The 56,070-nt window shown below is 66.7% G+C and carries 58 protein-coding genes; 36 read left to right on the top strand and 22 right to left on the bottom strand.

Features of this window, described 5'->3' with window-relative positions; all coding sequences use genetic code 11:
- Positions 1-146: 146 nt before the first annotated feature.
- Complete coding sequence (gene glmS, locus A9974_RS08905; RefSeq protein WP_183003741.1) at positions 147-1,979, bottom strand: glutamine--fructose-6-phosphate transaminase (isomerizing); 1,833 nt, start codon at positions 1,977-1,979, stop codon at positions 147-149.
- Between the two features lie 164 nt (positions 1,980-2,143).
- Between glmS and A9974_RS08900 the strand changes: the two genes are divergently transcribed.
- On the top strand, positions 2,144-2,632 hold the full coding sequence (locus A9974_RS08900) for an Lrp/AsnC family transcriptional regulator (protein WP_183003740.1): 489 nt from the start codon (positions 2,144-2,146) through the stop codon (positions 2,630-2,632).
- A gap of 55 nt (positions 2,633-2,687) precedes the next feature.
- Complete coding sequence (locus A9974_RS08895) at positions 2,688-2,864, top strand: hypothetical protein (RefSeq protein WP_183003814.1); 177 nt, start codon at positions 2,688-2,690, stop codon at positions 2,862-2,864.
- A 178-nt stretch (positions 2,865-3,042) separates the two neighbouring features.
- On the opposite strand, the gene A9974_RS08890 is transcribed toward A9974_RS08895, so the two are convergent.
- From A9974_RS08890 to A9974_RS08865, 6 genes are all read right to left on the bottom strand, one after another.
- A complete protein-coding gene (locus A9974_RS08890) occupies positions 3,043-4,116 on the bottom strand; it encodes a glycosyltransferase family 4 protein (RefSeq protein WP_183003739.1) in 1,074 nt (357 codons plus the stop codon).
- A complete protein-coding gene (locus A9974_RS08885; protein WP_183003738.1) occupies positions 4,113-5,435 on the bottom strand; it encodes a UDP-glucose/GDP-mannose dehydrogenase family protein in 1,323 nt (440 codons plus the stop codon). Before A9974_RS08885 ends, A9974_RS08890 begins: the two co-directional genes overlap by 4 nt.
- Positions 5,436-5,534: 99 nt before the next feature.
- On the bottom strand, positions 5,535-6,926 hold the full coding sequence (locus A9974_RS08880) for an MFS transporter (RefSeq protein WP_183003737.1): 1,392 nt from the start codon (positions 6,924-6,926) through the stop codon (positions 5,535-5,537).
- Entirely contained in the window at positions 6,923-8,296 is a 1,374-nt protein-coding gene (gene glmU / locus A9974_RS08875; protein WP_183003736.1) for a bifunctional UDP-N-acetylglucosamine diphosphorylase/glucosamine-1-phosphate N-acetyltransferase GlmU, read from the bottom strand. The genes A9974_RS08880 and glmU overlap by 4 nt, the downstream gene beginning before the upstream one ends.
- Before the next feature lie 65 nt (positions 8,297-8,361).
- Positions 8,362-9,135: a PhaM family polyhydroxyalkanoate granule multifunctional regulatory protein gene (locus A9974_RS08870; protein WP_183003735.1), complete on the bottom strand. Its 774-nt coding sequence runs from the start codon at positions 9,133-9,135 to the stop codon at positions 8,362-8,364.
- A gap of 45 nt (positions 9,136-9,180) precedes the next feature.
- Positions 9,181-9,819, bottom strand: coding sequence for a glycine zipper 2TM domain-containing protein (locus tag A9974_RS08865; RefSeq protein ID WP_183003734.1), 639 nt, complete (start codon positions 9,817-9,819; stop codon positions 9,181-9,183).
- A 131-nt stretch (positions 9,820-9,950) separates the two neighbouring features.
- Here A9974_RS08865 and A9974_RS08860 point away from each other — a divergent pair, with 131 nt between their 5' ends.
- Positions 9,951-10,175 carry a DUF3717 domain-containing protein gene (locus tag A9974_RS08860; protein WP_183003733.1) on the top strand — a complete coding sequence of 75 codons (225 nt, stop codon included), beginning with the start codon at positions 9,951-9,953 and terminating at the stop codon, positions 10,173-10,175.
- 73 nt (positions 10,176-10,248) lie between these two features.
- Here A9974_RS08860 and A9974_RS08855 read toward each other — a convergent pair whose 3' ends face one another.
- The 5 genes from A9974_RS08855 to A9974_RS08835 form a co-directional block, all read right to left on the bottom strand.
- Positions 10,249-10,854: an SCO family protein gene (locus A9974_RS08855; protein WP_175193294.1), complete on the bottom strand. Its 606-nt coding sequence runs from the start codon at positions 10,852-10,854 to the stop codon at positions 10,249-10,251.
- 17 nt (positions 10,855-10,871) lie between these two features.
- The gene (gene cyoE, locus A9974_RS08850; RefSeq protein WP_183003808.1) at positions 10,872-11,765 is read right to left on the bottom strand and encodes a heme o synthase; all 894 of its coding nucleotides are present in this window, start codon (positions 11,763-11,765) and stop codon (positions 10,872-10,874) included.
- 13 nt (positions 11,766-11,778) lie between these two features.
- On the bottom strand, positions 11,779-12,813 hold the full coding sequence (locus A9974_RS08845; protein ID WP_183003732.1) for a heme A synthase: 1,035 nt from the start codon (positions 12,811-12,813) through the stop codon (positions 11,779-11,781).
- Between the two features lie 20 nt (positions 12,814-12,833).
- Positions 12,834-13,409: a hypothetical protein gene (locus tag A9974_RS08840; protein WP_183003807.1), complete on the bottom strand. Its 576-nt coding sequence runs from the start codon at positions 13,407-13,409 to the stop codon at positions 12,834-12,836.
- A gap of 87 nt (positions 13,410-13,496) precedes the next feature.
- Complete coding sequence (locus A9974_RS08835) at positions 13,497-14,294, bottom strand: SURF1 family protein (protein ID WP_183003731.1); 798 nt, start codon at positions 14,292-14,294, stop codon at positions 13,497-13,499.
- Between the two features lie 36 nt (positions 14,295-14,330).
- Between A9974_RS08835 and A9974_RS08830 the strand changes: the two genes are divergently transcribed.
- Positions 14,331-14,531 carry a twin transmembrane helix small protein gene (locus A9974_RS08830; RefSeq protein WP_025139905.1) on the top strand — a complete coding sequence of 67 codons (201 nt, stop codon included), beginning with the start codon at positions 14,331-14,333 and terminating at the stop codon, positions 14,529-14,531.
- A 181-nt stretch (positions 14,532-14,712) separates the two neighbouring features.
- Here A9974_RS08830 and A9974_RS08825 read toward each other — a convergent pair whose 3' ends face one another.
- From A9974_RS08825 to coxB, 5 genes are all read right to left on the bottom strand, one after another.
- Positions 14,713-15,588 carry a cytochrome c oxidase subunit 3 gene (locus A9974_RS08825; protein WP_183003730.1) on the bottom strand — a complete coding sequence of 292 codons (876 nt, stop codon included), beginning with the start codon at positions 15,586-15,588 and terminating at the stop codon, positions 14,713-14,715.
- 38 nt (positions 15,589-15,626) lie between these two features.
- A complete protein-coding gene (locus tag A9974_RS08820; protein WP_006392371.1) occupies positions 15,627-15,851 on the bottom strand; it encodes a DUF2970 domain-containing protein in 225 nt (74 codons plus the stop codon).
- Positions 15,852-15,853: 2 nt separating this feature from the next.
- Positions 15,854-15,982, bottom strand: coding sequence for a cytochrome oxidase small assembly protein (locus A9974_RS29310; RefSeq protein ID WP_025139907.1), 129 nt, complete (start codon positions 15,980-15,982; stop codon positions 15,854-15,856).
- A 35-nt stretch (positions 15,983-16,017) separates the two neighbouring features.
- Entirely contained in the window at positions 16,018-17,625 is a 1,608-nt protein-coding gene (gene ctaD, locus A9974_RS08815; RefSeq protein WP_175193296.1) for a cytochrome c oxidase subunit I, read from the bottom strand.
- A gap of 103 nt (positions 17,626-17,728) precedes the next feature.
- Complete coding sequence (coxB, locus tag A9974_RS08810; RefSeq protein ID WP_183003729.1) at positions 17,729-18,886, bottom strand: cytochrome c oxidase subunit II; 1,158 nt, start codon at positions 18,884-18,886, stop codon at positions 17,729-17,731.
- A 291-nt stretch (positions 18,887-19,177) separates the two neighbouring features.
- On the opposite strand from coxB, the gene A9974_RS08805 reads away from it, so the two are divergent.
- A complete protein-coding gene (locus A9974_RS08805) occupies positions 19,178-19,984 on the top strand; it encodes an NUDIX hydrolase family protein (protein ID WP_183003728.1) in 807 nt (268 codons plus the stop codon).
- A gap of 22 nt (positions 19,985-20,006) precedes the next feature.
- Here A9974_RS08805 and A9974_RS08800 read toward each other — a convergent pair whose 3' ends face one another.
- A complete protein-coding gene (locus A9974_RS08800) occupies positions 20,007-22,823 on the bottom strand; it encodes a cation:proton antiporter (RefSeq protein WP_255468102.1) in 2,817 nt (938 codons plus the stop codon).
- 187 nt (positions 22,824-23,010) lie between these two features.
- Between A9974_RS08800 and cpdA the strand changes: the two genes are divergently transcribed.
- Complete coding sequence (gene cpdA / locus A9974_RS08795; RefSeq protein WP_183003727.1) at positions 23,011-23,850, top strand: 3',5'-cyclic-AMP phosphodiesterase; 840 nt, start codon at positions 23,011-23,013, stop codon at positions 23,848-23,850.
- Positions 23,851-24,145: 295 nt separating this feature from the next.
- Here cpdA and rpoH read toward each other — a convergent pair whose 3' ends face one another.
- The 3 genes from rpoH to fghA all read right to left on the bottom strand — a co-directional run bounded on the left by rpoH (position 24,146) and on the right by fghA (position 26,919).
- On the bottom strand, positions 24,146-25,030 hold the full coding sequence (rpoH, locus tag A9974_RS08790; RefSeq protein ID WP_183003726.1) for an RNA polymerase sigma factor RpoH: 885 nt from the start codon (positions 25,028-25,030) through the stop codon (positions 24,146-24,148).
- Positions 25,031-25,267: 237 nt separating this feature from the next.
- Entirely contained in the window at positions 25,268-25,957 is a 690-nt protein-coding gene (locus tag A9974_RS08785) for a hypothetical protein (protein WP_183003725.1), read from the bottom strand.
- 98 nt (positions 25,958-26,055) lie between these two features.
- Complete coding sequence (fghA, locus tag A9974_RS08780; protein WP_183003724.1) at positions 26,056-26,919, bottom strand: S-formylglutathione hydrolase; 864 nt, start codon at positions 26,917-26,919, stop codon at positions 26,056-26,058.
- A 232-nt stretch (positions 26,920-27,151) separates the two neighbouring features.
- Between fghA and A9974_RS08775 the strand changes: the two genes are divergently transcribed.
- The 6 genes from A9974_RS08775 to A9974_RS08750 all read left to right on the top strand — a co-directional run bounded on the left by A9974_RS08775 (position 27,152) and on the right by A9974_RS08750 (position 36,524).
- Entirely contained in the window at positions 27,152-27,922 is a 771-nt protein-coding gene (locus A9974_RS08775) for a hypothetical protein (RefSeq protein ID WP_183003723.1), read from the top strand.
- A gap of 367 nt (positions 27,923-28,289) precedes the next feature.
- Positions 28,290-33,029 carry a glutamate synthase-related protein gene (locus A9974_RS08770; RefSeq protein ID WP_183003722.1) on the top strand — a complete coding sequence of 1,580 codons (4,740 nt, stop codon included), beginning with the start codon at positions 28,290-28,292 and terminating at the stop codon, positions 33,027-33,029.
- 8 nt (positions 33,030-33,037) lie between these two features.
- The gene (locus A9974_RS08765) at positions 33,038-34,504 is read left to right on the top strand and encodes a glutamate synthase subunit beta (protein ID WP_183003721.1); all 1,467 of its coding nucleotides are present in this window, start codon (positions 33,038-33,040) and stop codon (positions 34,502-34,504) included.
- Positions 34,505-34,599: 95 nt separating this feature from the next.
- Positions 34,600-35,208, top strand: coding sequence for a chromate transporter (locus A9974_RS08760; RefSeq protein ID WP_255468101.1), 609 nt, complete (start codon positions 34,600-34,602; stop codon positions 35,206-35,208).
- Entirely contained in the window at positions 35,205-35,732 is a 528-nt protein-coding gene (locus A9974_RS08755; protein ID WP_183003720.1) for a chromate transporter, read from the top strand. The genes A9974_RS08760 and A9974_RS08755 overlap by 4 nt, the downstream gene beginning before the upstream one ends.
- A gap of 153 nt (positions 35,733-35,885) precedes the next feature.
- A complete protein-coding gene (locus A9974_RS08750; protein ID WP_183003719.1) occupies positions 35,886-36,524 on the top strand; it encodes an OmpW family protein in 639 nt (212 codons plus the stop codon).
- Positions 36,525-36,540: 16 nt separating this feature from the next.
- On the opposite strand, the gene A9974_RS08745 is transcribed toward A9974_RS08750, so the two are convergent.
- Positions 36,541-37,413: a LysR family transcriptional regulator gene (locus A9974_RS08745; RefSeq protein WP_183003718.1), complete on the bottom strand. Its 873-nt coding sequence runs from the start codon at positions 37,411-37,413 to the stop codon at positions 36,541-36,543.
- A 65-nt stretch (positions 37,414-37,478) separates the two neighbouring features.
- Here A9974_RS08745 and A9974_RS08740 point away from each other — a divergent pair, with 65 nt between their 5' ends.
- From A9974_RS08740 to tatB, 24 genes are all read left to right on the top strand, one after another.
- Positions 37,479-38,699: a YbfB/YjiJ family MFS transporter gene (locus tag A9974_RS08740; protein ID WP_183003717.1), complete on the top strand. Its 1,221-nt coding sequence runs from the start codon at positions 37,479-37,481 to the stop codon at positions 38,697-38,699.
- A gap of 18 nt (positions 38,700-38,717) precedes the next feature.
- A complete protein-coding gene (locus A9974_RS08735) occupies positions 38,718-39,695 on the top strand; it encodes a tripartite tricarboxylate transporter substrate binding protein (protein WP_183003716.1) in 978 nt (325 codons plus the stop codon).
- 20 nt (positions 39,696-39,715) lie between these two features.
- A complete protein-coding gene (locus A9974_RS08730; protein ID WP_183003715.1) occupies positions 39,716-40,777 on the top strand; it encodes a nitronate monooxygenase family protein in 1,062 nt (353 codons plus the stop codon).
- A gap of 273 nt (positions 40,778-41,050) precedes the next feature.
- The gene (locus tag A9974_RS08725; RefSeq protein ID WP_183003714.1) at positions 41,051-41,887 is read left to right on the top strand and encodes an ABC transporter ATP-binding protein; all 837 of its coding nucleotides are present in this window, start codon (positions 41,051-41,053) and stop codon (positions 41,885-41,887) included.
- A complete protein-coding gene (mlaE, locus tag A9974_RS08720) occupies positions 41,884-42,672 on the top strand; it encodes a lipid asymmetry maintenance ABC transporter permease subunit MlaE (RefSeq protein ID WP_183003713.1) in 789 nt (262 codons plus the stop codon). The genes A9974_RS08725 and mlaE overlap by 4 nt, the downstream gene beginning before the upstream one ends.
- Positions 42,673-42,684: 12 nt before the next feature.
- Entirely contained in the window at positions 42,685-43,185 is a 501-nt protein-coding gene (gene mlaD, locus A9974_RS08715; protein ID WP_183003712.1) for an outer membrane lipid asymmetry maintenance protein MlaD, read from the top strand.
- An 84-nt stretch (positions 43,186-43,269) separates the two neighbouring features.
- Entirely contained in the window at positions 43,270-44,082 is an 813-nt protein-coding gene (locus A9974_RS08710) for a VacJ family lipoprotein (protein WP_183003711.1), read from the top strand.
- Between the two features lie 38 nt (positions 44,083-44,120).
- A complete protein-coding gene (locus tag A9974_RS08705; RefSeq protein WP_183003710.1) occupies positions 44,121-44,750 on the top strand; it encodes a phospholipid-binding protein MlaC in 630 nt (209 codons plus the stop codon).
- Between the two features lie 173 nt (positions 44,751-44,923).
- A complete protein-coding gene (locus A9974_RS08700; RefSeq protein ID WP_183003709.1) occupies positions 44,924-45,727 on the top strand; it encodes an ABC transporter ATP-binding protein in 804 nt (267 codons plus the stop codon).
- Positions 45,724-46,536: an ABC transporter permease gene (locus A9974_RS08695; protein WP_006392336.1), complete on the top strand. Its 813-nt coding sequence runs from the start codon at positions 45,724-45,726 to the stop codon at positions 46,534-46,536. Before A9974_RS08700 ends, A9974_RS08695 begins: the two co-directional genes overlap by 4 nt.
- A 5-nt stretch (positions 46,537-46,541) precedes the next feature.
- Positions 46,542-46,787 (top strand): BolA family protein, encoded by a 246-nt coding sequence (locus A9974_RS08690; RefSeq protein WP_054503732.1) that lies wholly within the window; start codon positions 46,542-46,544, stop codon positions 46,785-46,787.
- Positions 46,788-46,789: 2 nt separating this feature from the next.
- A complete protein-coding gene (gene murA, locus A9974_RS08685) occupies positions 46,790-48,058 on the top strand; it encodes a UDP-N-acetylglucosamine 1-carboxyvinyltransferase (protein ID WP_183003708.1) in 1,269 nt (422 codons plus the stop codon).
- The gene (hisG, locus tag A9974_RS08680) at positions 48,055-48,729 is read left to right on the top strand and encodes an ATP phosphoribosyltransferase (protein ID WP_183003707.1); all 675 of its coding nucleotides are present in this window, start codon (positions 48,055-48,057) and stop codon (positions 48,727-48,729) included. The genes murA and hisG overlap by 4 nt, the downstream gene beginning before the upstream one ends.
- Positions 48,730-48,783: 54 nt before the next feature.
- The gene (gene hisD / locus A9974_RS08675; RefSeq protein ID WP_183003706.1) at positions 48,784-50,088 is read left to right on the top strand and encodes a histidinol dehydrogenase; all 1,305 of its coding nucleotides are present in this window, start codon (positions 48,784-48,786) and stop codon (positions 50,086-50,088) included.
- Positions 50,085-51,176, top strand: a complete 1,092-nt coding sequence (hisC, locus tag A9974_RS08670; protein ID WP_183003705.1) for a histidinol-phosphate transaminase — start codon at positions 50,085-50,087, stop codon at positions 51,174-51,176. Before hisD ends, hisC begins: the two co-directional genes overlap by 4 nt.
- A gap of 12 nt (positions 51,177-51,188) precedes the next feature.
- Positions 51,189-51,776, top strand: a complete 588-nt coding sequence (hisB, locus tag A9974_RS08665) for an imidazoleglycerol-phosphate dehydratase HisB (RefSeq protein ID WP_183003704.1) — start codon at positions 51,189-51,191, stop codon at positions 51,774-51,776.
- 37 nt (positions 51,777-51,813) lie between these two features.
- Positions 51,814-52,512, top strand: a complete 699-nt coding sequence (gene hisH, locus A9974_RS08660) for an imidazole glycerol phosphate synthase subunit HisH (protein WP_183003703.1) — start codon at positions 51,814-51,816, stop codon at positions 52,510-52,512.
- A gap of 56 nt (positions 52,513-52,568) precedes the next feature.
- Entirely contained in the window at positions 52,569-53,309 is a 741-nt protein-coding gene (gene hisA, locus A9974_RS08655; protein WP_183003702.1) for a 1-(5-phosphoribosyl)-5-[(5-phosphoribosylamino)methylideneamino]imidazole-4-carboxamide isomerase, read from the top strand.
- Positions 53,306-54,121: an imidazole glycerol phosphate synthase subunit HisF gene (hisF, locus tag A9974_RS08650; protein WP_183003701.1), complete on the top strand. Its 816-nt coding sequence runs from the start codon at positions 53,306-53,308 to the stop codon at positions 54,119-54,121. The genes hisA and hisF overlap by 4 nt, the downstream gene beginning before the upstream one ends.
- 2 nt (positions 54,122-54,123) lie before the next feature.
- Positions 54,124-54,528 (top strand): phosphoribosyl-AMP cyclohydrolase, encoded by a 405-nt coding sequence (gene hisI / locus A9974_RS08645; protein ID WP_025139940.1) that lies wholly within the window; start codon positions 54,124-54,126, stop codon positions 54,526-54,528.
- Positions 54,525-54,875, top strand: a complete 351-nt coding sequence (locus tag A9974_RS08640) for a phosphoribosyl-ATP diphosphatase (protein ID WP_175218739.1) — start codon at positions 54,525-54,527, stop codon at positions 54,873-54,875. Before hisI ends, A9974_RS08640 begins: the two co-directional genes overlap by 4 nt.
- A gap of 16 nt (positions 54,876-54,891) precedes the next feature.
- The gene (locus A9974_RS08635; RefSeq protein WP_025139942.1) at positions 54,892-55,260 is read left to right on the top strand and encodes a histidine triad nucleotide-binding protein; all 369 of its coding nucleotides are present in this window, start codon (positions 54,892-54,894) and stop codon (positions 55,258-55,260) included.
- Between the two features lie 14 nt (positions 55,261-55,274).
- On the top strand, positions 55,275-55,502 hold the full coding sequence (gene tatA, locus A9974_RS08630) for a Sec-independent protein translocase subunit TatA (RefSeq protein WP_049070561.1): 228 nt from the start codon (positions 55,275-55,277) through the stop codon (positions 55,500-55,502).
- A gap of 72 nt (positions 55,503-55,574) precedes the next feature.
- A partial coding sequence (tatB, locus tag A9974_RS29440) for a Sec-independent protein translocase protein TatB (RefSeq protein WP_255468100.1) occupies positions 55,575-56,070 on the top strand: 496 nt, incomplete at its 3' end.

The raw sequence follows: 56,070 nt of genomic DNA, 5'->3' as shown, positions 1-56,070 counted from the left end.
CAAATGCGAACGAGGGCCGCTTGCGCGGCCCTCGAAATCGGGTAGGAGCTGATAGGGAGTGAGCAGAAAGAAGTTGGCGCTACGACCGACTGTGTGCCGAGCGACCGGCTCCCGTCGTTTTCAGCCGAAAGGTCACGCCAAGGCCCTTACTCCACCGTCACGCTCTTGGCCAGGTTACGCGGCTTGTCCACATCGGTGCCCCGCGCGCAGGCCGTGTGATACGACAGCAGTTGCAGCGGGATCGTGTGCAGAATGGGCGACAGCTTGCCGTAGTTCTCCGGCATGCGGATCACGTGCATACCGTCGGCGCTCTGGATCTTGCTGTCGGCATCGGCAAACACATACAACTCGCCGCCGCGCGCGCGCACTTCCTGCATGTTGGACTTCAGCTTTTCCAGCAACTCGTCCTTGGGCGCGATGGTGACAACGGGCATGTGCTCGGTCACCAGGGCCAGCGGGCCGTGCTTGAGTTCGCCGGCCGGATAGGCCTCGGCGTGGATGTAGCTGATTTCCTTGAGCTTGAGCGCGCCTTCCAGCGCGATCGGGTAGTGCATGCCGCGGCCCAGGAACAGCGCGTTTTCCTTCGAGGCGAAGCGGTCGGCCCAGGCCATGATCTGCGGTTCCAGCGCCAGCACCGAGCCAATCGCCACGGGCAGGTGACGCAGCGCCTTCAGGTGCGCGGCTTCCTGCTCGTCGCTCAGGCGGCCGCGCACTTGCGCCAGCGCCAGGGTCAGCAGGAACAGCGCGGTCAGCTGCGTGGTGAAGGCCTTGGTCGACGCCACGCCGATTTCAACGCCGGCCCGCGTGATGTACGACAGCTTGCATTCGCGCACCATCGCGCTGGTGGACACGTTGCAGATGGTCAGCGTGTTTTCCATGCCCAGCGAGCGGGCGTGCTTCAGCGCGGCCAGGGTGTCGGCGGTTTCGCCCGATTGCGAAATCGTCACCACCAGCGAACGCGGGTTGGGCACGCTGTCGCGGTAGCGGTATTCGCTGGCGATTTCCACGGCTACCGGAATCTTGGCGATGGACTCGATCCAGTACTTGGCGGTCAGGCCGGCGTAGTAGCTGGTGCCGCAAGCCAGGATCAGCAGGGAATCGATGTCCTTGAAGATCTTGTAGGCGTCGTCGCCGAACAGCTCGGGCGTGATGGCCTCGATGTCCTGCAGCGTGTCGCCCACGGCGCGCGGCTGCTCGAAGATTTCCTTCTGCATGTAGTGGCGGTAGGGGCCCAATTCGGCCGCGCCGGTGTGCACGTGCACGGTGTGCACCGCGCGGTCGACGTTCTTGCCGTTGGCGTCCACGATCCAGACGCGCGACAGCTGCAGGTCAACCACGTCGCCATCTTCCAGATAAATGATCTGGTCGGTGGTGCCGGCCAGCGCCAGCGCGTCGGACGCCAGGAAGTTCTCGTTCTGGCCCACGCCCACCACCAGCGGCGAACCTTGGCGCGCGCCGACCACGCGGTGCGGCTCATCGCGGCAGAACACGGCGATGGCGTAGGCGCCATGCAGGCGGCGCACGGCATTCTGCACGGCCTCGAACAGGTCGCCGGTGTACAGGTGGTTGACCAGATGCGCGATCACTTCGGTGTCGGTCTGGCTTTCAAAGACGTAACCCACGGCCTGCAGCTCGGCGCGCAGTTCGTCGTGGTTCTCGATGATGCCGTTGTGGACGAGCGCAATGCGCGGCTCGTCGTTGCCCAGGTGCGAAAAATGCGGGTGAGCGTTGTGCGTGGCCGGCACGCCGTGGGTGGCCCAGCGGGTGTGCGCGATGCCGGTAAAGCCCTGCACGTGGTCCTGAGCGACCTGCTCGGCCAGCTCGGCGACACGTTGCGTGCTGCGCGTGCGGCGCAGATGGCCGTCCGCGTACACGGCGACGCCGCAGGAGTCATAGCCGCGGTATTCCAGCCGCTTCAGGCCTTCGACGAGAATCGGGGTGATGTCGCGCTGGGCGACGGCGCCAACAATGCCGCACATGGGGGGAGACTCCAGAAAGTTCGGGTACGGAACGCATTGTGCGCGCACCCCAAAGAAATTTGATTTCTTTATCTGGTGATATTTGACAGTTTATTTACTTACTTAATTGTGATTAAATAATATTTCATCAATGTGTTTTTAATGAATTAATTATTCAAAACACCATGCAAACCCCGCCGCTTTCCCTGCCCGAGCTGGACGACCTGGACCTGCGCATCCTCGAACAGCTGCAGGAAGACAACGCGCTGACCAATCAAGACCTGGCCTTGCGGGTACACGCGTCGCCCCCGACCTGCCTGCGGCGGGTGCGGCGGCTGGTGGAAGAAGGCGTGATCGAGCGCCAGGTGGCCATCCTGGCCGCCGACAAGCTGGGCAGCACGCTCACCGCCATCGTCGAGATTACGCTGGATGTGCAGGCGGCGGAAAGCCTGGATGCCTTCGAACAGGCCTTGCTGGCCGAGCCCGCGGTGCTGCAGTGCTATCGCGTCTCGCCCGGCCCGGATTTCGTGGTGATTGCCCAGGTCAAGGACATGCCCGCCTACCACGCGCTGGCGCACCGGGCCTTCACCGCGCACGCCAATGTGCGCAACGTGCGGACTTTCTTCTCGGTGCACCGCGCCAAGTTCGAAACGCGGATCGCCCTGCGGGGTTGAGCTCACCCCAGGCGGGGAACAATCGTCCTGATATCGCACGAAAGGTGATGCCTTCGTGAAGGAACTGCTTGCCAGCATGTTCATCGAATTGGAACCCGAGTTCATTGGCAGAGCCTGCTACGAAGCCGGTGTCCGGCTAGAGGAAGCGCAAGCACTGTATCAACAGGCTCGCAAGGAATTCGGGCTACCCAGGGCCGCTCGGTGGGAGGACGCGTTGGAAGGAGTGCTGTGATGCAGATTTCACAGCAAGATATCCAGCAACACCGCACTTCAGGCCCATGGAAGCGACTGGAGGCTCGCGCACAGCGCCTGGTTGAAGATGCCCGCCGGCACGGCGGCGATTCGTTCCAACCGATATTGGGCGGCGGCTTGCGCGCAACAGCGACCAGTCTCAGGCCCCATAAACCTCGCTATTTCCCAGCCGGCCGCCCCGCGAGCAGGCGCTCGAACTGCGCCAGGTACCGGTTGCCCATCTTCTGCACGTCGTGCTCGTTGCGCACGTAGTCGTAGGCGCGGTCGGTGATTTCCTGGCGGAAAGCCGCGTCGTCCAGGCAGCGCGCCATGCCTTGCGCCATCGCCTGGAAGTCGGCCACCGCGCATAGCACGCCGCGGCCGTCAGCCAGGCTTTCCTTCAGGCCGCCGGCATCAGTGGACACCACCGGCACACGTTGCAGGAAGGCGTCCAGCACGCTGCTGCCCAGGGCTTCTTCCTCGGAGCTCATGACGAACACGTCCAGGATGCTGTAGAAGTCCTCGACTCCCTTGCGAAAGCCAGCGAAGCGGTAGACGTCTTCGATGCCCAACAAGCGCGCTTCTTCGCGGGCCTGCTGTTCGCGGTCGCCGCCGGCGCCGAAATGCAGGAAGACGAAATCGCGGCGGGTCTTGGCCAGCTCGCCCACGGCGCGCACCAGCGTCACCGGATCCTTGTCGCGGATCAGCGCGGCCGACGTGGCCATGACTTTCTTGCCTTCCAGGTCGAACTCGCGCACGAGCGCGGCCACGTTTTCCTGGTTGATCTGGTGCGGCTCGACCGCGCTGCGGATGATGACCGGGTCCAGCCCCAGGCGCCGCGGCTCGCTGGCCGCCATGTCGCTGATGGCCACGAACAGATCCGTGTGGCGCCACTTGAAGCCGGTCTTCCATTCCTCGTTGGGCTTGACCACGAACGAGGTGCGGCGCGAAAACACCACCGGACGGCGGTGCAGCCATTTGGTCAACACCGCCCAGGTGATGGTGTTGGCGGTCTGGGCATGGATGATGTCGTAGTCGCCGCCCTTTGCCGCCAGAAAGCGCAGCTGCGCCGGCACGTTGCGGCAGGTATGGGCCACGAAGCCTTCCTGGCGCACGCGCTCGGCCAGCGGGCCGCCTTCGCGGCACAGCACTTCGACCTGGTGACCCGCGTTGCGAAACGCACGCATGCAATACAGCGTCTGGCGTTCGCCGCCGCGCCAACCCTTCTCGAAGTTGAGCTGCAGGATCTTCATGCGCGGCCGATGCCCGAATACTCGAAGCCTTGCGCGCGCACGTCGGCCGGCGTGTAGAGGTTGCGGCCGTCCAGGATCAGAGGCGTCTTGAGCAGGGCCTTGACGCGGTCGAAGTCGGGTGCGCGGAAGACCTTCCATTCGGTGGCGATCAACAACGCATCGGCGCCGTCCAGCGCGTCGTACATGTCGGTGGCGAAGCTCACGCCGGGCTGGCCCGCCAGCACGCGGGCGGCCTCGTGCATGGCGACCGGGTCGTAGGCGCGCACGGTGGCGCCGCGGCGGGTCAGCTCGGAGATAACGGTCAGGCTGGGCGCCTCGCGCATGTCATCGGTATTGGGCTTGAACGACAGGCCCCACAACGCGAACTTGCGGCCACGCAGGTCTTCGCCGTAGTGCTGCACCAGCTTTTCCGACAGGCGGAACTTCTGCGCGTGGTTGGCGGCCTCGGCCGCTTCGATCACGCGCATCGGCAGGGAGTTCTCGGCGGCGGTGTTGACCAGCGCCTGGACGTCCTTGGGGAAGCACGAACCGCCGTAGCCCGCGCCGGGATACAGGAAGTGGTAGCCGATGCGCGGATCGGCGCCGATGCCGCGGCGCACCTGTTCGATGTCGGCGCCCAGCGCCTCGGCCAGGTTGGCCATCTCGTTCATGAACGAGATGCGGGTGGCCAGCATCGCGTTGGCGGCGTACTTGGTCAGCTCGGCCGAGCGCACGTCCATCACCATCAGGCGGTCGTGGGTGCGCTGGAACGGCTCATAGATGCGGCGCATGATGCCGATGGTGTAGTCGTCGTCGGCGCCGACGATGACCCGGTCCGGGCTCATGAAATCGTTGATCGCCGCGCCTTCCTTCAGGAACTCGGGGTTGGACGCCACGCTGAACGGCACCTGCACGCCGCGCGCGGCCAGTTCCTGCTCGATGGCCGCGCGTACCTTGTCGGCGGTGCCGACCGGCACGGTGGACTTGTCCACGACCAGCTTGCGGGTGGTCATGTGACGCGCGATGTTGCGGGCGGCGGCCAGCACGTATTTCAGGTCGGCCGAACCGTCCTCGCCCGGCGGGGTGCCGACCGCGATGAACTGCACGTCGCCAAAGGCCACGCTCTGGGCCACGTCGTCGGTGAAATGCAGGCGGCCGGCCTGCACGTTGCGCCGGACCAGGTCTTCCAGGCCAGGCTCATAAATGGGGATGCCGCCCTGGCGCAGCAGGGCGATCTTTGCCGTGTCCACGTCCAGGCACATGACATCGTTGCCCATGTCGGCCAGGCACGCTCCCGACACCAACCCCACGTAACCGGTACCTACGACCGTGATCTTCATGCCTGAACGCCTTAAAAATAGGTAATCGTTGCGCCGGGAACGACAAATCCGGCGCCGGCCGCCATTATAGGAGCGGCCGGGCGACCGAGTCTTGGGCCCCTAGGCGGCCTTCAGTTTGCTGAAACGGACCGTATTCACCACCACCGCCAACGCGGCGCAGATCGTACCCAGCACCAGGGCCAGCCCCGGGCCGTGCGCGGCGCTGACGCTGAAGGCAATTGCCACCAGCGCGGTGCCGAAGCTTTGCCCGAACACGCGGGTGGTGGCCTGCAGGCCGCCCGCCGCGCCGCTGCGCGCGCGGGGCGCGGCCGACAGCATCGCGCGGTTGTTCGGCGTCTGGAAGAATCCGAAGCCCACGCCCGCGACGAACATGCCGGCGATGATCGGCACATTGCCCACGGATGCCGGCAGCGCCGCCAGCCACAACATGCCGATGACCATGCCGGTCGCCCCCACGCCGCTCAGGGTAGCGGCGGAATAGCGGTCCGACAGCCGCCCGGCCAGCGGCGCGATGAGCGCCGTGCCAACCGGCCAGGCCCCCATCAGCATGCCCACCTCGAGATACGGCCGGCCCAGCACCTGCTGGAAATAGAACGGCAGCGACACATAGGACGCCATCTGCGCGGCAAACGTGCAGGCCGACGCCCCCACCGCGAACGCCAGCGGCCGGATGCGCAGCAGGTCCACCGGCACCAGGGGCGCGGGCTGGCCGCTGGCGCGGCGCATCAGCACCAGCCCCGCGACCACCGCGATCGCCACCAGACCGATGCCGCGCAGCAGGTCCTCGCCCATCATGTCGATGCCGGAAATGAACACGCCCAGGGTCGCCATGCAGAGCAGGGCGCTGATCCAGTCCAGCCGCACGTCGTTGCGGGGCACCTCGGGTAGATGGCGCAGGCCGAACATGGCCAGCACGCAGATCGGCAGGTTGACCGCGAAGATCCAGGGCCACGGCGCCACCGACAGGATGGCCGAGCCGATGGTGGGCCCCAGCACCGACATCACCGCCACCGTGGTGGCGTTGATGCTGATGCCCCGGCCCAGCATTTTCAGGGGATAGATATTGCGCACCAGGCCGCCGAACAGGCACATCAGCGTTGCCGCGCCCACGCCCTGGAACACCCGCGCCAGCGTCAGCTGCAACAGCGAGCCGGCCAGGGCGCAACCCAACGAGGCCAGCGTGAACAGCACCAGCCCGAAGGTGAACATGCGGCGAAAACCAATGCGCTCGGCCAACGCCGACAGCGGCAGCAGCATCATCACCACTGCCAGGTTGTAGGCGTTGACCACCCAGACCGCCTGCGCCGGCGAGGCGTTCAGGTCGGCCGCGATGGTGGGCAACGCCACATTGGCGATGGTGGTGTCCAGTACCGACAGACTGATGCCGGTCATGACGGTGGCCGCCGCCCAATAGCGGCGGGGCGCCGGCAGGCCGTCCGGCGCGGCGGGCTTGGCGCCGCCCCCCGGCGCCTCGGACGCCTGCGGCGTCACGACTTCTTGACCGGCCGTTGCCAACCGTCGACGGTGACCTGCTTGCCGCGCGATACCGTCAGTTTGTCGGCCGGCGCATCGCGGGTCAGGGTCGTGCCCGCGCCCACGGTGGCGCCACGGCCCACGCGTACGGGCGCGACCAGCTGGGTGTCGGAACCGATGAAGGCGTCGTCTTCGATGACGGTGCGGTGCTTGTTCACGCCGTCATAGTTGCAGGTGATGGTGCCCGCGCCCACGTTGACGCGTGAACCGATGTCGGCGTCGCCGATGTAGGCCAGGTGGTTGGCCTTGCTGTCCGCGCCCAGCACGCTTTTCTTGATCTCGACAAAGTTGCCGACGTGGCTGCGGTCGCCCAGTTCGGCGCCGGGACGCAGGCGGGCATAGGGGCCCACGCGTGCGTCGCTGCCGACCTGCGCCTGTTGCAGATGGCTGAAGGCCTCGATCTGGGTGCCCGCGCCCACGCTCACGTCGCGCAGCACGCAATGCGGCCCCACGCGCACGCCGTCGGCCAGCGTGACCTTGCCTTCGAACACGCAGCCCACGTCGATGAACACGTCGCGTCCGCAGGTCAGCGAGCCACGCACGTCGAAACGTGCGGGATCGGCCAGCGTCACGCCGGCTTCCAGCTGGCGGCGCGCCTGCTCGCCTTGCCAGCGGCGTTCCAGTTCGGCCTGCTGCACGCGGCTGTTCACGCCCAGCGTCTCCCAGGACGCGCCCGGCTGGGCCGCGCCCACCGGCACGCCGTCGGCCACGGCCAGGCCCACCACGTCGGTCAGGTAGTACTCGCCCTGGGCGTTGTTGTTGTCGATGCGCGAGAGCCAGTCCTTGAGCTTGGCGGTCGGCGCGGCCAGGATGCCCGTGTTGACTTCCTTGATCGCGCGCTCGGCCTCGGACGCGTCCTTGTGCTCGACGATGCGGCAGACATTGCCGCCGGCATCGCGCACGATGCGGCCATAACCGGTGGAATCGGCCAGCACTTCGGTCAGCACGGCGGCGCCCGTGCCGCGCGCGGCCAGCAGGCTGCGCAGGGTCTCGGGCTGCACCAGCGGCACATCGCCGTACAGCACCAGGGTCACGTCATCCTTGCCATCGCCTTCCAGCAGCAACGGCACGGCCTGCTGGACCGCGTGGCCGGTGCCCTGCTGCGGCTGCTGCAGCGCGAACTGCAGGTCGTCCTGCCCGCCGAAGGCCTGCTTGACCCGGTCGGCGCCATGGCCCACCACCACGATGACACGCGCCGGCTCAAGGTGGCGCGCGCTGTCCAGCACGTGGGCCAGCATCGGTTTGCCGGCCAGGGTGTGCAGCACTTTGGGAAGATCGGACTGCATGCGCTTGCCGAGTCCGGCGGCGAGAATCACTACATTAAGCATAAGTTCTGGTGTGTTGAGAGCGAACGGGATGGCCTTGCGGCCGCCCCGCGCCGGGATTGAAAAATTCAGGGCTTGCCGTCGGCAGGCCCCGTGTTCTTGGCGGCCGCCTTGGCCGCGGCCGGTTTGCGTGCGGTCTTCTTGGCGGCGGGCTTGGCAGCCGCCTTGGGCGCCGGCGCGGCCGCGGCTTGCGCGCTGCCCGGCTTGCCCTTGGCCGTGGCGCCAGCGTCCGGCGCGGCCGGGTTGGACGGCATGGATGCCGCCGTGGCGGCGGCGATCTGGTTGAACTGTTGCTGCAGCAGGTCCCACCAGGCCTTGGACGCGGACTGCGCCGCCGCGCCCATCTGCTCGCTCATGCCGGGCTGGGGATCATCCGCCTTGGACGCGGCGCCCCTGGCATCCGCCGCTTTGCCCGCGGTGTCCTTGGCGGCCGATGCCGCTTTTGCCGGCGCGGGCTTCAGGCCCAGCACCACTTCCAGCGGCGATGCGGCGCCGCTGTCGCGCACCATGCCCATGTCCAGATTGGCCGCCGAGTCGACGAACGCGCGCAGGGTGCTGATGGTGGAACGCTGCACTTCCATGCCCTGGATCGTGCTGGACAGCATGGACAGGTTCATGCGCAGCCAGTTTTCCACCGACCGCAGTTCGGCGATGCGGCGGTCCAGGTCTTCGAGGTTCATGGGAGGCGCCATCGGCAGGCTGCTTGCCAGCCCGCCTGGTCCGGTCAGGCCCGCCCAGGCCTGGCGCATCATTTCCATGCTGGCCAACAAGGGGTTGCCCGCCAGGTCGGATTGCTGGCCCATGCCGGGCAGGACGAACGGGTTGCTGTGTTGGTCGCTCATTCCTGGTCTCCCCATCGATCGCAAAAAGGCTGCGGGCCGGCGTGATTACCCCGGTAGCAGCTGATTATTTTCCACTCGCACGTGATCGCCGGACGCGAAGGCGAACGGCTGGGCGCTGCGGAACTGGCGCGCGCTGCCGTCGTTCATGCGTACCGTGAGCTCGTAGTGCGTCACCGTTTGTTGCTGTCTGATATTACGCTCAACTTCACGGCCTGCCAAAGCGCCGCCCACGGCGCCCAGCACGGTCAGCGCCGTCTTGCCGTTGCCGCCGCCGAACTGGTTGCCGACCACGCCGCCGACCGCGCCGCCGGCGATCGTGCCGACCAGATGGTCGCTATTGTCCTTGACCGGCACCTGCACCTGGCGAATGGTTTCCACCACGCCGCAGGTGCGGCAGGCCTGCGCCGGGGGTTGCGCCGCCGGAGCGGGCGCGGGCCGGGCCTGCGGCGCGGGCTGCCGGGCCGCGGGCGCCGGCGCGCCGGGCTGGGCCGGCGCCAGATTGGCGCCTTCGGGGCCAGCCTGGGCCACGGCCGGGTCCTCGGCGTGCGGCGTGGCCGACGGCGTGGGCAGCCAGCCCATCACGGCGGCGACGCCCACCGAGCACATGACGATGACGGCGATGGCGGCGGCCGCGACCAGCGGGTGCAGGGCGCGGCGGGTAGATTCGGTCTGGTTCGGATTCATGACGATGCTCCATCGTTGCTAACCGGCAGTGGTATAGCACCCGGACACGGTATCGGCATGTTGCGATGGTGACGCTTCTTTGCCGCACCCGTGCCATTGGACAGCCCCGGCCATTCGTGGACAATAGGCGCATGGATTCCATCACCTTGCCCCAGATCGAAGCGGCCATCAACTACTGGCGCAACGTCTCGCCGTCCGTCGGCGACGAATCGCGCCTGTGCCCCGAGGCCGCCGCGCTGGCCGCCCCCTATGCGCTGATGATCATCTCGCACCGCCGGGAAATCCCCGCCGCGGAGCTTGGCGACAAGGCGCGCGCGGCGCTGGCCGGCTGGGTGGCCGCAGGCGGCAGCGACTAGCCCGCAGGCCTCGCGCGCCCTGAGCGGGGCGGCATCGCCGCCCACCGCAGGCCCGAACCCCAGCCCAGCCCGATCAGCCCTTGAGCAGGGCCTGGATATCGTGCACCAGGGCGTCGACCCCGATGTTGTTGTTGGCCAGCACCCGCGATTCGCCCTTGCCGTCCAGCAGATAGAACGCCGCGGTGTGGTCCATCGTGTAGTTGCCGTCCTTGGTGGGCGCCTTGGCGTAATACGCCTTGAACGCCGCTGCGGCCTTCTTCACCTGGTCCGGCGTGCCGGTCAAACCCAGAAATCGCGGGTCGAATGCCGTTACGTATTGCTTGAGCACTTCCGGCGTGTCGCGCTCGGGATCCACGGTGATCAGCAACACCTGGACGCGGTCGGCGTCCGGCCCCAGTTTCTTCATCACTTCGGTCAGCTCGGCCAGCGAGGTCGGGCACACGTCCGGGCACTGCGTGAAGCCGAAGAACACCACCACGACCTTGCCGGCAAAGTCCTGCAACTGACGCGTCTTGCCGTTGTAGTCCGACAATTCCAGACCGCGGCCCAATTGGGTGCCGCTGATGTCGCTGCCCTTGAACGTGGGCGCATTGTCGCCGCAGGCGGCCAGGGCGGCAGTGAAAGCGGCGGCCGTAGCCAGGCGCAAGGCCAGGCGCCGGCTGGCGGAAAAGACGGACATCGACAACCTCCAGGGGGTCAGCGCAGCAGCGCGACCCAGTGGTCCACCAGCAGGGCGCCGAACAGCAGCGCCAGGTAGAGAATGGAAAAACGGAACATGCTGCGCGCCAGCTCGTCGCTGTAGGCGCGGTACAGCCGCCAGGCGTACGACACGAACATGCCGCCCAGCACCAGCGCCGCAACCAGGTACAAGACCCCGCTCATGCGGATGGCATAGGGCAGCAGCGTGGTCGCGACCAGCGCGATGCTGTAGAGCAGAATATGCAGGCGGGTGAACTGCTGGCCGTGCGTCACGGGCAGCATCGGCAGGCCGGCCTTGACGTAGTCGTGGTTGCGGTACAGCGCCAGGGCCCAGAAGTGTGGCGGCGTCCAGATGAAGATGATCAACACCAGCACCCAGGCTTCGGCGGGCACCGAATCGGCCACCGCCGCCCAGCCCAGGGCCGGCGGCATGGCGCCGGACAGGCCGCCGATGACGATGTTCTGCGGGGTACGGGGCTTGAGGATGATGGTGTAGATCACCGCGTAGCCCACGAAGGTGGCGAACGTCAGCCACATGGTCAGCGGATTGACCAGGGTGTACAGCACGAACATGCCCGCGCCGCCGAGCAGGCCCGACAGGCCCAGCACCTGGAACGCCGAAATGGTGCCGCGCGCGGTGGCGCGCCGCGCCGTGCGCAGCATGCGGGCGTCGACTTCCTGTTCGATCAGGCAGTTGATGGCGAAGGCGGCCGCGGCCAGCAGCCAGATGCCGATGGTGCCGAACAGCACCCGGCGCATGTCCGGCACGCCCGGCACGGCGAGAAACATGCCAATGACCGCGCAAAACACCGCCAGCTGCGTCACGCGCGGCTTGGTGAGCACGAAGTATTGGCGAAACAATCCGGGTTGGGGAGCGGCAAGACTGGTCATCATGGACCCTATTTTAAACGCGCACCGAATTGGGGCCGTAGCCCCCGGCCGGCGCCTGTCCGGCGGTGGCCAAGCGGACCATCAGGACCACCGCGGCCAGAGTCAAGCCCGCCGCGCCGCCATTGTGCAGCACGGCGATCAGGAGCGGCCACTGAAAGAAAATGGTGGTCAGGCCGGTCAGGAGCTGCGCAGCCAACAGCGCCAGCATCAGCGTGGCCGGGCCGCGCAGCCCGGCGTCCGACCGCAGCCGCCACGCCAGCACGCCCAGGTAGGCGAACACCACGAAGGCGAAATTGCGGTGCACCCAGTGGATCGCCGTCAGCGCGGGCTGGGAAATCATTTCGCCGGACGGCAGCTCGCCCAGGCCGCGGATGATGGAATAGCCGCCGTGGAAGTCCATGTCCGGCACCCATTTACCGTGGCACATGGGGAAATCCATGCAGGCCAGCGCGGCGTAGTTGGTGCTGACCCAGCCGCCCAGCGTCACCTGGATCAATAACAGCACGAAGCCGCCCACCACCCAAGGCTTGAAACGCGCGGCCGCGGCCGCCACGGCCAGGTGCGGCCGCTCGCGCGCCGACAGCCAGGTCATCAGCGCCAGCACCGACAGGCCGAACACCAGGTGCGCCGTCACGACGGCGGGCATGAGCTTGTGCGTCACGGTCCAGGCGCCGAACGCGCCCTGCACGCACACGGCCACCAGCGTCGTGACTGCCAGGGCCGGCGACCGGCCCAGTTCGCGCCGGTAGCGCCAGGCCATGTAGACGATGGCGATGATCAGCATGCCCAGGATGGTGCCGACGTAGCGGTGGATCATTTCGATCCAGGCCTTGGACAGCGTCACCGGGCCGAACGGCATGGCCTGCGAGGCCTGGTGGATGTCGCCCATGGCGCCCAGCGGCGTGACCTTGCCGTAGCAACCGGGCCAGTCAGGGCAGCCCAGGCCGGAATCCGTCAGGCGCACGAAAGCGCCGAACATGATCAGGTCCAGGGTCAGGAACCAGGTGAAGAAAACGAGCTTGCGATACCGCGCTTTGATGCGTTCCATGGAATTCAATAAATACCGATTCAACCGATGCGCGAGTTATAGACCAATTTACTGATGTCCTTGCGCACCTTCACGCCGTCGGCGTCGGCGGGATATTGCATCATCAGATTACCCAGGGGGTCGATCACCCAGATCGGATCCGCCAGGCCGGGCTGGCCGGCGGCGGCGTCGCGCGCCAGCAGATAGCGCGCCAGCTGGTCAGGATCGGCGCGCAGCATGACCGTGCCCTTGTAGGCTTCCATCACCTTGTCCGGCACCTGGGCATCGTCGGTGATGAACCAGACCCGCGTCAGCCGGTCGACGTTCTTGCCCTGGCTGGCGTGGGTATTGCGGGTGATGTAGAGCTTGCGGGCGCAGCTTTCCGGGCAGGCCGCGCCGTCGGCCGCCACCAGCAGCCACTTGCCCTTCAGGCTTTGCAGGTCGAACGGCTTGCCGTCCAGCGTGGTCAGCTTGAGCGCCTCGGGCGCCGGCATGGCGCGCTGCGGCGTCACCAGTTCGCCGTAGTTGCTGGCGTCTTCGGGCCACCACTGCGGGTTCATGTACACCACGAATGCCGCCACGATGGGCGCCAGCGTGCACAGGAACACCAGCACCATCGGCACCAGCGAACGCTTGGCGGGTTTGGAAGAAGTCAGGTCGCGAGCCACTTTTTTTGGGATCCTGTTGTCGGGAAAGCCGGGCGGTCAGGCCGCCGGGTCATTGGACGCGCGCTGGCGCATGCGCTTGATGGCGCCCCCCAGCACCACCAGCCAGGCGATGGCGGCGAACAAAGCGAAGGAAAACCACTGCACTGCATAGAAGGTGTTCTTCTGGAAATCCACCGACGGCTCGGGCCAGTCGTGCACCAGGCCGTCATCCGCGCCGGTGCCGAACTGGCTCACCACGGTCGGCAGCAACGTCAGCCCGGTGGCTTTGGCGTAGGCGTCCAGCGGCAGATTCTGCACCTGCGGCACGGCGCCACCGGCGACCGGCAGCGTGGCCGGCAGGCTGGAGGTGTCTTGCCCCCCCAGCGACCAGAGTTCGAACATGCGCGGCACGCGCTCGGACAGCTCGCCCTTGATGGCCTGCCCGTCCGGCAGCGTGGCCGGCAAGACCGGCTGGCCCTGGCCCTGGATCACCCGCGGCAGCCAGCCGCGCAGCACCAGCACGGCCGTGTGGCTGGCGTCGTCCAGCAGCAGGGGCGTGGCCAGCCAATAGCCGGGCCTGCCCTCGTGATTGCGGTTATCCAGCAGTACACTGAATTGCGGCAGCCACGAACCGGAGGCCTGCGCCACGCGCCAAGGCTTCATGTCGCCCGGCGGCGTCGACGGCGCCAGCACCAGCGGCGCTTGCTTGCGGCCGGCCTCGATAGCCGCCAGAATGGCGCGTCGCTCATCGGCGCGCCGCAATTGCCACTGGCCCAACGACGTCAGGATCACCACGGCGATCCCAAGCAGAAGTAAAGCGGCTACGGTGTAGCGAGTCGAATGCGGTCGGGCCATTTGTCTTCAATAACTCTGATTTGTCCGGAGACCATCATGCGCGTTTTCGTCGTTCTGGCCTTCATCGGTATCCTGGCCAGTCTGGCATCCGCCCTGGTCTACCTGATGCGGGACAAAGGCACCACCAGCCGCACGGTCAATGCGCTGACGGTGCGCATCGGCCTGTCGGTGGCCCTGTTCCTGTTCGTGCTGTTCGCCCATCACATGGGCTGGATCGAAAGCACCGGTTTTAGATAGGCCCGGCCCCGGCCGGTTCCCGGCATGAACCAGGCAACCCGCCGGTCAGGCCAGCCGTATTGGAACACGGACCGCCGTTATGCCAAGGGCGAGGCCCGCGGCGCCGGTTTTTCCCCGGCGGCTCGCTGACCTCGCCCCGTTCAGCTGATCGGCCCAGGCCCGGCAACGCCGGGCCCGTCCCTCAGAACCAGTAGACGAACAGATACAGGCCCAGCCACACCACATCCACGAAGTGCCAGTACCAGGCGGCGCCTTCGAAGCCGAAGTGATGATCGGCCGTGAAATGGCCGCGCATCAGGCGGATCAGGATGACCGTCAGCATCGTGGCGCCCAGGATCACGTGGAAGCCGTGAAAGCCCGTCAGCATGTAGAACAGCGAACCGTAGGCGCCCGAATTGAACTTGAGGTTCAGCTCGGTATAGGCGTGGTGGTATTCGGCGGCCTGACAGGCCACGAAGATGAAGCCCAGGATCACGGTGGCGGCCAGCCAGAACATGGTCTTGCCACGGTGGTTTTCACGCAGCGCATGGTGAGCGATGGTCAGCGTCACGCCCGAGCTCAGCAGCAGCGCGGTGTTGATCGTGGGCAGCCAGAACGGGCCGACGGTCTGGAAGTGCTCGACCACGCCGGCCGGACCGAAGTTGGGCCACACGGCCTGGAAGTCGGGCCACAGCATCAGGCGGTGGTCCATGTCGCCCAGCCACGGCGTGGTGATGGTGCGCACGTACCAGAGGGCGCCGAAGAACGCCGCGAAGAACATGACTTCCGAGAAGATGAACCAGCTCATGCCCCAACGGTAGGATCCGTCGATGCGCTTGCTGTTCATGCCGGCTTCGGATTCCTGGATGGCGTCGCCGAACCAGTAGTACAAGATGACGATCAGCGCGACGAAACCCGCCAGCACCGACCACTTGGCCCAGCTGACGCCGTTGATCCAGCCCGCGGCGCCCAGGCCCATGAGCAGCAGCGCCACGGCCGTGCGCACGGGGTGCCCCGAGTCGGCGGGCACGAAGTAGTACGGTGCCTCTTTTCCTTGAACCGAGTGGCTTGCACTCATGGCTTTCTCCCTGGTACTGATTTATAGAATTAAGTGATTCAAGTCAGGCTGGATACGGCCCAACGCACAATTAACACCAGCACGGTCACGAAGATGGCCGCCGCCAACAACCCCGCCACGATCACATGGACCGGATTGAGCCGGGCGCTGTCCTCGCGGTAGCCTGCGCCCTTGCGGACACCGAAAAACCCCCACGCCACCGCCTTCATCGTCTGAAGAAAGCTCAGCTTGCGCTGGGCGGATTCGCGCAGGTCATCGCTCATGGCTAACCGCCGACGGCTTTGCCCGTCAACAGCGCCGACCCGCGGAATACGGTCCAGGCAAACACGGCAATGACAAATACCAGCAGAATCAGTCCTGCGATCTTGTTGCGACGGCGCTGCTCGGGTGTCATTGCTATGCTGCCTGTTGCGTAGAGGGGAGTCGGACTTACTTGACTTCGGGCGGCGTCTCGAAGGTATGGAACGGCGCCGGCGACGGCACGGTCCATTCCAGCCCTTCGGCGCCTTCCCACGGCTTGGCCGAGGCCACTTCGCCCTTGCCCATGTAGCAGCGCAGGACCGCCCACAGGAAGATCAGCTGCGACAGGCCGAACCAGAAGGCGCCGATGGTGGCGATCTGGTGGAACGTCGTGAACTGCGCGGCGTAGTCGGCGTAACGGCGCGGCATGCCGGCCAGGCCCAGGAAGTGCATCGGGAAGAAGGTCACGTTGAACGAGATCAGCGTCGACCAGAAGTGCAGCTTGCCCAGTTTTTCGCTGTACATGCGGCCGGTCCACTTGGGCAGCCAGTAATAGGTGCCGGCGAACAGGGCGAACAGCGAGCCGGCCACCAGCACGTAATGGAAGTGGGCCACCACGTAATACGTGTCATGCACCTGGATGTCGATTGGCGCCACCGACAGGATCAGGCCGGTGAAGCCGCCCATGGTGAACACGAAGATGAAGCCGATCGAGAACAGCATCGGGGTCTCGAACGTCATGGAGCCGCGCCACATGGTGGCGACCCAGTTGAACACCTTCACCCCGGTCGGGATGGAGATGAGCATGGTGGCGTACATGAAGTAGAGCTGCCCGGTGACCGGCATGCCCGTCGTGAACATGTGGTGCGCCCACACGATGAACGACAGCACGGCGATCGAAGCGGTGGCGTACACCATCGAGGCATAGCCGAACAGCTTCTTGCGGGCGAAGGCCGGCACGATGGCCGACACGATACCGAACGCCGGCAAGATCATGATGTAGACCTCGGGGTGCCCGAAGAACCAGAACACGTGCTGGTACAGGACCGGGTCGCCGCCGGCTGCGGCGTTGAAAAAGCCCGTGCCGAAGTGGCGGTCGGTCAGCACCATGGTGATGGCGGCGGCCAGCACCGGCATCACGGCCAGCAGCAGGAACGCGGTGATCAGCCAGGTCCAGCAGAACAGCGGCATCTTCATCAGCGTCAGGCCGGGCGCGCGCATGTTCAGCACGGTCACGATGATGTTGATGGCGCCCATGATGGACGATGCGCCCATGATGTGCATGGCGAAAATGGCCAGGTCCATGCCCGGGCCCATCTGCAGCGACAGCGGCGCGTACAGCGTCCAGCCCGCGGCGGTGGCGCCGCCCGGCACGAAGAACGAGGCGGTCAGCATGATCGCGGCCACCGGCAGCAGCCAGAAGCTGAAGTTGTTCATGCGCGCGAAAGCCATGTCGGACGCGCCGATCTGCATCGGGATCATCCAGTTCGCGAAACCCACGAACGCCGGCATGATGGCGCCGAACACCATGATCAGGCCGTGCATCGTGGTGAACTGGTTGAACAATTCGGGGCGGAAGAACTGCAGGCCCGGCTCGAAGAGCTCGGTACGCAGCAGCAATGCCAGCGTGCCGCCCTCGAGCAGCATGACGAACGAGAAGATGAGATACATCGTCCCGATGTCTTTGTGGTTCGTGGCGAAAAGCCAGCGGCGCCAGCCCGTGGGCATGGCGTGGTGGTGGTCATCGTGACCGTGGCCGTGGCCCGGCGACACGTGGTCTACAGTGACGCTGCTCATGATGGACTCCTTCCTGCTGAGTGCCGGCCCCGTTCCACGGAACCGGCAGGGTATCTCTAACTAAACGGAACCAGCTCTGACGATGGGAAAACGCGGGGCGCGATCAACGCGCGGCCGCGACGTCCTTCGGCATGACTGTCGGGTCCTGCCCCTTGCCGGCATTGCTCCAGGCATGGCGCGTATAGCTGATGACCGCTGCGATTTCGACATCGTTGAGCTGCCCGCCGAACGCCGCCATGGCGGTGCCGGGCTTGCCCTTCAGCACGGTGTTGATCTGGGCCGCCTTCGGGCCCAGAACAACCTTGTCTCCGTCGAGCGCGGGGAAGCTGCCCGGGATGCCCTTGCCGTTGGCCTGGTGACAGGCCACGCAATTGGCGGCGAAGACCTTCTCGCCACGGGCAACCAGTTCGGCTTCCGTCCACTCTTTATTGGGATCGTCGGCGTTTGCCGCCATCTTCTTCTTTTGGTCTTCCACCCACTTATCGTAGTCGGCCTGTGCCAGGACTTCCACGACGATGGGCATGAAGGCGTGGTCCTTGCCGCAAAGCTCGGCGCATTGACCACGATAGATACCGGGCTTTTCAGCGCGGAACCAGGCATCGCGCAGGAAGCCGGGAATGGCATCCTGCTTGACGCCGAAGTCGGGAATCATCCAGGAGTGGATGACGTCGGCCGCGGTGAGCACGACGCGGATCTTCTTGTCGACGGGCACCACCATGTGGTTGTCCGTCTCCATGAGATAGAACTCGCCCTTGGGCTCGCGGTTCTCGATCTGGGCGCGCGGTGTCGACAGCGTGGCGAGGAACTTGATGCCGGCGGCGGAGCCATCGAGGTATTCGTAGCCCCACTTCCATTGGTAGCCGGTGACCTTGACGGTGAGATCGGCGCTGGAAGTGTCTTTCATGGCGACGACCGTCTTGGTGGCCGGCAGCGCCATGGCGATGACGATGATGAAGGGGATGACCGTCCAGGCCACTTCCACGCCAAGGTGTTCGTGGAAGATCGCGGGCTTGTGCCCGCGTGACTTGCGATGCGCCCAGATGGAGTAGAACATCACTCCGAAGACGCCGACGAAAATCACGATACAGATCGTGAGCAGCATCCAGTGCAGCCACATGACATCACGCGTGATCTGCGTAACGCCTTCGTGCAGGTTCAGCTGATTGACCTTCGGGCCGCCGGGCATGTCTTGCACCTGAGCGCCGGCCACGCTGCCAATCAGCATCGCACAAGCTCCCAGTATCCCTCTCCACTTCTTCATGCTTACCTCGAAACACGGCGCGAGGGCCCTTGTCGCCTAGTGGCACGGATGTCACTGCAACAGGACTACGCGCAATTATTAGATGGCAGGGCTAGGCAGGGAGATAGAGCGGCCCCCGCATTCCCACTCGAAATCACAAAGAAACTGGCGGATTATAGCGGACGCACAAATAGATGTAAGTTTGTGCTCTTGAATTCATGCTACCTGCCCCCATCTGGCCGACCCCTATTGACGCGCCGGCCAAAGCGGGTGGCATAAAATCCCGCACAGTCTCATTACTCCGGCCCCACGATGCCCAAGCAGTTGTCCGATTTATATGCCGACCTGAGCGCACGCGCCCAAGAGCCCGCCCCCGTGGGCGCACATGCTTTATATATAGCGGGGCGGCGCTGCGGCTGGGCTACGCATGCGGCATGCGACGCGCTGCAAGGGGCCGACCACATCGAGGTCGACGATGCGGCGCTGCGCATCGGCGCGGCGCTCACTCCCGGCGCGGCCCTGAACGCGGTGCTGGAACAGGCCGCGCAACTGTTGCGCCAAGCCAACTGCCTGCGCGGCTGGCGCGATGAATTGCTGGACGTGCTGGACGGCGAAACCTCGCTCGGCGTCATCGAACGCGCGGCGGTGCGTCCGCTGGGCCTGCTGACCAAGGCCGTGCACCTGAACGCCTGGACGCCGGATGGCCGCGTCTGGATCGCGCGGCGGGCCTTGAGCAAATCCACCGATCCCGGCATGTGGGACACCCTGGTGGGCGGGCTGGCCGGCTGCGGCGAAGACCTGGAAACGGCGCTGGTGCGCGAATGCGGCGAAGAAGCCGGCCTGGACGCACCGGACCTGGTGCGGCGCTCGCCGCTGCGTACCATTCTGCGCATCCACCGCCGCCTGCCCGAGGGCTATCAGGTGGAAGACGTGCTGACCAGCACCTGCGTGCTGGCGGCCGATGCCCGCCCCGCCAACCGGGACGGCGAAGTCATGGAAATCGCCGCCGTCGACGTGGCCACGGCCGTGCGCCGGGTGGCCGAGGGCGAATTCACCCTGGAAGCCGCGCTGGTGATCATCGAAGACATCATGCAGCGCCAGGCCGCCGGCGACATCTGACGCCGCGCGGCCCGCGGCCGCGCTAGCGCGGCTGCACGCCGGGTTCGCCCAGCACGCCGGGACGCCGGGATTCGCCGTCCTGCGATTCGTCCGCTTCATGCAACTCGGCGCTTTGCGGCGCTTCGTGCTTGGGGGCTTCGTGCTGGCCGGCTTCGCGCGGCACGGCCTTCCCGCCAGCCTCGGGCTTGCCGCCTTCGTGCAGGCCCGCTTCCCGCAATGCGCGGGCGGCGCGCTCGTCGATGCCGCTATCTGACGACCCCGCCCCCGCGGCCTCGGCGGCTTCCGCCGCCTGCGAGGGCGTGGGCGCCGAAACCGGCGCGGGCACCGGCGCCGGCGCCGCGTTCGAGGCCTGCGAGAATTGCTTCCAGACCTCGATGGCGCGCAGCCGCTGCTTGGCGACCACCTGGATGCGTTCACGCAGATGCTCATCGCGCGCCAGCAGGGCATGGAAATCGCGCGACGACAGCATCAGCAGCTTGCTGTAGCCCAGCGAGGTCACCTCCGGCGCGATCTGCTGCTCGCCCAGCAGGCCCAATTCGCCGAAGAACTCGCCGCTGCCCAGTTCGATCATGGTGTTGTCCGGCAGGTGCACCGCCACGGCGCCGGACGCCACGAAGCACATTTCCTCGCCGTGCCGGCCCTTGGTCAGCACGCGCTGATCGGGCAGCGACAGGCGCGGCTTGAGCAGCTTGCTGATGGCGCGCAACGAATCGGCCGACAGGCCCTCGAACAGTGGCACGCGGTTGATCAGGTCGGCCGCGCTCATTTCGATATCCAGCGGCGGGTGCGTGTCGATATGCGACCAGCGGCTCTTCAATTGCGCCATCAGGTCGGCATAGACCTCGCCGCTGATCAGGAACTGCTCGAGCATGTCGCGGTAGCGGATGCGTTCCAGCTCGCGGGCCACGCGGCCCAGGTAGCTTTCCTGCAACCACTGCGCATACGACGGGTACTGCAGGTTCAGGGCCTGCATGGCGTTTTCGATCAGGTCCAGGCGCCGCTGGTGCAGCGCCACGATGCGCTGCGTCGCGGCCTCGCCCAGCAGCGGCGTGATCTGCTCGCGCGCGAACACGATCAGGCGCTGGGCCACCGACCGCTTGCTCATCAGGTTGGCGAAGCGCTGGCCCAGCTCGCGCGCCAGCCACCCCTGGAAACCGAACAGGTAGTGCAGCCGCAAGGCCAGGCGGAACCCGGTGGAATAGCGCACGTCGGCAACGATGGCGCGCTCGAAGCCCGGCACGCCGCCCATGCGGATGGCGTCCTCCAGCCGTTCGGCCCGCGCCAGCAGAGCCTCGGCCATGCGCCAATCGACGATCTGCGCCTTGAGGATGTCAAAGAACATTTCCTCTTCGCGCTGCGCCACGATGGCCAGGCCGACCGACACGCGCTGCTCGTCGCTCATCTGGCTGACCTGGCCGTCGTGCACGCTGGTCAGGCTGGCATCGAACACGGCGCGGATGCGGTCGCGCACCTCGGTGCCGATGTGCTCGGTCTTGGCCACCTCGTCGGTCTTGCCCTGCAGGTCTTCCAGCGCCACGGCCAGCGCCTGGTTGCGGATGGTGCGCTCGACCGGCGACAGCTGGTTCAGCCCCAGCATGCGGATCAGCGGCCGCAGGCTGATGCCGTTGACGAACAAAGTCAGCAGCACGAAGCCGGTGGTAGCCACAGCAATGAACTGGCGCGCCTCTTCGGGCACGCCGGTCTGCTCGGTGACGGCCAGCGCCAGCGCCAGCGACACGGCGCCGCGCAGGCCGCCCCACAGCATCACGACCTTATAGGGGTTGCTGACCTTGGTGCCCAGGCGGGTCAACCCCAGCAGCGGCAGCAGGCCGAACACCACGATCGCGCGCGCGACCAGCGTCACCACGAACACCACGCCGACCAACACCAGTTCCTGCCAATCGGCCGCGGCCATCAGCTTCGGGATCAGCATGGCCGCGAACAGGAAGATGAGGGAGTTGGCCCAGAACCCGAATTGCTCCCAGGCGCTGGCCAGGTATTCGAAGGTGGTGGGCGACATGCGGGTGCGGCCGGTCGACCCCACCACCAGGCCGGCGATCACCGTGGCGACCACGCCCGAGACGTTCAGGTAGTGCTCGGAAATGAAGAAGGACAGGTACGCCAGCGTCAGCGTCAGCGTGATTTCCGCGGTGGGAAAACCGCGCAGCCAGGCGAACAGGAAACAGGCCAGCCGCCCCATGGCGAAGCCGGCGATGCCACCGCCGATGAAGTGCACGATGAAGTCATTGAAGATACCGCTGGCGGTCAGCTCGCCATGGCCGCCCAGGACGGCCAGCAGCACGGAATACAAGGCGATGGACGCGGCGTCGTTGAACAGGCTTTCGCCTTCGACCAGCGTGGTCAGGCGCTTGGGAGCGCCCACTTCGCGAAAGATGCCCACCACCGCCACCGGGTCCGTGGTCGCGACGATGGCGCCCAGCAGCAGGCACACGACGAGCCCGTAGGGCGAAATGGCGTCCAGCGTGACACCGACCACCACGGTGCACACCACCACCGCCACGATGGCCATCATCAGGATGGGGCCGATGTCGTCCATCAGGCGCCGCACGTTCATGGACAGCGCGGTCTCGAACAACAGCACCGGCAGGAACACCATCAGGAAGGTCTCGGACGAGATCTCGAACCGCTCCAGCGAATCCAGAAAGTCGCCGATCCAGCTGGGCGCCCAGCCGTGGACGTGCACGATGATGCCCAGCAAGCAGCCGACGATTGCCAGCAGCACCGAGTAAGGCAATTTGAGGCGGCCGGCCAGCGGCGGCATGAAGCACACCAGGGTCAGCAGGCCAGCCAGGCCGAATACGAGAAAACCTACATCCATGGAGTGCGCCGCGTCCCGATCATGAAGCTTGTGAGAAGTTCCACAAGAATAGCGGGTTTTCCTGCAAGTCTTGGCGCCGAGAAGAGGGCATGCACGTTTCGTTACCCCAGACGGGTCACGCCCTATGCGCCTGGCCGCGACTTTTTCGGTAAGGTAGGGGCCGTGCAGAACTTTGCAGGAGCCGCACTTGGCACGCGTCCATACCCTGGCCCGGCGCAATGACGCCCCGGCCATGCTCGTCCAACTGACGGATTGCCATCTGTTCGGCGAGCCCGACACGGTGATGCTGGGCGTCAACACCGACGCCAGCCTGGGCGCGGTGCTGCGCCAGATCGAGGCCGATCACAAGCATCCCGACCTGCTCCTGGCTACCGGCGACCTGTCCCAGGACGGCGAACCCGCGGCCTACCGCCGCCTGGCCGCCATGCTGGGCTCGGCCCCGGCGCTGGCAGGCGCCCAAATTCGCTGCCTGCCCGGCAACCACGACCTGCCGGCGGCGATGCGCCAGGAACTGCCCGAGTGGTCGGCGCCCGTGACCGACGTGGGCGCGTGGCGGGTGGTCTCGCTGGACACCACGGTGCCGGGATCGAATGCCGGGCATCTGCCCGACGGCCAGTTGGATCTGCTGGAGGCCGCGCTGGCCGATGCACCCGGGCGGCACACGCTGCTGGCGATGCACCACAACCCCATGCAGATCGACAGCCACTGGCACGACTCGATGATGATCGACAATCCCCAGGCGCTCTTCAAGCGGCTGACGCGCTGGCCACAGGTCCGCGTGCTGCTGTGGGGCCACGTGCACCACGAATTCGACCGCCGGCGCCACAACCTGCGCATGCTGGCCACGCCCTCCACCTGCTTCCAGTTCAGCATCCGCGACGGCAAGCACGTGGTCGACAACCTGGCGCCCGGGTACCGCTGGATCAAACTCTATCAAGACGGTTCGATGGCCACCGGCGTGCGGCGCGTGCAAGACGCGCAGTGGTATACGGTGCAGGCCGATCCGGACAGCGCGCAGGCCGCGTAGCGAGCGCGCAATAAAAAACGGGGCACCATATGCGTGGTGCCCCGCAAGCATCCGTCTCATAGGGGAGGGGAAAGAGGAGAAGCCGAGACGGATGACAAGACTGCCAACCAAAGTTTGCGGTCTACGTGAAGTTAGGCGGTACGGACTTCATTAAGTTTCTGGAATCGTGCGTTATTTCGCGATGAATTTGTATCAATTTATTGATGCGGGACGGTACTCGTCGCCGGGGCCGTGATCGGCACCCGCAAAAGAAAAGGGCTGCCCAAGGCAGCCCTTTGCGTGGCGCGTAGCGGAATCAGGCGGCGAGGTTGCCGCGCATTTTCTTCAGCGCCGCCGCTTCGATCTGGCGGATGCGTTCGGCGGACACGCCGAATTCCTGAGCCAGTTCGTGCAGCGTGGCGCCGCCGTCGTCTTGCAGCCAGCGGGCTTCGACGATGCGGCGCGAGCGCGGATCCAGGGCTTCGAGGGCGCTGGACAGGCCGCTGCTTTGCAGCTGGTCGCGCGCGGCGCGTTCCAGCACGCGGGTCGGTTCCTGGCGGCCTTCGTCGGACAGGTAGGCGATGGGCGCGTAGCTGTCGTCATCGTCGTCCTGGTTTTCCAGCGACATGTCGCGGCCGGACAAGCGCACTTCCATTTCGCTCACGTCTTCGCGGCGCACGTTCAGTTCGCGCGCGATGTGATCGACCTGTTCAGGGTCGAGCGTCTGGCCGTCGGGGCGCATGCTGCGCAGATTGAAGAACAGCTTGCGCTGGGCCTTGGTGGTGGCCACCTTGACCAGACGCCAGTTGCGAATGATGTATTCGTGGATTTCGGCCTTGATCCAGTGCACGGCGAACGACACCAGGCGCACGCCGCGCTCGGGGTCGAAGCGCTTCACGGCTTTCATCAGGCCGACGTTGCCTTCCTGGATCAGGTCGGCGTGGGGCAATCCGTAGCCCAGGTATTGACGAGCCACCGACACCACCAGACGCAGGTGGGATAGCACCAGTTCGCGCGCGGCGCCCAGGTCTTCCTGGTCGCGCAGGCGGCGGCCGAGTTCGGTCTCGCGCTCGGCGGACAGGACCGGCAGGCGGTTGACCGCGGAAATGTACGCGTCGATCGTGCCGAGTGCGCCCGGATTGGCAATGGCCAACGCCAGGGCGTTGCCGGAAGCGGCCAACGAGGTACTGGGTTGTTTCATAGCAGCGGTCTCCGGAAAGCGAAGGGGTAACGACATGGATTCGATGTTAGCACTCTAGTAAAGGGAGTGCTAATTCGACTATTGCGGCGCGTCAAAGTTTCCTTTCCTTAACGCGTCCCCATTTTTATTTCACGCTGCGACAACAACGTCGTCCGCCCGCCGGGCCGCCCCAAGGGCGGGCAGCCCCATCGGGGGCCGCAAGCGCGCGAAGCGCCTGCGGCGTGGGGGCACATCTTTCTACCAACCCAGGCGCTTCAGGGCCTCGGCGGTGGCCTCGCCGTCCGGACGGACGAACAGCGCGCCGCGAGGGTCCATGAACACCTGGTACTTCGCGCCGTCGAACAGGGGCATGTAGGCCGCGCTGCCAAATTGGACATCGACGAAGGGGAACCAGTTCGGAAAACTTTGCTTGAGCGAGCCCAGGTCCGGCGCCGGCCAGTCGTCCAGGGCGTGGACCGAGCGCGTGGCCGATGCCTCGCGGGCGACATCGCTGTAGCGGCCCGACAGGCGTTCCAGCCGATACAGCGGCGGCACGCCGGCCATCAGAGCCGGCAGGCGCCAACGCACGACCCGCGCATCGATCTGCCATTGGTCGCCGTACAGCACGTACTGCTTGGCGCCCACCCCCGGCGCGGTGGCGCTGACCTGGTACTGGCCCTCGGCCTGTTGGCGCGCTTCGATCCGGGCGACGGGCGCGTCGGTGGTCAGCCGGAAGAACTGCACCAGCGACAGCGCCAGCAAGCCGGACACCCCGCCCAGGAGCAGCAGCATCAGCCCGAACAGGCGCCGCACCGGCCGAAACTGGAAGCTGCGGCGGCCGCGCTCGTCGCGGGGACCGCCCTTGCCCAGCAGCATCGCGAGGCCCGGCAGGAATAGGACGACCGCGGCCAGCAGGATCCAAACGAAGGGGGCGATTCCGTTGATCAAATCAGGCGGTCCTTTGCGAAGAAGGCCGGGCCTGGCGACCCGACGCACAGGGCGCCGGGAGCCTGCCTCGGCAGGCTGCCCAGTATAGAAGCGGGGCGCTAGACGGCCGGTTTTCCAAGCCGCTCGACGTGAAACCGGATGTGATCTTCGATGAAGGTCGAGATAAAGTAGTAGCCGTGGTCGTAGCCGTCCTGACGGCGCAGCGTCAACGGCTGGCCGGCGGCGGCGCAGGCGGCCTCGAATACCTCGGGATACAACTGCTCGGCCAGGAACTGGTCGGCGGTACCCTGGTCGACCAGGATGCCGCCAGGGAACGGCTGGTGCAGGCCGCGCATCAGCAGGGATGCGTCGTAAGCCGCCCAGGCGTCCGGATGGTCGCCCAGGTAGGCGCCGAACGCCTTCCTGCCCCAGGGGCACTGGCTGGGCGCGGCGATCGGCGCGAAGGCCGAGACCGACTGGAACTTGCCTGGATTGCGCAGCGCCAGCACCAGCGCGCCGTGGCCGCCCATCGAGTGGCCGAAGATGCCGACCCGCGCGGCGTCGCCGGGCAGGGTGCGGGTAACGATGCCATACAGCTCCTGCGTGACGTAGCTGTCCATGCGGTAGTGCCCGCGCCAGGGCTCGGCGGTGGCGTCCAGGTAGAAGCCGGCGCCCGTGCCCAGGTCCCAGCTTTCGTCTTCGCCGGCCACGTTGGCGCCGCGCGGGCTGGTATCGGGCGCCACCAGCATCACGCCCAGTTCGGCGGCCAGGCGCTGGGCGCCCGCCTTGATCATGAAGGTTTCTTCCGTGCAGGTCAGGCCGGCCAGGTAGAACAGCACGGGCACCGGCCCCTGCTCGGCCTGGGGCGGGACGAACACCGAGAAGCGCATCGGCAGGCCGATCTCGGCCGAGTCATGACGGTAGTAGCGCTGCGTGCCGCCAAAACAGCGATGCTGGGAAATGAGTTCCAGGGCGGCGGGCATGAGCGTTCTCCGGGCTGTGGGGCTGAAATAAATTCGTACGGGATTAGGGTATATCCACGGTACGACGATCCGTCGCCGAATGTTAACCTGCCCGAAACGGGGTCCTTCTCATAAAAAGTATCGATTCCGTGCCCATATTGTGATCACGGGGCTTGACCAGCGCCCACCGTGGCACTATTTATATAAGTAAGAGAAGACAACCCGTTCTTCTGGAAGCGCAAGCCCTGACACTATGGCCCGTCTGCCCCGTCTGTACGCCCCTGGGCTGCCCCAACTGGTGCAGGCCAACTTCATTCAGCCGCTGGCGGCGCCGTCCCAGCCCGCCCCGGCCGACATCCTCAATCAGCTTGCCGCGTGGCTGGGCGAATCCGCCCAGCGCCACCGGGTATCGGTGCACGGCTGGCTACTCGCCAACGACCGCATCCTGCTTCTGGCCACCCCGGCCGACGAAGAAGGTCTGCCGCGCCTGATGCAGACGCTGGGCCGCAACCTGGCCGCGCGCCTGCGGGGCGGCCGGGTGTTCGCCGGCCGCTACCGGTCCGCTTTGCTGGAACCCGGCGCATGGGTGCTGCCTGCCCTGGTCTGGCTCGAAACCTACCCGGTGCGCAGCGGCGCCTCGCAAGACCCCGATTCCTGGCCCTGGTCGTCGGCCTCCAGCCACACCGGCAACACCACGGCTGCGCCCGCGCAATGGCAATCGGATCACGCGGACTACTGGGCTTGCGGCAATACGCCGTTCGACCGCCAGGCCAATTACCGCAAGCGCCTGCAGGACGGCCTGTCGCGCGAGGAAACCCAGCGCATCGATCAGGCCGTTTCCGGTCAGTGGGCCTTGGGCGGCGCGAACTTCATCGCCAGCCTGGCCCATACCGCCAGCCGCCGGGTCGCGCCGGGCCAGCGAGGACGTCCGCGCAAGAAACCCGTCGCACCCACGACCGACACCGAAGCCGGCCCCGCCACCACGCCGGCGTCACCGCCGACGACCAGCGGCTCGTCCTCCTGACATAGCGCCTTCGGGCGCTTTTTCATGCCCGCCTGAAGCGATCCCCGCCAGGCGGTGTCGCATTTCGCCGACGAAATGCCCTGTGGCAGCGCATCGCGACGCCCCTCAAAATATCAAAATAAATGGGGACGAAACATCGTCAAAATAGGGATTTCACTACCCTTGTGAGCGCACAATGAAAAGCACGTCCCCGTCCGGCCTTTAACGGCGCGGCTGTTGATGCGTCACCATATTAATGCTCTATGGCGGTGCATGATATAAATTAGGGTCACACCCCTTATATTCCTATTGCACCCTACTGCTGGCGAGGGTATTGTCCGTCTCCTGCACTGCAACATTACGACGCAGGCTCACTGCGGAGCGCGCCATGCCCCAAATTACCCCGAACGATTCCTGTCCCACCCCCAAGGCGACCCCGATCGATGCCAGCCGCATCGGCCTGCCACCTGCCCAGGGCCTGTACCACCCCAAGAACGAACATGACGCTTGCGGCGTGGGGTTCGTGGCGCACATCAAAGGCAAGAAGAGCCACGCCATCATCCAGCAAGGCCTGAAGATCCTGGAAAACCTGGATCACCGCGGCGCGGTGGGCGCGGACAAGCTGATGGGCGACGGCGCCGGCATCCTGATCCAGATTCCCGACACGCTCTACCGCGACGAATTCGCCCAGCACGGCATCACCCTGCCGCCGCCCGGCGAATACGGCGTGGCGATGGTGTTCCTGCCCAAGGAAACCGCCTCGCGCCTGGCGTGCGAACAGGAACTTGAACGCTCGGTGCGCGCGGAAGGCCAGGTCGTGCTGGGCTGGCGCAACGTGCCCGTGGACGTCGACATGCCCATGTCGCCCACCGTGCGCGACTGCGAACCCGTGATCCGCCAGCTGTTCATCGGCCGCGGCGCCGACGTAATGGTGCCCGACGCGCTCGAGCGCAAGCTGTACGTGATCCGCAAGACCGCCAGCCATGCCATCCAGAACATGCATCTGGCGCACGGCAAGGAATACTTCGTGCCGTCGGCCTCGGTGCGCACCGTGGTCTACAAGGGCCTGCTGCTGGCCGACCAGGTCGGCCGCTACTACCGCGACCTGGCCGACCCGCGCACGGTGTCCGCGCTGGCGCTGGTGCACCAGCGTTTCTCGACCAACACGTTCCCCGCCTGGCCGCTGGCCCACCCGTACCGCATGATCGCCCACAACGGCGAAATCAACACGGTCAAGGGCAACTTCAACTGGCTGCGCGCCCGCGAAGGCATGATGCAGTCGGCCGTGCTGGGCGATGACCTGAAGAAGCTCTACCCCATCGTCTACGAAGGCCAGTCCGACACCGCCACGTTCGACAACTGCCTGGAACTCCTGGTGAACTCGGGCTACTCGCTGGCCCACGCCATGATGATGATGATCCCGGAAGCCTGGGAACAGCATACGCAGATGGACGAAAGCCGCCGCGCGTTCTACGAGTACCACGCCGCCATGATGGAGCCGTGGGACGGCCCCGCCGCGGTCGCGTTCACCGACGGCCGCCAGATCGGCGCCACGCTGGACCGCAACGGCCTGCGCCCGGCCCGCTACCTGGTCACCGATGACGACATGGTCATCCTGGCCTCGGAAGCCGGCACGCTGTCGATTCCCGAAAACCGCATCGTCAAGAAATGGCGCCTGCAGCCGGGCAAGATGTTCCTGATCGACCTGGAACAGGGCCGCATCATCGACGACGCCGAAATCAAGCTGCAGCTGGCCAACAGCCGCCCGTACCGCCAATGGATCGAGCGCCTGCAAATCAAGCTGGAATCGCTGCCGGCCCCGCGCCAGGCCGCCGTGGCCACGCAATCGTCCGTGTCGCTGCTGGACCGCCAGCAGGCGTTCGGCTGGACCCAGGAAGACTACAAGTTCATCCTGGAACCGATGGCCTCGTCGGGCGAGGAAGTGATCGGCTCGATGGGCAACGACGCGCCGCTGGCCGTGCTGTCCGACCGCGCCAAGCCGTTCTACAACTATTTCCGCCAATTGTTCGCCCAGGTCACCAACCCGCCGATCGACCCGATCCGCGAACAGATGGTGATGTCGCTGGTGTCGTTCATCGGCCCCAAGCCCAACCTGCTGGACATCAACAACGTCAACCCGCCGCTGCGCCTGGAAGTCTCGCAGCCGGTGCTGGATTTCGCCGCCATGGCGCAGATCCGCGACATCGAGCAGGTGACCGGCAAGAAATTCCGCAGCTTCGAGCTGGACATCACGTACCCGGCCGCCTGGGGCCCCGAGGGCATTGAAGCCCGCGTGGCCGCGCTGTGCGCGCGCGCCGTGGACGCGGTGCAAAGCGGCTACAACATCCTGATCGTGTCCGACCGCCTGGTCGACAACGAGCGCGTGGCCATCCCCGCGCTGCTGGCCACGTCCGCCGTGCACCAGCACCTGATCCGCGCCGGCCTGCGCACCAACACCGGCCTGGTGGTCGAAACCGGCTCGGCCCGCGAAGTGCACCACTTCGCGCTGCTGGGCGGCTACGGCGCCGAAGCCATCCACCCCTACCTGGCGCTGGAATCGCTGGGCAAGATGAGCGACCCGGAAAAGGCCGTCAAGAACTTCATCAAGGCGATCGGCAAGGGCCTGAACAAGGTGATGTCCAAGATGGGCATTTCCACCTACATGTCCTATACGGGCGCCCAGATCTTCGAAGCCGTGGGCCTGCAGAGCAGCCTGGTGAACAAATACTTCACCGGCACCTCGTCCAACATCGAAGGCATCGGCATCTTCCAGGTCGCCGAAGAAGCGCTGCGCCAGCACCGCGCCGCCTTCAGCACCGACCCGGTGCTGGCCAACGACCTGGACGCGGGCGGCGAATACGCCTACCGCGTGCGCGGCGAAGAGCACATGTGGACGCCGGATTCCATCGCCAAGCTGCAGCACGCCTCGCGCGCCAACAACTACCGCACGTACAAAGAGTACGCGCAGATCATCAACGACCAGAGCCGCCGCCACATGACGCTGCGCGGCCTGTTCGAGTTCCGCTTCGATCCGTCGCGCGCCATTCCGCTGGACGACGTCGAATCGGCCAAGGACATCGTCAAGCGCTTTGCCACCGGCGCCATGTCGCTGGGCTCGATCTCGACCGAGGCCCACTCGGTGCTGGCCGTGGCCATGAACCGCATCGGCGGCAAGTCCAACACCGGCGAAGGCGGCGAAGACGAACTGCGCTACCGCGCCGAAATGCGCGAAGGCAAGAGCACCATCAAGGACGGCGACACGCTGGCCTCGCTGCTGGGCTCGGACCGCATCGAAGCCGACGTCGCGCTCAAGAAGGGCGACTCGCTGCGCTCGAAGATCAAGCAGGTCGCGTCGGGCCGCTTCGGTGTCACCGCCGAATACCTGTCCTCGGCCGACCAGATCCAGATCAAGATGGCGCAGGGCGCCAAGCCCGGCGAAGGCGGCCAGCTGCCCGGCCACAAGGTGTCGGAATACATCGCCAAGCTGCGCTACTCGGTGCCGGGCGTGGGCCTGATCTCGCCGCCGCCGCACCATGACATCTACTCGATCGAAGACCTGGCCCAACTGATCCACGACCTGAAGAACGTCAACGCTCGCGCTTCCATCTCGGTCAAGCTGGTGTCGGAAGTGGGCGTCGGCACGGTAGCCGCGGGTGTCGCCAAGGCCAAGGCCGATCACGTCGTCATCGCCGGCCACGACGGCGGCACGGGCGCGTCGCCGGTGTCGTCCATCAAGCACGTGGGCACGCCCTGGGAACTGGGCCTGGCCGAAACGCAGCAGACGCTGGTCCTGAACCGCCTGCGCAGCCGCATCCGCGTGCAAGCCGACGGCCAGATGAAGACCGGCCGCGACGTCGTCATCGGCGCGCTACTGGGCGCCGACGAATTCGGCTTTGCCACGGCCCCGCTGGTCGTGGAAGGCTGCATCATGATGCGCAAGTGCCACCTGAACACCTGCCCGGTGGGCGTGGCCACGCAAGATCCGGTGCTGCGCAAGAAGTTCCAGGGCAAGCCCGAACACGTCGTCAACTTCTTCTTCTTCATCGCTGAGGAAGTGCGCGAAATCATGGCCCAGCTGGGCATCCGCAAGTTCGACGACCTGATCGGCCGCGCCGACCTGCTGGACATGCGCTCGGGCGTGGAGCACTGGAAGGCTCAGGGCCTGGACTTCGCCCGCGTATTCCACCAGACCCAGTCCGACGCCGACGTGCGCCAGACCGAAGAGCAGGACCACGGCCTGGCCGGCGCGCTGGATCACCAGCTGATCGAGCGCAGCAAGCCCGCGCTGGAACGCGGCGAAAAGGTCTCGTTCATCGTGCCGGTGCGCAACCGCAACCGCACCATCGGCGCCATGCTGTCGGGCGCGGTGGCGTCGCGCTACGGCCATGACGGCCTGCCGGACGACACCATCCACATCCAGTGCAACGGCACGGCCGGCCAAAGCTTCGGCGCCTTCCTGGCCCATGGCATCACCATGGACCTGGTGGGCGAAGGCAACGACTACGTCGGCAAGGGCTTGTCCGGCGGCCGCATCATCGTGCGCTCGCCCAACGACTTCCGCGGCTTCGGCCCCGACCACATCATCGCCGGCAACACCGTCCTGTACGGCGCGCTGGCCGGTGAAGCGTTCTTCAACGGCGTGGCCGGCGAACGTTTCGCGGTACGTAACTCGGGCGCCGCCACGGTGGTGGAAGGCACGGGCGACCACGGCTGCGAATACATGACCGGCGGCACCGTCGTGGTGCTGGGCGCCACCGGCCGCAACTTCGCGGCAGGCATGTCGGGCGGCGTGGCGTACGTGTGGGACCCCGAGCGCACGCTCAAGCATCGCGCCAACCTGTCGATGGTCGAACTGGAAGCCGTGGCCCCGCACGCAGAGCAACAGGCGCAGAACAACATCGACATCTGGCACAGCGCGCAGCGCGGTGGCGAGCGCGAAACGGATGAAACCATCCTGCGCCGCCTGGTGGAAGACCACTTCCGCTACACCGGCAGCTTCCGCGCCCGCGAAATCCTGGGCGACTGGGAAGCTTCGCGCGGCAAATTCGTAAAGGTCATGCCGACGGACTACCGCCGCGCATTGGGTGAAATGTGGCGTGCAGCCAACCCGCAACAACTGGCTGCGTGAGGGATACCATGGGAAAGATTACCGGCTTTATGGAATTTCAGCGTCTGCAGGAGGCCTCCGAGGCCCCGCAGAAGCGGCTGAAGAACTGGCGCGAATTCGTGCTGCACCTGACCGACGACCAAGCCAAGCAGCAGGCGGCGCGCTGCATGGACTGCGGCATTCCGTTCTGCAACAACGGCTGCCCGGTCAACAACATCATTCCGGACTGGAACGACCTGGTGTACCGGCAGGACTGGCGCCGTGCGCTGGACGTGCTGCACTCCACCAACAACTTCCCCGAGTTCACCGGCCGCATCTGCCCGGCGCCGTGTGAAGCCGCCTGTACCTTGAACATCAACAGCGACGCTGTCGGCATCAAGTCCATCGAACACGCGATCATCGACAAGGGCTGGGCCGAAGGCTGGGTCACACCGCTGTTGCCAGCCCGCAAGACCGGCAAGAAGGTCGCCGTCGTGGGCTCCGGCCCCGCCGGCATGGCCTGCGCGCAGCAGCTGGCACGCGCCGGCCACTCGGTGACCCTGTTCGAAAAGAGCGACCGCATCGGCGGCCTGCTGCGCTACGGCATCCCCGATTTCAAGCTGGAAAAGCACCAGATCGACCGCCGCATCTCGCAGATGGAAGCCGAAGGCGTGGAATTCGCGCCGTCGACCTACATCGGCAACCCGTCTGACCCGGTGGCCGACGGCCTGACCGTGCGCACCCCGCAATCGCTGCTGGCCGAATTCGACGCCGTGGTGATGAGCGGCGGCTCGGAAACGCCGCGCGACCTGCCGGTGCCGGGCCGTGAACTGTCGGGCGTGTATTTCGCCATGGACTTCCTGCGCCAGCAGAACAAGGCCGTGGCGGGCGACCGCCTCACCGACCAGACGCTGGCCAAGGGCAAGCATGTGGTGGTGATCGGTGGCGGCGACACCGGCTCCGACTGCGTGGGCACCAGCAACCGCCACGGCGCGGCCTCGGTCACGCAGTTCGAACTGATGCCCCAGCCGCCCGAGTCCGAGAACAAGACCATGACGTGGCCCTACTGGCCGCTGAAGATGCGCACGTCGTCCTCGCACGAGGAAGGCTGCGACCGCGACTGGTCGGTGACCACCAAGCTGCTCAAGGGCAGCAATGGCAAGGTCGAAAAGCTGGTCGGCGCCCGTGTCGAATGGTTCAAGGACGAGTCCACCGGCCAGATGAAGATGCGCGAGGTCGAAGGCTCGGAATTCGAGATCAAGGCCGACCTGGTGCTGCTGGCCATGGGCTTCGTGTCGCCGGTGCAGACGGTGCTGGACGCCTTCGGCGTGGACCGCGATGCGCGCGGCAACGTGCGCGCCAACACCGACGACTACCGCACCAACGTGGAAAAGGTCTTCACCGCCGGCGACATGCGCCGCGGCCAGTCCCTGGTGGTCTGGGCCATCCGCGAAGGCCGCCAGTGCGCCCGTTCCGTGGACGCCTATTTGATGGGATCGAGCGAACTGCCGCGCTGATTCCCGGCGCATGACGCCCTGATTTCGCCGCCTTGCGCACTGGATGCCAAGGCGGCGAAGTTTTTTCAGGCAACCGACATATTCGTTTCCGTAAGATGCGGCATCGAACCGCCGCCGCCCACGCCATGTCCACCGCCGACCCCGAACTTGCCGCCCCGCCGACGCTGCCGCAGATTTTCCGGGCCTTCACCAAGGTCGGCCTGACCAGCTTCGGCGGCGGCCTGAGCGGCTGGATGATGCGCGAATTCGTGCAGCACCGGCGCTGGATGTCGGAATCCGACTTTCTCAGCGGCCTGGCCCTGGCGCAGTCCTTTCCCGGCGTGAACGTGGTGAACCTGGCGATCTGGATCGGCTTCCGGCTGCGCGGCGGCCCCGGCGCATTGCTGGGCGGCCTGGGCATCACGGTGCCGCCGATGATCGTGGCGATCGGCGCGGCCGCGCTGTTCGCCAGCATGGCGCAATCGCAGGGGCTGCACGTCGCCATGGCCGGAGTCGCGGCCGCGGCGGTGGGCGTATCGCTGCAGACGGGCTTGCGGGCCGCGCGGCGCGCGCTGGTCGGATGGGTGCCCGCCGCGATCATGGGCGTGACGTTTGCCGCCATCTTCCTGCTGCGCCTGCCGCTACTGTGGGTGGTGGGCGCCATGGCGCCGCTGTCCATCGGCATCGCCTACAGCCGCCTGCGGCGCCAGGGGCGGCAGCCATGAACCTGACGATGCTGCACGATCTGTTCTCGGTCTTCACGCCGCTGTCGTTCCTGACGGTGGGCGGCGGCCAAAGCATCCTGCCCGATATCCACCGCCAGGCCGTGGACAGCTATGGCTGGATCAACGAATCGCAGTTCCTGGACTACTTTGCGCTGTCGCGCATCACCCCCGGTCCGGCCTCGCTGCTGGTGACGCTGATCGGCTGGCACGTGGGCGGATGGGGCGGCGCGATCGCGGCGTCGATCGCCATCTTCCTGCCCTGTTCGCTGCTGATCTATGCGCTGGCGCGGGTCTGGGCCCGCTACCGCCACGCCACCTGCGTGCGCGCCATCGAAGCCGGGCTGGTGCCGGTAGCCGCCGGCATGATCCTGGCGTCTTCCTGCACCGTGCTGCGCGCCGCCGAGGGCGGCGCCTGGGCCTGGGGCGTGGCCGCCGCGTCCACGCTGGCGCTGGTCTACACGCGGGTCAGCCCCTTTCTGATGCTGGGGCTCGGCGCCGCCATATTCCTGGCCGCGCTGGCCTGATTCTCCCCCTTGCGCTTGCTGTCTGCGCCGTCTGTTGTTGCAGTGCAGCCACGGCGGCCACGGCTTGCCCGCTGCGTTTGACGCATATCAACCGGCGCCGGCGCCGGGTCTGCGAACCTTTCCACTCACCCCAAGGAAAGATCGGAGAAGAAAATGTTTTCGCTGAATGGGCGTATCCGCGCCACCGCCATCGCCGGCCTGATCGCTGCCGGCGCGTTTGCCGCCCCCGCCCAGGCCCACGAAGCCGGCGACATCCTGTTCCGGGTGGGCGCCACGCAGGTCCGCCCTGCCTCGAACAACGGCACCGTGCTGGACGGCAGCGTCAAGCTGGACGCCAACAACAACGTGCGCCCCAGCTTCACGCTGGCCTACATGGCCACGCGCAACATCGGCATCGAACTGCTGGGCGCCTGGCCGTTCCAGCACGACGTGAGCGGCAGCGGCCTGGGCAAGATCGGCTCCAGCAAGCAATTGCCGCCCACGCTCAGCCTGCAATGGCACATCCTGCCTGACAGCATGATCCAGCCGTACATCGGCGTGGGCATCAACTACACCAAGTTCTTCGACACCAAGGCCGAAGGCGCCCTGAAGGGTTCGGACCTGAAGATGGGAGACTCGTGGGGTGTGGCCGCGCAACTGGGCGCGGACATCAAGATCAGCGAACGCTGGTTCATGAACGCCGACATCCGCTACATCGACATCAAGTCGAAGGTGAAGCTGAATGGCGAACACATCGGCACCGCGCGCATCGACCCGTGGGTGCTGACGATGGGCGTCGGCTACCGCTTCTGACGAACCCGCGCCGCCGCTACTGGCGGCGCTGCGCCAGCAGTTCCTGAAACGCCTGCAATGCAGGCGTTTCGTCTTCTGCGCGCCAGACCAGCTGCGTTTGCGCGCGGCCATGCGGGCCGGACAGCGGCGTTACGCGCAGCGATGATTCGCCCCCCAGCACCGCCAGCACCGAGCGCGGCACGATCGCCACGCCGGATCCCGCGGCCACGCAGGCCACGATGGCGTGATACGACGCGAATTCCATGACCTTGCCCGGCGCCACGCCCGCCTGGCCGAACCAGGATTCCAGGATGCGGCGGTACGAGCAGCCGGTGGCGAACGCGATCACGCTGCGGTCGCCGACGTCCTTGGGGCCGCGGATCTCGGGCCAGGCCAGCGGCGAGATCAGCGCCAGTTCTTCCTGGAAGGCCGCCATTTCGGCCAGCCCCTGCGCATCGAAAGGCTCGGCCACGAACGCGGCTTCGATCTCGTAGTTGCGCACCTTGGCCGCCAGCGCGCCCGACGTACCGGTGACCAGTTCGATGCGCACCTGCGGCCAGGCCGCGTGATAGGCCGCCAGGATCGGCGGCAGGCGCGCCGCGGCCGTGCTTTCCATGGTGCCGATGCGCAGCAACCCCTGCGGCGCACCGTCGCGCACCGCCGCCTGGGCTTCGTCGGACAGGCGCAGCAGCCGGTCGGCGTACGACAGCAGCACGCGCCCCTGGTCGGACAGCACCAGGCGCCGGTTCTGGCGCCGGAACAGCGGCGCGGCCAGCGAGGCTTCCAGCTGCTTCAGGCGCGTCGACACATTGGACTGCACCCGGTTCAGGTGGGCCGCGGCGCGCGCCACGCCGCCGTGGTCGGCTACCGCCTTGAAGATCTGCAACGCGTCCAAGTCTAAGTTTCTCATTTCAAGAACTCATGTTCTTAATAATTCACTATTCAGGATATTAGTACAGCCGTAGAGTGGGAGCTATGTCAATAGCCACCCACCCCGATTCCGTCCGCCCGCGCGGGGCCGCCTCCCTGGCCTGGCCCGCCGCGCTGGCGCTGGCCGCCGCCATGGGCATCGGCCGCTTCGCCTTCACGCCCGTCTGGCCCTTGATGGCCCAGGAAGCCGGCTTGTCGCTGGCGCAGGGCAGCTGGCTGGCGTCGGCCAACTATGCGGGCTATCTGCTGGGCGCGCTGACCGCGGCCGTGCGCCCGCCGCGGCACCCGCGCGCCATGCTGGCCGCCAGCCTGCTGGCCGTGGGCCTGTTGACCCTGGCCATGCCCGGATTCCACGGCGTGCTGGCCTGGAGCCTGCTGCGGCTGGCGGCCGGCTATGCCAGCGCCAGCGCATTCATCTGCATCGCCGCCGCGCGCCCCGTCGCTGCCTGCGATCCGCGCGGCCCGGCGGTCGCGGCCATCACCTACGCCGGCGTCGGCGCCGGCATCGCCCTGACAGGCCTGGCCTGCCTGGCCCTGATGGCCGCGGGCGCCGACGCCAACGGCAACTGGATCGTGCTGGGAGTCCTGACCCTGGCGCTGTCCGGTCTGGCCTGGCCGCGCCTGCAGCGCGCCGACGCCAAGGCCCGCCTGGACGCCGCCGCCGCGCCCGCCCGCCTGCCGCCGGGCATTGGCCGGCTGGCGCTGCACTACGGCATCTTCGGCGCCGGCTACATCATCCCCGCCACATTCCTGCCCGCCATGGCCCGCGAGATCATTCCCGATCCCGCCGTGTTCGGCTGGGCCTGGCCCCTGTTCGGCCTGGCCGCCGCGCTGTCCTGCCTGCTGGCGCCGCGCGTGGCGCAGGCGCGGGACGACAAGTCGGTGTGGCGCGGCGCGCAGGCCGTGATGGCCCTGGGCATGCTGGCCGTGGCGGTCTGGCACAACATTGCGGCGGTCATTGTTGCCGCGCTGCTGGTGGGCGGCACGTTCATGGTCATCACCCAGGCGGGCATGCTGACCGCCCAGCGGCTGGCCGGGCCGGCGGCGCCGCGGGCCGCGGCCGTCATGACGTCGGCGTTCGCGGCCGGCCAGATCCTGGGGCCGTTGCTGGCGTCCGGCGCGGCGCGCTTTGGCGCGGGCCTGCCGCAGGTGCTGGCGGGCGGCGCGGCGCTGCTGGCGCTGTCGGCCTGGCGCTTGGGAAATATCAGCACCGCCGGCAAGAACGCTGGGCATAATGCGATCGGTTCCCAGGAACCATCACATTAGAACGAGGAGTCACCCAGCATGAAATCGCTACGCCCCCTGGTCGCCGCCCTGGCGGCCTTCGCCGCCTTCAGCGGCCCCGCCCAGGCCCAGACCGCCGACTGGCCTGCCAAACCCATCACCATGATCGTGCCCTACGCCCCGGGCGGCTTTGCCGATACCCGCGTGCGCCTCCTGGCGCGCAAGCTGGGCGAATCGCTGGGCCAGCCGATCGTGGTGGAAAACAAGGCGGGCGCGGGCGGCGTCGTCGGCACCAACCTGATCGCCAAGGCGGCGCCGGACGGCTACACCATCGGCACCGGCAATCTGGCGCCGATGGCGGTCAACCCGTCGCTGATGAAGGAAATGCCGTACGACCCGGTCAAGGACCTGGCACCCGTCATCCTGATCGAGAACAGCCCGCTGGTGCTCAGCGTCAACAACGAGCTGCCGGTCAAGACGCTGGCCGACCTGATCGCCATGGCCAAGAAGCAGCCGGGCAAGCTGTCGTTCGGGTCGTCGGGCGTGGGCGGCGCGCACCACCTGTCCGGCGAAATGTTCCGCGAACAGGCCAAGATCGACATCGTGCATGTGCCGTACAAGGGCGGCAGCCTGGCCGCGACCGACCTGATGGGCGGTCATATCTCGATGATGTTCGAGATGGGCTATTCCGCCTTGCCGGCCATCCAGGGCAAGAAAATCCACCCCATCGCCGTGACCTCGGCCCAGCGCCTGGCGGTGCTGCCCGACGTGCCCACCATGGCCGAATCCGGCCTGCCGGGCTTCGAGTCGTATAACTGGCAGGGCATCGTCGCCCCCGCCGGCACCCCGGCGCCCATCATCGCCAAGCTCAACGCCGAGCTGAACCGCATCCTCAAGGAGGCCGACGTGCAGAAGGCCATCGCCGACACCGGCAGCCAGGCCGGCGGCGGCACGCCCGAGGAATTCGGCGCCTTCATCAAGAGCGAAACGGCCAAATGGGCCCACGTCATCAAGGCTGGAAACATCCAGCTCCAGTAAACCCAACCAGGAGTATTCCCATGCCATCCCGCCTTCTCGAACGGCTCAAGCTTGACCATCCCATCATCCAGGCGCCCATGGCCGGCGGCGCGACGACGGTGGAGCTGGTGTCCGAAGCCGCGAAGGCGGGCGTGCTGGGATCGCTTGGCGCGGCCTACCTGAGCCCCGAACAGATCGAAACCACGGCCGCCGCCATCCGCGAGCGGACCGGCCGGCCGTTCGCCATCAATCTGTTCGCCTCGGTGCCCGAACAGCCCTACGGCGGCAATGCCGACCGCATGCTGGACCTGCTGGCCCGCTACCACGCGCAGCTGGGCCTGCCGGCGCCGGCCGCCCCCGGTCCGCAAGCGGACCCGCTGCCCGGCCAGATCGAGGCCGTGCTGCGGGCGCGCCCGGCGGTGTTCAGCTTCACCTTCGGCCGCATGCCCGCCGACACCCTGGCGCGCTGCCGCGAACTGGGCATCCTGACGGTAGGCACCGCCACCACGGTGCGCGAGGCCGTGGCGCTGGAGCAGGACGGCGTGGACGCCATCGTGGCCCAGGGCGCCGAAGCCGGCGGCCACCGCGGCACCTTCCTGGACGAATTCGAGCATTCCCTGATCGGCACCATGGCGCTGGTGCCCCAGGTCGCCGATGCGGTGTCGGTGCCGGTCATCGCCTCGGGCGGCATCATGGACGGCCGCGGCATCGCCGCCGCCCTGGCCCTGGGCGCGGACGCCGCGCAGATGGGAACGGCCTTCCTGACCACCGACGAAGCCGGCATCGGCGACGCCTACAAGGCGGTGCTGCCCGCCTCGCGGGCCGAGCAGTCGCGGGTGACCCGGGCGTTTTCCGGCCGCCCGGCGCGCGGCATCGTCAATTCCTTCATGCGGGACGCCGACCAACTATCGGACGATATCCTGCCGTACCCCCTGCAGAATGCCCTGACCCGGCCCATGCGCACTGCCGGCGGCAAGGCCGGCAATGTCGCGGTTCTGTCCCTGTGGGCGGGCCAGGGTGCCCCGCTGGCGCGGCGCGAAAGCACGGCGGCGCTGATCGCCCGATTGGTGCACGAAACGGCCGCAGCCCGCGCCCGCGATTGACCTTCGGATGGCCAGGCCGCCGCCGCCGGAGGCCCGGCCATTGTTCCCCAGGGCGAAAACACTGTTCCACGGGCAGGCATATCGCACTGCGATGACAAATCGTCGGGCTACAATGGCCCCTCGCCGCTGGGTGCAACAGTCCGTCTTTTGTCCCCGGCATATGAGTAACAGGGCGCTTCCCGACGCAGCCTGTCTCGCTCGCGCCGGCTGGTTGACCGCCGCGCATGAGCGCGTCAGCAGGGCATCCGCCACCGAAACACCCGTTCGTTGCCCATGCCCGCTCAAACCAGCAGCTCCCCGGAATTCGCCCTGCGCCTGCAAGGCGTGGCGCTCGGCTACGGTGATTTCACCGTCTTGCGCGACATTTCCATGGAAGCGCGCCCGGGCCAGGTGGTCGCCATCATGGGCGGCTCCGGGTCCGGCAAGACCACGCTGCTGCGCGCGGCCACCGGCCAGCTCATCGCCCAGCAAGGCACCGTGCTGGCGTTCGGCCAGGACATCGCCCGCGCCACCGCCGCCGAACTGCAGGGCCTGCGCAAGCGCATGGGCGTGCTGTTCCAGCAGGGCGCGCTGTTCACCGACCTGAACGTCTTCGAAAACGTCGCGTTTCCGCTACGCGAACATACGCAGCTGTCCGAAGCCGACATCACCGCCCGCGTCCTGGACAAGCTGGACGCCGTGGGCCTGCGCGCCGCGGCCCACCTGAAGGTGGCTGAAATCTCCGGCGGCATGGCCCGCCGCGTGGCGCTGGCCCGCGCCGTGGTGCTGGAACCCGAACTCATTCTGTACGACGAACCCTTCGCCGGCCTGGACCCGATCTCGCTGGGCATCACCGCCCGCCTGATCCGCAGCCTGGCCGACCGCCTGGGCTGCGCGTCGGTGCTGATCACGCACGACGTGCACGAGTCCTTCGCCATCGCCGACCAGGTCTACCTGGTGGGGCAGGGCCAGCTCAAGGCCTCGGGCAGCCCCGACAGCCTGTCGGCCTCGCAGGACCCCTACGTCCAGCAATTCCTCAAGGGCGAACCCGACGGCCCCGTCGCATTCCAGTACCCCGAAACGCCGGCTTTCCAGAAATGGCTTTCGCAACAACAGGGGCGCCGCGCATGACCGAATCGAACAATGCCATCGGCGCGCTGGGCGGCTGGGTGCGCAACCGCATCACCGGCATCGGCGGCTTCACCCGTTTCTTCGGCGCCATGCTGGCGCGCAGCGGCATCGCGCTGTCGCGTCCGCGGCTGGTGTCGCAGCAAGTGCATTTCATCGGCAACTACTCGTTGCTGATCATCGCCGTGTCCGGCATGTTCGTGGGCTTCGTGCTGGGCCTGCAGGGCTACTACACGCTGAACCGCTACGGCGCCTCGGAATCGCTGGGCCTGCTGGTCGCGCTGTCGCTGGTGCGCGAGCTGGGCCCCGTGGTGACGGCGCTGCTGTTCGCCGGCCGCGCCGGCACCTCGCTGACCGCCGAAATTGGCCTGATGAAGGCCGGCGAGCAACTGTCCGCCATGGAAGTCATGGCCGTCGACCCCGTGCGCCGCGTCCTGGTGCCGCGCCTGTGGGGCGGCATCATCGCCATGCCGATCCTGGCCGCCGTGTTCTCCATGGTCGGCATCCTGGGCGGCTGGGTGGTGGGCGTGCTGATGATCGGCGTGGACGCCGGCGCCTTCTGGTCACAGATGCAGGGCGGCGTCGATGTCTGGAATGACGTCCTGAACGGCGTCATCAAAAGCCTGGTGTTCGGCGTCACGGTGACGCTGGTCGCGCTTTACGAAGGCTGGCAGGCCAAACCCACCCCCGAAGGCGTCGCCCGCGCCACCACCCGCACGGTCGTGGTGGGTTCGCTGGCGGTGCTGGGGCTGGACTTCCTGCTTACCGCCTTGATGTTTGGAAACTGATACGGATCGATCATGTCACGCGAAAAAACCGACTTCTGGGTAGGCCTGTTCGTCTTGCTGGGCGCGATCGCGCTGGGGTTCCTGGCGTTGCGCGCCGGCAACTTGAGCACCTTTTCTTTTGCGCCCACCTATACGCTGACGGCCAATTTCGATAACGTAGGCGGCCTCAAGGTCCGCGCGCCCGTGAAAAGCGCAGGGGTGGTGGTCGGCCGGATCGCCAATATTTCCTTTGACGACAAGACCTTCCAGGCCGTCGTGGCGATCAACCTGGAAACGGCCTACCAGTTCCCCAAGGACTCTTCCGCGGCCATTCTCACGTCGGGACTGCTGGGCGAACAGTACCTGGGCCTGACCCCGGGCAGCGAAGAAGACAACTTTGCCGACGGCGGCAAAATCCGCTATACCCAAAGCGCCGTCGTGCTGGAACAGCTGATCAGCAAGTTCCTGTACGGCTCGGCCGAGAAAGAAGGCTCGAACGCGGCTGCCGCCCCCGAAGCGAAAGCCCCGAATTGAAGACAATCCGCCTGGCGCGACGATTTCCGCGCCAGACGAGCACTGCAATAAGAATAGAACTCTGCTGATAGGGATGCCCTGATCATGAACAAGAAAGCTCTTTCCCGCATCGCCACTGTGGCCGCCGCTGGCGCGCTGATGGCGGGTTGCGCCGCCCCGCAGCATCCGGACCCGCGCGACCCCTGGGAAGGCTTCAACCGTGGCGTCTACAAATTCAACGACACCGTTGACCGCGCCGTCTTCAAGCCGGTGGCGCAGGCCTATACCTTCGTCACGCCGCAACCGGTGCGCAGCTGCGTCCACAACATCTTCAGCAACGTCGGCGATCTCTGGTCGGGCACCAACAGCTTCCTGCAGGGCCGTGGCCACGACTTCGTCAACACGCTCGGCCGCTTCCTGTTCAACACCACGATGGGTATTGGCGGCTGCTTTGACGTCGCCTCGGCCAACGGCGCCCGCAAGATCCCGAACGACTTCGGCACCACGCTGGGCGTGTGGGGCCTGGGCCAGGGCCCGTACCTGGTGCTGCCGTTCTTCGGTTCGTCCAGCGTGCGCGACGGCGTCGGCCTGATCGGCGACTGGCAAGGCCGCCAATACGGCTACATGGGCGTCAGCGCCATCGACAACGTGCCGCTGCGCAACTCGCTGTGGGGCCTGGAAGTCGTCGACACCCGCGCCAGCCTGCTCAACGCCACCGACACCATCGACCGCGTCGCGCTGGATCCGTACAGCTTCATCCGTGACGCCTACCTGCAGCGCCGCGCCGCCATGGTCAACGGCCAGCGCGTGGACGACGAATCCAGCCTGCCCAACTACGAAGACGACGAGGGCGAAGCCCCCGCCGCCAACAAGGACAAGGGCGCCGCCGCCCCGGCACCGAAGCCCGCAACCAAGTAAGCTGTTGGATTGCGTTATCAGTACAGCAAGGAGTTTTCATGCGGTTTTCTTTCTTTTCCCTGCTCCAGCGCCTGGCCTTGGCCAGCCTGGTGGGCCTGGCGGCCTCGGCCGCCGCGCAGGCGCAGCCCGACGCCAACGGCGCGCCCGACCAATTCGTGCTGGGCGTGGCCAATGAAGCCCTGGACGTCCTGAAGGCCGACGGCGCCGTCAAGGCGGGCAACACCGCCCGCATCAACCAGGTCGTCAACGAGCACATCCTGCCCTACGTCAACTTCCAGAAGACCACGCGCCTGGCCGCCGGCCGCTACTGGCGCCAGGCCACCGACGCGCAGAAAAAGGGCCTGGCCGATGCCTTCCGCGGCACGCTGGTGCGCACCTACAGCGGCGCGCTGACCCGCGTCACGTCCAGCACCAAGGTTTCGGCGCTGCCGTTCCGCGGCGACCCCAAGGCCGACGACGTGGTCGTGCGTACGCTCATCAGCCAGGCCAATGGCCAGCCCACCGGCGTGGACTACCGCCTGGAAAAAACGCCCCAGGGCTGGAAAATCTACGACATGAACGTCGAAGGCATCTGGCTGATCGAGAACTACCGCAACCAGTTCGCCCAGCAGATCAACCAGAACGGCATCGACGGCCTGATCCAGGCCCTGAACCAGCGCAACCAGTAAGCGCTTTCCCGGTTGCCTGCCGGCCCGGCGCGCCCTTGCGGCCCGCCGGGCCTGTTATTTTGGGGACGTATCTTCGCCCATGCCCTACGGTTGCCGGGGCTATCAGCGCCCCGCAAGGCGGGCCGCTTATATAATGATCAATTCGCTCTTTTCCGGGCAACCTCCCCGCCGTCATGTCTGCCGTTAGTCTAGAAAACGTCTCCAAAATCTACTCGCCGCGCCGCAGCGGCTGGGGCAAGCTCACCGGGCGTGCCCCTGGCGCCGGCTTCCAGGCGCTGGACAACGTCAGCCTGAACATCGAGCACGGCGAATTCTTCGGCCTGCTCGGCCCCAATGGCGCGGGCAAGACCACGCTGATCTCCATCCTGGCCGGACTGGCGCGCGCCAGCGCCGGCCGCGCCACCGTCTGTGGCTACGACGTCGTGGCCGACTACAAGTCGGCGCGGCGAGCCCTGGGCGTGGTGCCGCAAGAGCTGGTCTACGACCCGTTCTTCACGGTGCGCGAAACGCTGCGCATCCAGTCAGGCTATTTCGGCCTGCGCAAGAACGACGACTGGATCGACGAAATCCTCTTCAACCTGGGGCTGGCCGACAAGGCCAACTCGAACATGCGCGCGCTGTCCGGCGGCATGAAGCGCCGCGTGCTGGTGGCGCAGGCGCTGGTGCACCGCCCGCCCGTGATCGTGCTGGACGAACCCACCGCGGGCGTCGACGTCGACCTGCGCCGCACCCTGTGGGAATTCATCTCGCGCCTGAACAAGGCCGGCCACACCATCATGCTGACCACCCACTACCTGGAAGAAGCGGAAGCCCTGTGCGGCCGCATCGCCATGCTCAAGGGCGGCCACATTGTCGCGCTGGACACCACCCAGGCCCTCCTGGCTCGCGTGGGCGGCGTCGACCTCGAAGACGCCTTCGTGCGCATCATGCACCAGGACGACAAGCCCGCCCCGCAACCCGAAGAGATGCCGCAATGACCCAGCCCGCCGCCAACGCCAGCCAGCCGCTGGTGCAGCCCCGACTGGACGCGGGATCAGGCTTTCCGACCCTGCTGCGCAAGGAATTGCTGCGCTTCTGGAAGGTCAGCTTCCAGACCATCGCCGCGCCCGTCATCACCGCGCTGCTGTACCTGCTGGTGTTCGCCCACGTGCTGGAAGGGCGCGTCATGGTGTACGGCAGCGTGCCCTACACTGCGTTCCTGATCCCGGGGCTCATGATGATGAGCATGCTGCAGAACGCCTTCGCCAACCCGTCCTCGTCGCTGATCCAGAGCCGCATCACCGGCAACCTGGTGTTCATGCTGCTGCCGCCGCTGTCGCACCGCGACATCTTCGCCGCCTATGTGCTGGCGGCCGTGGTGCGCGGCCTGGCCGTGGGCCTGTGCGTGTGGGTCGTGGCGCTGTTCTTCGTGTCGCTGGTGCCCGCCAATCCGCTGTGGCTGCTGGTGTTCGCGGTGCTGGCCTGCGGCATCATGGGCGTGCTGGGCCTGATCGCCGGCCTGTGGTCCGAGAAATTCGACCAGTTGGCGGCCTTCCAGAACTTCCTGATCATGCCCGCCACCTTCCTGTCGGGCGTGTTCTATTCCATCCATACGCTCCCCGCCTTCTGGCAGGGCGTGTCCCACTGGAACCCCATTTTCTACACCATCGACGGCTTCCGCTACGGATTCTTCTCGGTGTCGGACGTCTCCCCCTGGCGCAGCCTGGCGGTGGTGACGGGGGTGTTCCTCGCACTGTCGATCTATGCGCTGCGGCTTCTGGCCAGCGGCTACAAACTCAGGAACTGACGTCCATGCTTCCCACTCCCGCGCAAGTCCGCCAATACATCGCGGACGGCCTGCCCTGTGAACATCTCGACGTGCAAGGCGACGGCTCGCATTTCGACGCGGTCATCGTCAGCGCCGCCTTCGAGGGCAAGCGCCTGATCCAGCGTCATCAACTGGTCTACGCCGCCCTGGGCGACCGCATGAAAGCCGAGATCCACGCCCTGTCGATGCGCACCCTGACCCCCGCCGAGTACACGCAGGCGGGCAAGTAACCATGGACAAGCTACGCATTACCGGCGGCGCGCAACTGCGCGGCGAAGTCACCATCTCCGGCGCCAAGAACTCGGCCCTGCCGATCCTGTGCGCCGGGCTGCTCACGGCCGACGCGCTGTCCCTGTCGAACGTGCCGCACCTGAATGACACCGCCACCATGCTGCGCCTGCTGGGCCGCATGGGCGTGCGCGCCGAGCGCGCCGCCGACGGCATGGTCACGCTGCAGGCCGACCGGGTCGACAACCTGGAAGCCCCGTACGACCTGGTCAAGACCATGCGCGCGTCGATCCTGGTGCTGGGCCCGCTGGTGGCGCGCTTCGGCGAAGCCCGCGTCAGCCTGCCCGGCGGCTGCACCATCGGCCAGCGGCCGGTGGACCAGCACATCAAGGGCCTGGCCGCGCTGGGCGCCGACATCAGCATCGAACACGGCTTCGTGGTCGCGCGCGCCAAGCGCCTGAAGGGCGCCTCGGTCCGCACCGACATGGTCACCGTCACCGGCACCGAGAACCTGCTGATGGCCGCCGTGCTGGCCGAAGGCCAGACCGTGCTGGAAAACGCCGCGCGCGAGCCCGAAGTGGTAGACCTGGCCGAGCTGCTCATCAAGATGGGCGCCCGCATCCAGGGCCACGGCACCGACCGCATCGTGATCGACGGCGTCGAACGCCTGCACGGCGCCGAGCACCGCGTCATTTCCGACCGCATCGAGGCCGGCACCTTCCTGTGCGCGGTTGGCGCGGCCGGCGGCGACATCCTCCTGAAGAACACCGACGCCGGCATCCTGGGCGCCACGCTGGACAAGCTGAGCGAAGCGGGCCTGACCATCGAAACCGGTCCCGACTGGATCCGCGGCGCCATGTCCGCGCGCCCCAAGGCCGTGGGCTTTCGCACCCATGAGTACCCGGGCTTCGCCACCGACATGCAGGCCCAGCTCATGACCCTGAACACCGTGGCCGACGGCACCAGCGTCATCGTCGAGAACATCTTCGAAAACCGCTACATGCACGTGCAGGAACTGCGCCGCATGGGCGCCGACATCGACATCGACGGCCACACCGCCATCGTGCGCGGCATCGATCGCCTGTCGGGCGCCACCGTCATGGCAACCGACCTGCGGGCCTCGGCCAGCCTGGTCATCGCCGGCCTGGCCGCCGACGGCGAAACCGTGGTCGACCGCATCTATCACCTGGACCGCGGCTACGACCGGATGGAAGTCAAGCTGCGCGCCCTGGGCGCCAACATTCAACGCGCAACCGGCAAGGAATCGGCATGAGCAATGCCCAACTCGCGCCCCTGACCCTGGCTCTGTCCAAGGGGCGAATCTTCGAAGAAACCATGCCCTTGCTGGCGGAAGCCGGCATCGAAGTGCCTGAAAACCCCGAAAGCTCGCGCAAGCTGATCCTGCCCACGAGCGACCCCGGCCTGCGCCTGATCATCGTGCGCGCCTCCGACGTGCCCACCTACGTGCAGTACGGCGCGGCCGACCTGGGCATCGCCGGCAAGGACGTGCTGATCGAGCATGCCGCCGAGCAACCCGGCGGCCTGTACCAGCCGATCGACCTGAACATCGCCAAGTGCCGCCTGGCCGTGGCCGTGCGCAACGGCTTTGACTACCAGGCCGCGGTGCACCAGGGCGCGCGGCTGCGCGTGGCCACCAAGTACGTGCAGTCAGCCCGTGAACACTTTGCGTCCAAGGGTGTGTACGTGGACATCATCAAGCTGTATGGTTCGATGGAACTGGCGCCGCTGGTGGGCCTGGCCGACTGCATCGTGGACCTGGTGTCCACCGGCGGCACGCTGCGCGCCAACGACCTGGTCGCCGTTGAAGACATCATGCCGATCTCCTCGCGCCTGATCGTCAACCAGGCCGCCCTGAAGACCCGCGGCGACCGCCTGCAACCGCTGCTGGACGCCTTCGAAAGAGCCGCCAGCCGCAACGCCTGATCCCCGCCCGCCGCGCTTCGCGCGGCGGCCGCCACCTGCTTGAACCATGACGCCATGGCCCTGATCAATCGTCTCGACTCCCGCGATCCCGGATTCCAATCCGCCCTGACCAAACTGCTGGCCTTCGAAGCCACCGAGGACGAGTCCATCGACCGCGCCGCGGCCGGCATCCTGGCCGATGTGCGCACGCGCGGCGACGCGGCGCTGGTGGAATACACCCAGCGCTTTGACCGCATGCCCGGCGCCACGGCGGCCACGCTCGAAATCCCCAAGGCCGAATGGCATGCGGCCCTGGCCGCGCTGCCCGCGGCCCAACGCCACGCGCTGGAAGCCGCCGCCGAGCGGGTGCGCAGCTACCACCAGCGCCAACGCGCCGAAACCTGGACCTACACCGACGCCGAAGGCACCATGCTGGGCCAGCAGGTCACGCCGCTGGACCGCGTCGGCCTGTACGTGCCGGGCGGCAAGGCCGCCTATCCGTCGTCGGTGCTGATGAACGCCATTCCGGCCAAGGTCGCGGGCGTCGAAGAACTGATCATGGTCACGCCCACGCCCGACGGCGTGCGCAACCCCATCGTGCTGGCCGCGGCCGCCATCGGCGGCGTCGACCGCGTGTTCGCCATCGGCGGCGCGCAGGCCGTCGGCGCGCTGGCCTACGGCACCGCCACCGTGCCCGCCGTGGACAAGATCGTCGGCCCGGGCAACGCCTACGTGGCCGCCGCCAAGCGCCGCGTGTTCGGCGTGGTCGGCATCGACATGATCGCTGGCCCCAGCGAAATCCTGGTCATCTGTGACGGCAAGACGCCGGCCGACTGGATCGCCATGGACCTGTTCTCGCAGGCCGAGCACGACGAACTGGCCCAATCCATCCTGCTGTGCCCCGACGCCGGCTTCATCGCCGAGGTCGAGGCCGCCATTGCGCGCCTGCTGCCGACCATGCCGCGCGCCGACATCCTGCGCGTCAGCCTGGCCAACCGCGGTGCGCTGATCCAGGTCCGCGACCTGGACGAGGCCTGCCGCATCGCCAACGACATCGCCCCGGAACACCTGGAAATCTCCACCGAGCAGCCCGAAACCTGGACCGCCAGGATCCGCCACGCCGGCGCGATCTTCATGGGCCGTTTCAGCTCGGAAGCCCTGGGCGACTACTGCGCCGGCCCGAACCACGTGCTGCCCACCTCGCGCACGGCCCGCTTCTCGTCGCCGCTGGGCGTCTACGACTTCCAGAAACGTTCCAGCCTGATCCAGGTCTCGCACCAGGGCGCCCAGACGCTGGGCCGCATCGCGGCCGAGCTGGCGCTGGGCGAAGGCCTGCAAGCGCACGCCGCCAGCGCCCAGTACCGGATCGACAAGCCATGAGCGCCGTCGCCGGCCGCATCGCCGGCACCGTCCGGCCCGATATCCTCGCGCTGGCCGCCTACCCGGTAGCGCACGCCGAAGGCTGCATCAAGCTGGACGCCATGGAATGCCCGTACGAGCTGCCCGAGGCGGTTCGCGACGATCTGGCCCGCACGCTGCGCGACACACCGCTGAACCGCTACCCGGCGGCCGACCTGTCCGAGCTGCAAGCGGCGGTCAAGACGGCCTTCGGCGTGCCGGCCAGCGCCGACGTGCTGTTCGGCAACGGCTCGGACGAACTCATCCACATCGCGGTGCAGGCCTGCTGCAACCCCGGTGACGTGGTGCTCTCGCCCTGGCCGTCGTTCGTGTATTTCGACATGGCGGCCCGTTTCGACCACGCCCGCTTTGTCGGCGTGCCGCTGGCCAGCGATCTGTCCCTGGATCTTCCCGCCATGCTGGCCGCCATCCGCGAACACCAGCCCAAGGTGGTGTTCCTGGCCGTGCCCAACAACCCCACCGGCGGCGCCTGGTCCGACGCGGACATCGCCGCCATCATCGCTGCGGCGCCCGGCCTGGTGGTGGTGGACGAGGCCTACCAGCCATTCACCGACCGCAGCTGGATGCCACAGGTGCTGGCCGCGCCGAATGTGGTGGTGATGCGCACCGTGTCCAAGATCGGCCTGGCGGGCCTGCGTTTCGGCTACCTGGCGGGACACCCCGGCTGGATCGCCGAGCTCAACAAGGTGCGTCCGCCCTACAACCTGGACGTGCTGACCCAGGCCGCGCTGCTGACGGTGCTGCGGCACAAATCCGTGCTGGACGAACAGGCCGCGCGCCTGCGCGCCGACCGCGAGCCGCTGGCCGCCGCCCTGGCCGCGCTGCCGGGCGTCAGGGTATTCCCTTCCGCCGCCAACTTCGTACTCGCCCGCTTTTCCGGCAAGCTGGACGGCAACGCCGTGCATCTTGCCCTGAAAACGCGCAAAATATTGGTTCGTAACTTCTCCAATGCCCATCCGCTCCTGGCCGACTGCCTCCGCATCTCGGTGGGCACCCCGGCCGAGAACGCCGCTTTGCTATCGGCACTGCAAGACATCCTGAGTGCCTAATCGAGTTCTGACATGCGTACCGCAGAGATCACCCGCAACACCAACGAAACCCGCATCCGCGTGGTCATCAACCTGGATGGCACCGGCAAGCAGACGATCGACACGGGCGTGCCCTTCCTGGACCACATGCTGGACCAGATCGCGCGCCACGGCCTGATCGACCTCGACATCAAAGCCGAGGGCGACCTGCACATCGATGCGCATCACACGGTGGAAGACGTGGGCATCACCCTGGGCATGGCCCTCGCCAAGGCGGTGGGCACCAAGGCCGGGCTGCGCCGCTACGGCCACGCCTACGTGCCGCTGGACGAAGCGCTGTCGCGCGTGGTGGTGGACTTTTCCGGCCGTCCCGGCCTGGAATACCACATCCCCTTCACGCGTTCGCACATCGGCGCGTTCGACGTCGACCTGACCCGCGAATTCTTCCAGGGCCTGGTCAACCACGCCCTGATCACGATGCACATCGACAACCTGCGTGGCACCAACGCCCACCACCAGTGCGAAACGGTCTTCAAAGCCTGTGGCCGCGCGCTGCGCATGGCCGTCGAAGTCGACCCGCGCATGGGCGACATCGTGCCGTCCACCAAGGGCGTGCTGTAACGTCCGCGACCTCCCGCCACGCACCAGGTAAACCGAAGTGACCACTATCGCCATCGTCGACTACGGAATGGGCAACTTCCATTCCGTCGCGCGCGCGCTCAAGTACGCCGCCCCCGACGCGGACATCCGCATCTGCAGCCAGCCCCAGGACATCGACGCGGCCGACCGCGTGGTGTTTCCCGGGCAGGGCGCCATGGCGGACTGCATGCGCACCCTGAACGAATCCGGCCTGCGCGAAGCGGTCGTCAAAGCCGCGCGCAGCAAGCCGCTGCTGGGCGTCTGCGTCGGCGAACAGATGCTGTTCGACGCAAGCGAAGAAGGCGGCACCTCCTGCCTGGGCCTGTTCCCCGGCGTGGTGCGCCGCTTTTCCGGCCCGCGCTTTGCCGACCCGGTCCCGGCCGACGACGAAGCCTGCCTGGCCGACACCGGCGCCGCAGGCCTGGCCGACGGCCGCGCCGAGCGCCTCAAAGTCCCGCACATGGGATGGAACAAAGTCCGCCAGACGCGCTCTCACCCTATCTGGGCCGGCATTCCGGACGACACGCATTTCTATTTCGTCCACAGTTATTACGCCGACCCGGCCGATGCCAGCCTGACCGTTGGTGAAACCGATTACGGCGTGTCCTTTACCTGCGCGGTAGCGGCAGCTAACATTTTCGCGGTGCAGTTCCACCCGGAAAAGAGCGCCGAGCACGGTTTGCGCCTGTATCGCAATTTTGTAGACTGGCAGCCGTAGGCCGCTTCGGCCCACGCGCTCCAGCCCATTCAACCTATATTTTCTCGCTGCCCACCATGCTGCTGATCCCCGCCATCGATCTCAAAGACGGACGCTGCGTGCGTCTGCGCCAGGGCGACCTGGACGATGCAACGGTGTTCTCCGAAGACCCTGCCTCCATGGCCACCCGCTGGCTCGATCAAGGCGCCCGCCGCCTGCATCTGGTCGACCTGAACGGCGCCGTCGCCGGCAAGCCGAAGAACGAAGCACCCATCAAGGCCATCCTGGACGCCGTCGGCGACGACATTCCCGTCCAGATCGGCGGCGGTATCCGCGACCTCGACACCATCGAACGCTATCTCGACGCCGGCATCTCCTACGTCATCATCGGCACCGCCGCGGTCAAGAACCCGGGCTTCCTGCAGGACGCCTGCGGCGCCTTCCCGGGCCAGATCATCGTCGGCCTGGATGCCCGCGACGGCAAGATCGCCACCGATGGCTGGAGCAAGCTGACCCGCCACGACGTGCTGGACCTGGCCAAGAAGTTCGAAGACTACGGCTGCGAAGCCATCATCTACACCGACATCGGCCGCGACGGCATGCTGTCGGGCGTCAACGTCGAAGCTACCGTGCGCCTGGCGCAGCACGTGCGCATCCCCGTGTACGCCTCGGGCGGCATCGCCGGCATCCAGGACATCGAAGCGCTGTGCGCCGTCGAGGAAGAGGGCGTCGAAGGCGCCATCCTGGGCCGCAGCATCTACGAAGGCACGCTCGACTTCCAAGCGGCCCAGGCCCGCGCCGACGAATTGGCAAAATGACCACTCCCTGCAGGTCCCCCGAGGCCGGCGCGCCCCAGAGCGCGCTGACCCGCCGCATCATCCCCTGCCTTGACGTCACCGCCGGCCGCGTCGTCAAGGGCGTCAACTTCGTTAACCTGCTCGACGCGGGCGACCCCGTCGAGATCGCCCGCCGTTACGACGAGCAGGGCGCCGACGAGCTCACGTTCCTGGACATCACCGCCACCAGCGACGGCCGCGACCTGATCCTGCCGATCATCGAACAGGTCGCCTCGCAGGTCTTCATCCCGCTGACCGTGGGCGGCGGCGTGCGCCAGGTATCCGACATCCAGCGCCTGCTCAATGCCGGCGCCGACAAGATCAGCATCAACAGCGCCGCCGTGGCCAATCCGGAACTGGTTCGCGCCGCGGCCGACTACCACGGCTCGCAGTGCGTGGTGGTTGCCATCGACGCGCGCCGGGTCTCCGCGCCTGGCGAAGCTCCGCGCTGGGAAGTCTTCACCCATGGCGGCCGCAAGGCCACCGGGCTGGACGCCGTGGCCTGGGCCCGCCGCATGGCCGCCTATGGCGCCGGCGAAATCCTGCTCACCAGCATGGACCGCGACGGCACCAAGTCGGGCTTCGACCTGGAACTGACCCGCAGCGTCTCGGACGCCGTGCCGGTGCCCGTCATCGCCTCCGGCGGCGTGGGCAACCTGCAGCATCTGGCCGACGGCGTCACCACCGGCCGGGCCAGCGCGGTGCTGGCGGCGAGCATTTTCCACTTCGGCCAGCACACGGTCGGCGAATGCAAGCGCTTCATGGCCGAGCAGGGCATTGAAGTGAGGTTATAGAAATGAGCAACGAACCCAGCTGGATGGCCGACGTCGTCTTCGACGAAAACGGCCTGATCCCCGCCATCGCGCAAGACGCCGACAATGGCCAGATCATGATGGTGGCCTGGATGAACCGCGAATCGCTGGCCGAAACCGCCGCCACCGGCCGCGCGGTGTACTGGTCGCGTTCGCGCCAGCGCCTGTGGCGCAAGGGCGAGGAATCCGGCCACGTCCAGCAGGTGCATGAATTGCGCCTGGACTGCGATGGCGACGTGGTGCTGCTCAAGGTGCACCAGGAAGGCGGCATCGCCTGCCACACGGGACGCGCCAGCTGCTTCTACCGCCGCCTGGAAGGGCAGACGGACCAGGCTGCCTGGGTTACCGTCGACCCGGTCCTGAAAGACCCCGAACTGATCTACAAATGACCGACACGCCCCTTAGCGCCCACGACATCCTGGCCCGCATCGCCGACACCCTGGAAACCCGCCGCCCCGAAAACGGCGGCGATCCCAAGGCGTCGTATGCGGCCAAGCTGCTGTCCAAGGGCCCGGATGCCTTCCTGAAAAAGATCGGCGAAGAGGCCACCGAACTGGTCATGGCCGCCAAGGACGGCGTCCCCGACCGCATCGTCAGCGAAACCGCCGACCTGTGGTTTCATTGCCTGGTCGCGCTGACGCACTTCAACCTGCGACCCGATGACGTGCTGGCCGAGCTGGCCCGCCGCGAGGGCCTGTCGGGCCTGGCCGAAAAGGCCAGCCGTCCCCAAGACTGACACGGAACCCGGAAAAATGAGCGCCAACTGTCTTTTCTGCAAAATCGCCGCTGGCGAGATCCCGTCCAAGAAGGTCTACGAGGACGAGGACTTTGTTGCATTCCACGATATCAATCCGGCCGCGCCGGTGCATTTGCTGCTCATCCCTCGACGTCATGTCACATCCATGCAGGATATTACGGGCGAGGACGCAGGTTGGTTGGGTAGAATGATGTCATTGGCTCCGCGGCTTGCCGCAGAAAACGGTTGCCGTCCGGGCCCTGATGGCGGATTTCGCATCATGATCAACTCTGGCGTCGAAGGCGGCCAGGAAGTCCCGCATCTGCATTTCCACATCATCGGCGGCTCGCGACCCTGGAAAGGGCGCGTGGCCCCCACCGCGTAATACGGAGAACCGTCATGGGTAGCTTTAGCATTTGGCATTGGTTGGTCGTTCTGGTCATCGTCGCGCTGATTTTCGGCACCAAGAAACTGCGCAACATCGGCTCGGACCTCGGCGGCGCCGTCAAGGGTTTCAAAGAAGGCATGAAAGACGCCAACAGCGACAAGCCGGCCGAACCGATCGCGCAACAACGCGTGGCCGGCGACACCATCGATGTGCAGGCCAAGGAAAAGTCCAACTCCTGAGCGCCTGCTCGCCCCCCGGGCCCGGCCTGAACCGGCCGGCCCTTCCTGCCTCAATTCCCGAGCGGCCGTCGAATGTTTGATGTCAGCCTCACTGAACTGATGGTGATCGGCGTCGTCGCGCTGATCGTCATCGGCCCCGAACGCCTGCCCAAGGTCGCCCGCACGGTCGGCCACTTGCTGGGCCGCGCGCAGCGTTACGTCAACGACGTGAAATCCGATATCCAGCGCGAAATCGAGCTGGACGAGCTGCGCAAGTTCAAGAGCGAAATGGAAGACGCCGCCCAAGGCGTGCAACAGTCGCTGAACGATACCCACGCCGCGCTGCAGGAACCCGTGCAGCAATTCCGCGCCGAACTCGACGAGGTCGCCCGCGAAGCCAGCGGCAAGCCCGCCGCAGACGCCGCGACCACGCCGACCGAGCCGCTGATGCAACCGCTGGCAGGCCAGGCCGCCGCGACGTCACCGGCCACGGCGGCAGCTTTGGCAAGCCCTGAAGCGCCCGCAGCAGGTGCGCCTGCCGCCCCCGATGCGCCGCGCACCATTGCGCCGCCCAGCCCCAATCTGAGCC

It is taken from the genome of Achromobacter sp. UMC71, from assembly GCF_014170305.1.
Taxonomy (GTDB): domain Bacteria; phylum Pseudomonadota; class Gammaproteobacteria; order Burkholderiales; family Burkholderiaceae_B; genus Achromobacter.
The sequence above is the reverse complement of the archived record's forward strand: the minus strand, read 5'-3'. Positions and strand labels throughout refer to the sequence as shown.

Excerpts from the sequence above, each read along its gene's own strand:
- glmS (WP_183003741.1), bottom strand. The coding sequence starts at position 1,979 with ATGTGCGGCATTGTTGGCGCCGTCGCCCAGCGCGACATCACCCCGATT.
- A9974_RS08900 (WP_183003740.1), top strand. The coding sequence starts at position 2,144 with ATGCAAACCCCGCCGCTTTCCCTGCCCGAGCTGGACGACCTGGACCTG.
- A9974_RS08890 (WP_183003739.1), bottom strand. The coding sequence starts at position 4,116 with ATGAAGATCCTGCAGCTCAACTTCGAGAAGGGTTGGCGCGGCGGCGAA.
- A9974_RS08885 (WP_183003738.1), bottom strand. The coding sequence starts at position 5,435 with ATGAAGATCACGGTCGTAGGTACCGGTTACGTGGGGTTGGTGTCGGGA.
- glmU (WP_183003736.1), bottom strand. The coding sequence starts at position 8,296 with ATGCTTAATGTAGTGATTCTCGCCGCCGGACTCGGCAAGCGCATGCAG.
- A9974_RS08870 (WP_183003735.1), bottom strand. The coding sequence starts at position 9,135 with ATGAGCGACCAACACAGCAACCCGTTCGTCCTGCCCGGCATGGGCCAG.
- A9974_RS08865 (WP_183003734.1), bottom strand. The coding sequence starts at position 9,819 with ATGAATCCGAACCAGACCGAATCTACCCGCCGCGCCCTGCACCCGCTG.
- A9974_RS08860 (WP_183003733.1), top strand. The coding sequence starts at position 9,951 with ATGGATTCCATCACCTTGCCCCAGATCGAAGCGGCCATCAACTACTGG.
- A9974_RS08855 (WP_175193294.1), bottom strand. The coding sequence starts at position 10,854 with ATGTCCGTCTTTTCCGCCAGCCGGCGCCTGGCCTTGCGCCTGGCTACG.
- cyoE (WP_183003808.1), bottom strand. The coding sequence starts at position 11,765 with ATGACCAGTCTTGCCGCTCCCCAACCCGGATTGTTTCGCCAATACTTC.
- A9974_RS08845 (WP_183003732.1), bottom strand. The coding sequence starts at position 12,813 with ATGGAACGCATCAAAGCGCGGTATCGCAAGCTCGTTTTCTTCACCTGG.
- A9974_RS08840 (WP_183003807.1), bottom strand. The coding sequence starts at position 13,409 with ATGGTGCTGGTGTTCCTGTGCACGCTGGCGCCCATCGTGGCGGCATTC.
- A9974_RS08835 (WP_183003731.1), bottom strand. The coding sequence starts at position 14,294 with ATGGCCCGACCGCATTCGACTCGCTACACCGTAGCCGCTTTACTTCTG.
- A9974_RS08830 (WP_025139905.1), top strand. The coding sequence starts at position 14,331 with ATGCGCGTTTTCGTCGTTCTGGCCTTCATCGGTATCCTGGCCAGTCTG.
- A9974_RS08825 (WP_183003730.1), bottom strand. The coding sequence starts at position 15,588 with ATGAGTGCAAGCCACTCGGTTCAAGGAAAAGAGGCACCGTACTACTTC.
- A9974_RS08820 (WP_006392371.1), bottom strand. The coding sequence starts at position 15,851 with ATGAGCGATGACCTGCGCGAATCCGCCCAGCGCAAGCTGAGCTTTCTT.
- A9974_RS29310 (WP_025139907.1), bottom strand. The coding sequence starts at position 15,982 with ATGACACCCGAGCAGCGCCGTCGCAACAAGATCGCAGGACTGATTCTG.
- ctaD (WP_175193296.1), bottom strand. The coding sequence starts at position 17,625 with ATGAGCAGCGTCACTGTAGACCACGTGTCGCCGGGCCACGGCCACGGT.
- coxB (WP_183003729.1), bottom strand. The coding sequence starts at position 18,886 with ATGAAGAAGTGGAGAGGGATACTGGGAGCTTGTGCGATGCTGATTGGC.
- A9974_RS08805 (WP_183003728.1), top strand. The coding sequence starts at position 19,178 with ATGCCCAAGCAGTTGTCCGATTTATATGCCGACCTGAGCGCACGCGCC.
- A9974_RS08800 (WP_255468102.1), bottom strand. The coding sequence starts at position 22,823 with ATGGATGTAGGTTTTCTCGTATTCGGCCTGGCTGGCCTGCTGACCCTG.
- rpoH (WP_183003726.1), bottom strand. The coding sequence starts at position 25,030 with ATGAAACAACCCAGTACCTCGTTGGCCGCTTCCGGCAACGCCCTGGCG.
- fghA (WP_183003724.1), bottom strand. The coding sequence starts at position 26,919 with ATGCCCGCCGCCCTGGAACTCATTTCCCAGCATCGCTGTTTTGGCGGC.
- A9974_RS08775 (WP_183003723.1), top strand. The coding sequence starts at position 27,152 with ATGGCCCGTCTGCCCCGTCTGTACGCCCCTGGGCTGCCCCAACTGGTG.
- A9974_RS08770 (WP_183003722.1), top strand. The coding sequence starts at position 28,290 with ATGCCCCAAATTACCCCGAACGATTCCTGTCCCACCCCCAAGGCGACC.
- A9974_RS08765 (WP_183003721.1), top strand. The coding sequence starts at position 33,038 with ATGGGAAAGATTACCGGCTTTATGGAATTTCAGCGTCTGCAGGAGGCC.
- A9974_RS08760 (WP_255468101.1), top strand. The coding sequence starts at position 34,600 with ATGCGGCATCGAACCGCCGCCGCCCACGCCATGTCCACCGCCGACCCC.
- A9974_RS08755 (WP_183003720.1), top strand. The coding sequence starts at position 35,205 with ATGAACCTGACGATGCTGCACGATCTGTTCTCGGTCTTCACGCCGCTG.
- A9974_RS08750 (WP_183003719.1), top strand. The coding sequence starts at position 35,886 with ATGTTTTCGCTGAATGGGCGTATCCGCGCCACCGCCATCGCCGGCCTG.
- A9974_RS08745 (WP_183003718.1), bottom strand. The coding sequence starts at position 37,413 with ATGAGAAACTTAGACTTGGACGCGTTGCAGATCTTCAAGGCGGTAGCC.
- A9974_RS08740 (WP_183003717.1), top strand. The coding sequence starts at position 37,479 with ATGTCAATAGCCACCCACCCCGATTCCGTCCGCCCGCGCGGGGCCGCC.
- A9974_RS08735 (WP_183003716.1), top strand. The coding sequence starts at position 38,718 with ATGAAATCGCTACGCCCCCTGGTCGCCGCCCTGGCGGCCTTCGCCGCC.
- A9974_RS08730 (WP_183003715.1), top strand. The coding sequence starts at position 39,716 with ATGCCATCCCGCCTTCTCGAACGGCTCAAGCTTGACCATCCCATCATC.
- A9974_RS08725 (WP_183003714.1), top strand. The coding sequence starts at position 41,051 with ATGCCCGCTCAAACCAGCAGCTCCCCGGAATTCGCCCTGCGCCTGCAA.
- mlaE (WP_183003713.1), top strand. The coding sequence starts at position 41,884 with ATGACCGAATCGAACAATGCCATCGGCGCGCTGGGCGGCTGGGTGCGC.
- mlaD (WP_183003712.1), top strand. The coding sequence starts at position 42,685 with ATGTCACGCGAAAAAACCGACTTCTGGGTAGGCCTGTTCGTCTTGCTG.
- A9974_RS08710 (WP_183003711.1), top strand. The coding sequence starts at position 43,270 with ATGAACAAGAAAGCTCTTTCCCGCATCGCCACTGTGGCCGCCGCTGGC.
- A9974_RS08705 (WP_183003710.1), top strand. The coding sequence starts at position 44,121 with ATGCGGTTTTCTTTCTTTTCCCTGCTCCAGCGCCTGGCCTTGGCCAGC.
- A9974_RS08700 (WP_183003709.1), top strand. The coding sequence starts at position 44,924 with ATGTCTGCCGTTAGTCTAGAAAACGTCTCCAAAATCTACTCGCCGCGC.
- A9974_RS08695 (WP_006392336.1), top strand. The coding sequence starts at position 45,724 with ATGACCCAGCCCGCCGCCAACGCCAGCCAGCCGCTGGTGCAGCCCCGA.
- A9974_RS08690 (WP_054503732.1), top strand. The coding sequence starts at position 46,542 with ATGCTTCCCACTCCCGCGCAAGTCCGCCAATACATCGCGGACGGCCTG.
- murA (WP_183003708.1), top strand. The coding sequence starts at position 46,790 with ATGGACAAGCTACGCATTACCGGCGGCGCGCAACTGCGCGGCGAAGTC.
- hisG (WP_183003707.1), top strand. The coding sequence starts at position 48,055 with ATGAGCAATGCCCAACTCGCGCCCCTGACCCTGGCTCTGTCCAAGGGG.
- hisD (WP_183003706.1), top strand. The coding sequence starts at position 48,784 with ATGGCCCTGATCAATCGTCTCGACTCCCGCGATCCCGGATTCCAATCC.
- hisC (WP_183003705.1), top strand. The coding sequence starts at position 50,085 with ATGAGCGCCGTCGCCGGCCGCATCGCCGGCACCGTCCGGCCCGATATC.
- hisB (WP_183003704.1), top strand. The coding sequence starts at position 51,189 with ATGCGTACCGCAGAGATCACCCGCAACACCAACGAAACCCGCATCCGC.
- hisA (WP_183003702.1), top strand. The coding sequence starts at position 52,569 with ATGCTGCTGATCCCCGCCATCGATCTCAAAGACGGACGCTGCGTGCGT.
- hisF (WP_183003701.1), top strand. The coding sequence starts at position 53,306 with ATGACCACTCCCTGCAGGTCCCCCGAGGCCGGCGCGCCCCAGAGCGCG.
- hisI (WP_025139940.1), top strand. The coding sequence starts at position 54,124 with ATGAGCAACGAACCCAGCTGGATGGCCGACGTCGTCTTCGACGAAAAC.
- A9974_RS08640 (WP_175218739.1), top strand. The coding sequence starts at position 54,525 with ATGACCGACACGCCCCTTAGCGCCCACGACATCCTGGCCCGCATCGCC.
- A9974_RS08635 (WP_025139942.1), top strand. The coding sequence starts at position 54,892 with ATGAGCGCCAACTGTCTTTTCTGCAAAATCGCCGCTGGCGAGATCCCG.
- tatA (WP_049070561.1), top strand. The coding sequence starts at position 55,275 with ATGGGTAGCTTTAGCATTTGGCATTGGTTGGTCGTTCTGGTCATCGTC.